At 72.5% G+C, this 57671-nt stretch carries 46 protein-coding genes and 2 pseudogenes (2 of these 48 only partly in view); 20 read left to right on the plus strand and 28 right to left on the minus strand.

The annotated features are described in order from the left end of the window. Positions 1-516, minus strand: the start of a protein-coding gene (locus CLV63_RS08410; protein ID WP_106582351.1) for a nitronate monooxygenase. 522 nt of this gene lie to the left of the window's left edge; 516 of the gene's 1038 nt are visible here — the first part of the coding sequence; the start codon lies at positions 514-516; the stop codon falls past the left edge of the window. A 709-nt stretch (positions 517-1225) separates the two neighbouring features. On the opposite strand from CLV63_RS08410, the gene CLV63_RS08415 reads away from it, so the two are divergent. After that, positions 1226-1426, plus strand: a complete 201-nt coding sequence (locus CLV63_RS08415; protein WP_106582352.1) for a hypothetical protein — start codon at positions 1226-1228, stop codon at positions 1424-1426. A 54-nt stretch (positions 1427-1480) separates the two neighbouring features. Here CLV63_RS08415 and CLV63_RS08420 read toward each other — a convergent pair whose 3' ends face one another. Together CLV63_RS08420 and CLV63_RS08425 are read right to left on the minus strand one after the other, a co-directional pair. After that, positions 1481-1966 carry a hypothetical protein gene (locus CLV63_RS08420; RefSeq protein WP_106582353.1) on the minus strand — a complete coding sequence of 162 codons (486 nt, stop codon included), beginning with the start codon at positions 1964-1966 and terminating at the stop codon, positions 1481-1483. 152 nt (positions 1967-2118) lie between these two features. Further along, entirely contained in the window at positions 2119-3090 is a 972-nt protein-coding gene (locus CLV63_RS08425) for a threonine ammonia-lyase (protein ID WP_106582354.1), read from the minus strand. 265 nt (positions 3091-3355) lie between these two features. Between CLV63_RS08425 and CLV63_RS35230 the strand changes: the two are divergent. Continuing rightward, positions 3356-3520: pseudogene (locus CLV63_RS35230) on the plus strand (transposase); the annotation flags it as partial. 437 nt (positions 3521-3957) lie between these two features. Here CLV63_RS35230 and CLV63_RS33150 read toward each other — a convergent pair. Next, entirely contained in the window at positions 3958-4572 is a 615-nt protein-coding gene (locus tag CLV63_RS33150) for a hypothetical protein (RefSeq protein WP_146165528.1), read from the minus strand. 847 nt (positions 4573-5419) lie between these two features. Between CLV63_RS33150 and CLV63_RS08440 the strand changes: the two genes are divergently transcribed. Then, the gene (locus CLV63_RS08440; protein WP_106582356.1) at positions 5420-6196 is read left to right on the plus strand and encodes a sulfite exporter TauE/SafE family protein; all 777 of its coding nucleotides are present in this window, start codon (positions 5420-5422) and stop codon (positions 6194-6196) included. 22 nt (positions 6197-6218) lie between these two features. Here CLV63_RS08440 and CLV63_RS08445 read toward each other — a convergent pair whose 3' ends face one another. The 4 genes and pseudogenes from CLV63_RS08445 to CLV63_RS08460 all read right to left on the minus strand — a co-directional run. Next, the gene (locus CLV63_RS08445; RefSeq protein WP_146165529.1) at positions 6219-6893 is read right to left on the minus strand and encodes a maleylpyruvate isomerase N-terminal domain-containing protein; all 675 of its coding nucleotides are present in this window, start codon (positions 6891-6893) and stop codon (positions 6219-6221) included. A gap of 155 nt (positions 6894-7048) precedes the next feature. Continuing rightward, entirely contained in the window at positions 7049-9172 is a 2124-nt protein-coding gene (locus CLV63_RS08450; RefSeq protein ID WP_106582358.1) for a xanthine dehydrogenase family protein molybdopterin-binding subunit, read from the minus strand. After that, a complete protein-coding gene (locus CLV63_RS08455) occupies positions 9169-10230 on the minus strand; it encodes an FAD binding domain-containing protein (protein WP_106582359.1) in 1062 nt (353 codons plus the stop codon). Before CLV63_RS08455 ends, CLV63_RS08450 begins: the two co-directional genes overlap by 4 nt. 86 nt (positions 10231-10316) lie before the next feature. Beyond that, positions 10317-10814: pseudogene (locus tag CLV63_RS08460) on the minus strand (2Fe-2S iron-sulfur cluster-binding protein); the annotation flags it as partial. A gap of 274 nt (positions 10815-11088) precedes the next feature. On the opposite strand from CLV63_RS08460, the gene CLV63_RS08465 reads away from it, so the two are divergent. The 4 genes from CLV63_RS08465 to CLV63_RS08480 are packed head-to-tail and all read left to right on the plus strand — an operon-like array spanning position 11089 to position 13855. Continuing rightward, complete coding sequence (locus CLV63_RS08465; RefSeq protein ID WP_106582361.1) at positions 11089-12135, plus strand: helix-turn-helix transcriptional regulator; 1047 nt, start codon at positions 11089-11091, stop codon at positions 12133-12135. A 25-nt stretch (positions 12136-12160) separates the two neighbouring features. Then, positions 12161-13126, plus strand: coding sequence for a MerR family transcriptional regulator (locus CLV63_RS08470; protein WP_106582362.1), 966 nt, complete (start codon positions 12161-12163; stop codon positions 13124-13126). 52 nt (positions 13127-13178) lie between these two features. Beyond that, positions 13179-13421 carry a ribbon-helix-helix domain-containing protein gene (locus tag CLV63_RS08475; protein WP_106582363.1) on the plus strand — a complete coding sequence of 81 codons (243 nt, stop codon included), beginning with the start codon at positions 13179-13181 and terminating at the stop codon, positions 13419-13421. Then, a complete protein-coding gene (locus CLV63_RS08480) occupies positions 13418-13855 on the plus strand; it encodes a PIN domain-containing protein (protein WP_106582364.1) in 438 nt (145 codons plus the stop codon). The genes CLV63_RS08475 and CLV63_RS08480 overlap by 4 nt, the downstream gene beginning before the upstream one ends. Here CLV63_RS08480 and CLV63_RS08485 read toward each other — a convergent pair. Next, a complete protein-coding gene (locus CLV63_RS08485; protein WP_245928658.1) occupies positions 13810-14661 on the minus strand; it encodes a DUF817 domain-containing protein in 852 nt (283 codons plus the stop codon). The genes CLV63_RS08480 and CLV63_RS08485 overlap by 46 nt on opposite strands. Positions 14662-14846: 185 nt before the next feature. On the opposite strand from CLV63_RS08485, the gene CLV63_RS08490 reads away from it, so the two are divergent. Beyond that, positions 14847-15353 (plus strand): VanZ family protein, encoded by a 507-nt coding sequence (locus tag CLV63_RS08490; protein WP_211301208.1) that lies wholly within the window; start codon positions 14847-14849, stop codon positions 15351-15353. Positions 15354-15375: 22 nt separating this feature from the next. Here the strand turns inward: CLV63_RS08490 and CLV63_RS08495 are convergent, their stop codons facing one another. Then, complete coding sequence (locus CLV63_RS08495) at positions 15376-17133, minus strand: serine/threonine protein kinase (RefSeq protein WP_106582366.1); 1758 nt, start codon at positions 17131-17133, stop codon at positions 15376-15378. A 363-nt stretch (positions 17134-17496) separates the two neighbouring features. Between CLV63_RS08495 and CLV63_RS08500 the strand changes: the two genes are divergently transcribed. The 3 genes from CLV63_RS08500 to idi all read left to right on the plus strand — a co-directional run bounded on the left by CLV63_RS08500 (position 17497) and on the right by idi (position 19593). Then, positions 17497-17964: an NUDIX domain-containing protein gene (locus CLV63_RS08500; protein WP_106582367.1), complete on the plus strand. Its 468-nt coding sequence runs from the start codon at positions 17497-17499 to the stop codon at positions 17962-17964. Positions 17965-18103: 139 nt separating this feature from the next. Beyond that, on the plus strand, positions 18104-18823 hold the full coding sequence (locus CLV63_RS08505; protein ID WP_106582368.1) for an FMN-binding negative transcriptional regulator: 720 nt from the start codon (positions 18104-18106) through the stop codon (positions 18821-18823). Positions 18824-18996: 173 nt separating this feature from the next. Further along, on the plus strand, positions 18997-19593 hold the full coding sequence (idi, locus tag CLV63_RS08510; protein WP_106582369.1) for an isopentenyl-diphosphate Delta-isomerase: 597 nt from the start codon (positions 18997-18999) through the stop codon (positions 19591-19593). A gap of 105 nt (positions 19594-19698) precedes the next feature. Here the strand turns inward: idi and CLV63_RS08515 are convergent, their stop codons facing one another. The 6 genes from CLV63_RS08515 to CLV63_RS08540 all read right to left on the minus strand — a co-directional run bounded on the left by CLV63_RS08515 (position 19699) and on the right by CLV63_RS08540 (position 28878). Further along, positions 19699-20862, minus strand: coding sequence for a hypothetical protein (locus tag CLV63_RS08515; protein ID WP_106582370.1), 1164 nt, complete (start codon positions 20860-20862; stop codon positions 19699-19701). 290 nt (positions 20863-21152) lie between these two features. After that, positions 21153-23144: an ABC transporter permease/substrate-binding protein gene (locus CLV63_RS08520; RefSeq protein WP_106582371.1), complete on the minus strand. Its 1992-nt coding sequence runs from the start codon at positions 23142-23144 to the stop codon at positions 21153-21155. After that, a complete protein-coding gene (locus CLV63_RS08525; protein WP_106582372.1) occupies positions 23137-24630 on the minus strand; it encodes a sugar ABC transporter ATP-binding protein in 1494 nt (497 codons plus the stop codon). The genes CLV63_RS08520 and CLV63_RS08525 overlap by 8 nt, the downstream gene beginning before the upstream one ends. Continuing rightward, entirely contained in the window at positions 24627-25637 is a 1011-nt protein-coding gene (locus CLV63_RS08530; RefSeq protein ID WP_106582373.1) for a LacI family DNA-binding transcriptional regulator, read from the minus strand. The genes CLV63_RS08525 and CLV63_RS08530 overlap by 4 nt, the downstream gene beginning before the upstream one ends. A gap of 224 nt (positions 25638-25861) precedes the next feature. After that, positions 25862-26581, minus strand: coding sequence for a pentapeptide repeat-containing protein (locus CLV63_RS08535; RefSeq protein ID WP_106582374.1), 720 nt, complete (start codon positions 26579-26581; stop codon positions 25862-25864). Positions 26582-27198: 617 nt separating this feature from the next. After that, positions 27199-28878, minus strand: a complete 1680-nt coding sequence (locus CLV63_RS08540) for a PucR family transcriptional regulator (RefSeq protein ID WP_106582375.1) — start codon at positions 28876-28878, stop codon at positions 27199-27201. Positions 28879-29153: 275 nt separating this feature from the next. On the opposite strand from CLV63_RS08540, the gene CLV63_RS08545 reads away from it, so the two are divergent. The 5 genes from CLV63_RS08545 to CLV63_RS08565 all read left to right on the plus strand — a co-directional run bounded on the left by CLV63_RS08545 (position 29154) and on the right by CLV63_RS08565 (position 36196). Further along, positions 29154-30023 carry an FAD binding domain-containing protein gene (locus tag CLV63_RS08545; RefSeq protein WP_106582376.1) on the plus strand — a complete coding sequence of 290 codons (870 nt, stop codon included), beginning with the start codon at positions 29154-29156 and terminating at the stop codon, positions 30021-30023. Then, positions 30014-30535 (plus strand): (2Fe-2S)-binding protein, encoded by a 522-nt coding sequence (locus tag CLV63_RS08550; protein WP_106582377.1) that lies wholly within the window; start codon positions 30014-30016, stop codon positions 30533-30535. Before CLV63_RS08545 ends, CLV63_RS08550 begins: the two co-directional genes overlap by 10 nt. Further along, positions 30532-31890, plus strand: coding sequence for an 8-oxoguanine deaminase (locus CLV63_RS08555; RefSeq protein WP_106582378.1), 1359 nt, complete (start codon positions 30532-30534; stop codon positions 31888-31890). Before CLV63_RS08550 ends, CLV63_RS08555 begins: the two co-directional genes overlap by 4 nt. Then, a complete protein-coding gene (locus CLV63_RS08560; protein ID WP_106582379.1) occupies positions 31890-34382 on the plus strand; it encodes a xanthine dehydrogenase family protein molybdopterin-binding subunit in 2493 nt (830 codons plus the stop codon). The genes CLV63_RS08555 and CLV63_RS08560 overlap by 1 nt, the downstream gene beginning before the upstream one ends. A gap of 353 nt (positions 34383-34735) precedes the next feature. Continuing rightward, complete coding sequence (locus CLV63_RS08565; protein WP_106582380.1) at positions 34736-36196, plus strand: NCS2 family permease; 1461 nt, start codon at positions 34736-34738, stop codon at positions 36194-36196. A 64-nt stretch (positions 36197-36260) separates the two neighbouring features. Here the strand turns inward: CLV63_RS08565 and CLV63_RS08570 are convergent, their stop codons facing one another. Then, entirely contained in the window at positions 36261-37370 is a 1110-nt protein-coding gene (locus CLV63_RS08570) for a DUF2330 domain-containing protein (RefSeq protein ID WP_170134176.1), read from the minus strand. Positions 37371-37498: 128 nt separating this feature from the next. Then, a complete protein-coding gene (locus CLV63_RS08575) occupies positions 37499-38206 on the minus strand; it encodes a DUF305 domain-containing protein (protein ID WP_106582382.1) in 708 nt (235 codons plus the stop codon). Positions 38207-38275: 69 nt separating this feature from the next. Here CLV63_RS08575 and CLV63_RS08580 point away from each other — a divergent pair, with 69 nt between their 5' ends. Then, positions 38276-38911 carry a DUF3105 domain-containing protein gene (locus CLV63_RS08580; RefSeq protein ID WP_106582383.1) on the plus strand — a complete coding sequence of 212 codons (636 nt, stop codon included), beginning with the start codon at positions 38276-38278 and terminating at the stop codon, positions 38909-38911. Positions 38912-39066: 155 nt separating this feature from the next. Here the strand turns inward: CLV63_RS08580 and CLV63_RS08585 are convergent, their stop codons facing one another. The 8 genes from CLV63_RS08585 to CLV63_RS08620 all read right to left on the minus strand — a co-directional run bounded on the left by CLV63_RS08585 (position 39067) and on the right by CLV63_RS08620 (position 50388). Further along, a complete protein-coding gene (locus CLV63_RS08585) occupies positions 39067-40017 on the minus strand; it encodes a D-alanine--D-alanine ligase family protein (RefSeq protein WP_106582435.1) in 951 nt (316 codons plus the stop codon). Positions 40018-40117: 100 nt separating this feature from the next. Further along, entirely contained in the window at positions 40118-41350 is a 1233-nt protein-coding gene (locus tag CLV63_RS08590) for an aminotransferase-like domain-containing protein (RefSeq protein ID WP_211301217.1), read from the minus strand. Between the two features lie 251 nt (positions 41351-41601). Then, positions 41602-42078 (minus strand): nitroreductase family deazaflavin-dependent oxidoreductase, encoded by a 477-nt coding sequence (locus CLV63_RS08595; protein WP_106582385.1) that lies wholly within the window; start codon positions 42076-42078, stop codon positions 41602-41604. Further along, positions 42075-42827 (minus strand): hypothetical protein, encoded by a 753-nt coding sequence (locus CLV63_RS08600; RefSeq protein WP_106582386.1) that lies wholly within the window; start codon positions 42825-42827, stop codon positions 42075-42077. Before CLV63_RS08600 ends, CLV63_RS08595 begins: the two co-directional genes overlap by 4 nt. After that, positions 42824-43555 carry a TetR/AcrR family transcriptional regulator gene (locus tag CLV63_RS08605; protein WP_106582387.1) on the minus strand — a complete coding sequence of 244 codons (732 nt, stop codon included), beginning with the start codon at positions 43553-43555 and terminating at the stop codon, positions 42824-42826. Before CLV63_RS08605 ends, CLV63_RS08600 begins: the two co-directional genes overlap by 4 nt. 1248 nt (positions 43556-44803) lie before the next feature. Further along, on the minus strand, positions 44804-45565 hold the full coding sequence (locus CLV63_RS08610; RefSeq protein ID WP_106582388.1) for a GntR family transcriptional regulator: 762 nt from the start codon (positions 45563-45565) through the stop codon (positions 44804-44806). A gap of 522 nt (positions 45566-46087) precedes the next feature. After that, on the minus strand, positions 46088-49057 hold the full coding sequence (locus CLV63_RS08615) for an FAD-binding and (Fe-S)-binding domain-containing protein (protein WP_106582389.1): 2970 nt from the start codon (positions 49055-49057) through the stop codon (positions 46088-46090). Positions 49058-49221: 164 nt separating this feature from the next. Further along, positions 49222-50388, minus strand: coding sequence for a pyridoxal-phosphate-dependent aminotransferase family protein (locus tag CLV63_RS08620; RefSeq protein ID WP_106582390.1), 1167 nt, complete (start codon positions 50386-50388; stop codon positions 49222-49224). Positions 50389-51038: 650 nt separating this feature from the next. On the opposite strand from CLV63_RS08620, the gene CLV63_RS08625 reads away from it, so the two are divergent. From CLV63_RS08625 to CLV63_RS08635, 3 genes are all read left to right on the plus strand, one after another. Further along, entirely contained in the window at positions 51039-52451 is a 1413-nt protein-coding gene (locus CLV63_RS08625) for an SLC13 family permease (protein ID WP_106582391.1), read from the plus strand. Positions 52452-52875: 424 nt separating this feature from the next. Then, positions 52876-54288: an alpha/beta fold hydrolase gene (locus CLV63_RS08630; protein WP_106582392.1), complete on the plus strand. Its 1413-nt coding sequence runs from the start codon at positions 52876-52878 to the stop codon at positions 54286-54288. A 187-nt stretch (positions 54289-54475) separates the two neighbouring features. Further along, positions 54476-55501, plus strand: coding sequence for an NAD(P)/FAD-dependent oxidoreductase (locus CLV63_RS08635; RefSeq protein ID WP_106582393.1), 1026 nt, complete (start codon positions 54476-54478; stop codon positions 55499-55501). A 136-nt stretch (positions 55502-55637) separates the two neighbouring features. Here the strand turns inward: CLV63_RS08635 and ilvD are convergent, their stop codons facing one another. After that, on the minus strand, positions 55638-57326 hold the full coding sequence (gene ilvD / locus CLV63_RS08640) for a dihydroxy-acid dehydratase (RefSeq protein WP_106582394.1): 1689 nt from the start codon (positions 57324-57326) through the stop codon (positions 55638-55640). 162 nt (positions 57327-57488) lie between these two features. Next, positions 57489-57671 carry the 3' end of an NAD(P)H-binding protein gene (locus CLV63_RS08645; RefSeq protein ID WP_106582395.1) on the minus strand. 660 nt of this gene lie beyond the right edge of the window, so 183 of the gene's 843 nt are visible here — the last part of the coding sequence; its start codon lies beyond the right edge, outside the window — the gene reads right to left on this strand; the stop codon is at positions 57489-57491.

Consider the following 57671-nt stretch of genomic DNA (forward strand, 5'->3'; position numbering starts at 1 on the left):
GCACAGTGCGTCGGCACCGGATCGGGCCGCCGCCGACGCCTCGGCGGCGCTGGTGACCGTGACGGTCACGACGGTCCCGGCCTTGCGCAGCGCCGCCACGGCGCGCTCGGGCGGGAGGCCGAAGGTGAAACCGACGTGCGGCACCGGGTCGGCGATCAGGGCGTCGACCTTGGCGGCGAAGTCGTCGTCGTGCCAGCGGGGCTCGCCCAATTCGACGCCGAGCGTGCGGGCCTCGGGTTCGAGGCGGGCCCGGTAGGCGCGCAGCGCCGCCGGGTCGGCGCGGTCGGGTCCGGGCACGAACAGGTTGACGCCGAACGGGCGGTCGGTGCGCAGGCGGGTCAGCCGGATCTGCTCGGCCATGGCCTCGGTGCTGCGGTACCCGGCGGCGAGGAAGCCGAGCGCCCCCGCTCCCGCGACGGCGGCGACGAGGTCCGGTGTGCTCGCCCCGCCCGCCATCGGCGCCGCGATCAGCGGCACGTCGACGCCGTCGAGGACACCACCCGAACCGCGCACCATGACCCCCAGTCTCGACCGCCGCCCGGCCGACCTGCGTCCCGATCAAGGTCACCGCCGGGGGTGATCGGGACGCACCGCGACTCGTGGATCAATGGTAGAAGACGCAGGTGTCCGGGCGCGAGGACACCCTTACCCCAAGAGGACAGTGCCCAGGCTGCCACTGCGCGGAACAGCCGCAGGCGTCCGGGGGCGAGAACGTCCTAGCCCCAAGGGACAGGAGCCAGGCTGCCGGAAAGCCTGCGCAGCAGCGACGGTCGACGCACACCCGCGCTATGACCGTCGGGCCCGGCGCCGCACGGAACCCACCGCAACCACGCCCATTACCAAATCCGCGCCAGCACCGCAGCACCCCGCCACGCGATCAGTGCGTGGCAGGGCCTGAGCACCGAACCTCAACGTCTGCTTCGGCCGTCGCTGCTGCGCAGCCGCCTGGCAGCCCAGCCCAGGTCCGCTGGGGGCAAGGACGCTCTCGGCACCCACCCCCGGCATGCAGCCGAGGCCACGACCCACCCACCCCCGTACCAGGCCAAGACCCGCCCTCGAAGTCAACGGCATGGGAGACGTGCGGAACCGGATCACATGACGCAGTTCACTTTCAAGAACAGTGCATGCTTTGGTGAACGGTGATTACTCTTGATCTCAGGCCGGTTCGCGGATCCGCGAACCGGCCGGTCCCAGCAACGATCCCCCGCAAGAGAGGCGGCAGCGCATGGTCGACGGAGAACTCATCAGCACCGGGCTCGTCCTCCTCTGCGTCGGCATCGCCGTCGTCTTCGCGGGCGGGGTCGCGCTGATCGTCAGGCAGGCGCTCGCGCCCGACGACGGCGGGGCGCCCGAGAGGCCCGAGGCCGCGGACGCCCCCGGCGCCCGTCCGGCCCCCGCCCCCGAGCGCGTCCACGCGGCGGTCTGACCGCGCCGCCACCGTCGTCCCCGCCGTCGCCGATCCCGCGCCGCCCCCGCGGCGCTACGCCGATCCGGCGAGCAGGTCCGAGCGCCACGCGTCGACGTCGCGGCCGATGACGATGTGGCGGTGGAAGCTCTCCCGCTCGTGCCCGATCACGGCCAGCTCCCACAGGCACGGCCCCACGCCCAGGGACGTCTGGCGCAGCGCGCCCGGGTCGGCGCGCGGCCCGGTGAACGTGGTCAACCGGGTCATGAACCCGGTGGTCCAGTTCATGACGACGACGTAGTCGCCGTCGGCGCCGCGGTGCACCAGTGCGGCCCCGAGCCCCGTCCCGCCCAGTTCCGCGTCGAGGGCGGACTGCGCCACCGCGAGGACGCGCGCCCGTTCCAGCAGCGCGTGATCCGGCCAGTCGGCGGGCGCCGCGATCGCGTAGGCCTTCAGCAGCCGGTCCCCGTCGTCCCATACGCCGACGCCGCGGATGTCGCGCGGCGCGTACGCCCGGCTCATCTCCGCCAGCGCCTGCTGGTCGATGCCGTGTGCACCCATTGTTGTACTTCCCCCGTTGTGTTCGTCGGTTTCCGACCGCCGCGGCCCGGACCGGGCCGTCCCGGTCCGGGGCGTCCGGGCGGCCGCGCACCTGCTTGTTCGTAGCCGGCCTTCTTGTGGCCGGTTGTACGTGGCCGGTTGTACGTGGCCGGCTATGCGTGGCCGGTCGGCGGCACCAGGGTCTCGGCGAGCAGTGCCGGTTCGACGTTGCCGCCCGAGACCACGGCGACGGTGCGCCCGGCCGGTGCCTCCTCGGCCGTGACACGTCCCGCGAGGAACGCGGCCGAGGCGAGTGCCCCACTCGGTTCGGCCACGATCCGGGCGTCGCGTGCCAGCGCGGCCATCGCGGTGCGGATCTCATCTTCGGTGACCGTCACGATTTTCTCAATTCGGGCCCGTACATGCGCGAACGTCCGTTCCGAGAGGCCGACGCGCACCCCGTCGGCGATGGTGCGGTGCGTGCGTTCGGGCGGCCAGGGCACGAGCCGCCCCGCGGCGAGGCTCTCCGCGGCGTCGGCGGCGAGTTCGGGCTCGACGCCGATGACCGCGACGTCGGGGCGCAGCGCCCGCACCGCTGTGGCGACCCCCGACGCCAGTCCCCCGCCGCCCACGGGCACCAGCACGGTGGCGACGTCGGGGACGTCGGCCAGGACCTCCAGGCCGATCGTCCCCTGCCCGGCGATGACATCCGGATGGTCGAAGGGCGGGATCGGGGTCAGGCCCCGCTCGGCCGCCAGCCGTGCGACGGTCGGCTCGCGTTCCGCCGGCGGCACCAGCACGACCTCGGCGCCGAAGCGGCGCATGGCGGCCACCTTCACCGGCGGCGCGTTCTCCGGGGTCACCACCGTGCAGCTCACCCCGGCGGCGCGGGCGGCGTAGGCGAGCGCCTGCCCGTGGTTACCCGAGGAGTGGGTGACCACTCCGGCGGCGCGGATGCCCGGTTCCAGGCACGCCAGGGCGTTCGTCGCGCCGCGCAGCTTGAACGCGCCGACCTGTTGCAGGTTCTCCGGTTTCACCCACAGCCCGCCGCGCGCGGTGTCGCAGTGCAGGACCGGTGTGCGCAGGACCTTGCCCTGCACGCGTTCCGCGGCGGCCCGGACGTCGTCGATCGAGATGAGTTCCATCCCCGCAGTATGCAAGGCGGCACGACACGGCTCCTGCGAAGGCGGGACGCGGCACCCCAAGGCCGTAGACTAAGGGCTTGCTTTTTGGATCCGCTGCGGCATGAGAATTTTGCCTGCAAGGATAGCTATCGTGTTCCGACGCCATGAACTCAGCGACGCCGAGTGGCGAGGTGCCCCGAGGTTTCCGGACAGGCACCCAATACGATGGACTTACAAGGAGACGAGGGGGAAATTGGCCAAGGCCACCAACTAATCGCCGGAATTCCGCGAGGAAACAGTCAAGCAGGTCATCGAGACGCTGCACCCGATCAAGCAGGTCGCACGCGACCTGGATATCAGTTCTGAGACCCTGCGAAACTGGGTCCGCACGCACAGCGGGAGATCCCCAAGGAAATTCCCGTCCTCGACACGACGGACCGCGCCCGGCTGAGGAAACTCGCGACCTCAGGACCAACCTCGCCGCGAGAATTTATCGGAAGGCCGCCCAGACGATACCCCTTCTGCCTTGTAAGTTCGATTGATTCCCGCAGTTCGGCTGAACTTCATCAGCGATCACGAAGTCCAGAGCCACGCCAATCGTCTGCCCTCCTAACTTACCAATCTAACGTTCTAGATGATTTCGCAGCACTACCTGAATATCAGCTCGACCTACACGTGGAATTACTAGCCAATAGTCAACGCCTTCATATTCAATCAAGATTGAAATAGTTCTCCGTATTACTACGGGAGTCTGGCATACCACTCTCAATGTTGACCCACCCACAATGTGAGCAATTGGACCGTTGTTGCTTACACAAATGCTCCACACGGAAGGGGAAATAACGTGGAATACGGCTCCGATCACCCACCATTCCTGCTTTGTTGATATCATTTCAAGTCCTCATTGAATAGAATATCGAAGACTTGACCATCTTTGAACTGGTCCAACTTAGGAACCGGACTCATTGGCGCCTTGAGAGCAAGCCTTGGAGTGGATGACGTTTCCTTTTCGAGTCCAAGATAGATTCGCATTCTCAATTGGAAATAGGCTATTGCCTCTATAGTTTCTTCCCTAATGCGCATGACTCCTTTTTTGGCACTAATATCGCCTAGCAAATGGAGCGCACATTCCACCAGGATGAGTGAAGCCTGGTTTGTATCATCGTCTGCGTACAGCCGCAGCTTGCCATTGAGAATACTAATACGCCGAAAATGGACCATCGCCTCAGCATGGATCGCCAAAATCTCGTCTGGTCTGGCCCTACGAAGTCGCTCCGAGGCATCTGTTGCCCAGTAATGGAAATCTGCATTCGCGCCAATGAATTCTTCGGCAATTGGCACTGCTCCAGCCCTCCGATTCTCAAGGTTCTGGATTTGCAGCTTATCGATCTCAAGTTTTCGAGTTCCCGATTGAGCTAGATATGTCGCCACTAGTGTCGCAGTTACGCTAATAAGAACGACCAGAATTTGGGTTGCTGCGACTACCAAATTAGGTGCTTTCATTGAAGGGGACGGCCATCAGCAAGCGTTCTCTCGAGCTGCGGCATTATCATGGACGATGCAACGTGTTATAAACACATAGATCATACATGTTCCCCGCGAGTTGATCACGCGATTTCCTTCTTTGCGGAGCTAACTGTACACACCCAAGGCGCGATGGATCGCCACCCGTTCCGGCTCGCCGAGTGGCAGGAACATGAGATCCTGAGGCCGTTGTTCAGCGAGGTAACGTGGGATATCCAGGCTCAATATTACGTCCGTCGCTTCCGAAACGATTACCTTTCGATATCCCGGAAATGCGGCAAGTCGGAGCTGGCCGCCGGGGTCGCCCTGTACCTCCTCGTCGCCGTTGGCTAGAAGGGCACGGAGATCTACGATGACGCCAGCGACCACTACCAGGCAGGAAGGTCTTCGACGTCGCGGCCCGCATGGTTCGGCTCTATCCTGTGCTGTCGCAACGAGTGGTCGTGAAGGCGCACGCCAAGCGCATCGTTCAGGCGACAACCTCGGCCACAACCCGCATGGCTACATCCATGATGAGCTGCTGACCGCGCCGGATAGTTCGCTGTGGGACGCGATGCGTACTGGCGTCGGTGCTCGTACACAGCATGGTGCTTCGCACCGGCGGGTGCTCCCCAACCCCGGCGACAGCTCACCCCTTCACCAGGTCACCGGAGCGAGACAACACCCGCCCCCGTCAAGTCAACGGCTTTGGGCGGCCGCCGTGATCCCCGCCACCGGTCGCGCGCCCGGTTCCGCGGCGGAACACGCCCTGACCTGGCCTTACCTCGCCCGAGCCGCGAAGCGGGCCGGACAGCGCGCGGCGGCCCCGTCACTAGGCTTACTCCCCATGATGGTGGCGTTATTCCTGGTCGGCGCGGGTGTCCTCGCCGGGCTCACCGGGTCGATCGCGGGACTCGCGTCCCTGGTGTCCTACCCCGCTCTGCTGGCGGTCGGCCTGTCCCCCGTCGCCGCGAACGTGACCAACACGGTGTCCGTGGTGTTCAGCGGGGTGGGGTCCGTCGCCGGGTCCCGGACCGAACTGCGCGGGCAGGGCCCCCGGCTGCGCCGCCATGCGCTGACCGCCGCGCTGGGCGGCGCACTCGGCGGCAGCCTGGTGCTGGTCACCTCGGCGGACGCCTTCGAGTCCGCGGTGCCGGTGCTGGTCGGCGGCGCCTCGCTCGCCGTGCTCCTGCGGCCGCGCGCTCGGGCCGGCGGCGCGGAGCCGCCGCAGGGCCGCGGCGCCCGGCGGATCGCGCGGGTGCCGAGGGAGCTCAGGAGCACCGTCGCGGTGTTCGCGATCGGCGTGTACGGCGGCTACTTCGGCGCCGCTGCCGGTGTCATGATGCTCGCGCTGCTGCTCACCCTGCTGTCCGACACCCTGAGCCGGGTCAACGCGCTGAAGAACGCGGTGCTGCTGGCGCCCAACGCCGTCGCCGCGGTCGCGTTCGCGCTGTTCGGGCCGGTCCACTGGGCGTACGTGGGCCCGCTGGCGGCGGGGTTCCTGCTGGGCGGGATCGCGGGCCCGGCCGTGGTCCGGCGCCTGCCCGCGGCCCCGCTGCGCATCGCCATCGGGCTGGCGGGGCTCGGGCTCGCGGTGCACCTGGGCTGGGACGCCTGGGCCTGACCGCTCATCGGGGGCGGGGCGGTCACTCCACGAGGCCCACCGTCGGCATCGGGAAGACGTGCAGGTACTCCAGGACGGTGCCGACCGGCCCCTCCCACGGCAGCGCCAGCGCCTGGGCGCGGCTGCGGCGGCCGATGAGCAGCCGGGCGACGTCGAACACCCGGGCGCGCAGCCGCACGCCCGGCCGCCCCGGGCCCACCGTCCACCGGGCCTCGGCGTCGATGCACTCGATGCGCACCGCGGGGAGGTCCTCGGGCCACCCACCGCTCAACCCGGCGACGACGACGTCGGTCACCTCCGCGGCATCGCGGCGGCCGCCGGGGAAGCGCAGCGCGCCGCGGATGTCCTGCTCGTGGTGCCAGGCGTCGACGGCGGTCAGCGCCGAGCCGAGCCCCGACCGCGCGCCCAGGTGGTCCTTCATCGCCGCGGCGTTGCCGGCCCACTCGGCACGGATCTGCGCGAGGCGGCGGTCGGCGCGCTCGGAGACGTGGCGCGCGGTCCACTGGTCGTCGCCGATGTCGGCGGGCGTGGCGCCGGAGAGCACATCGGCGCTCACCCCAGCCAGGTGCGCATAGGTGTCCTTGATGGTCCACCCGGGCAGTGCCGGGACGGGCACGGCGCCGCCGTCCTCGCCGATGTCCCCCGCGATCTCCAGGAGGCGGTCCTGCGCTTCGACGTACACACGTGCGGTATCCATAGGCCCAAAATTAGCCGCCCGCTCGACAGGGCGCGCCGCGAACCCGGCGGAAACTGCCCGGGGACCAGCAGCGGGGCCCGCCTCCGAGGCGGGCCCCGCCTGGTGTCTGCGCCGGAAAAAGCGCCGGCACAGCAAGGTGGCGGCGCAGAAAGGCGCTAGCGCAGGAAGTGGTCGAGCGTCATCGGCAGCGCCCGCACCCGCACCCCCGTCGCGTGGTGGGCCGCGTTGACGATGGCGGCGGCGGTCCCCGTGATGCCGATCTCCCCGATGCCCTTGGCGCCCATGGGGTTGACGTGCGGGTCGTGCTCCTCCACCCAGTACGCCTGCACGTCGCCGATGTCGGCGTTCGCGGCGACGTGGTACGAGGCGAAGTCGTGGTTCACCACGTGCCCGAACCGCGGGTCGATGACGCTCTCCTCGTGCAGCGCCATGGACACCCCCATCGTCATCCCGCCGATGAGCTGGGAGCGCGCCGTGCGCGGGTTGATGATGCGCCCCGCGGCGAACACCCCCAGGACCCGCGGCACCCGCACCTCCCCGGTGTCGGCGCGCACCCGCACCTCGGCGAACTGGGCGCCGAAGGCGTGGGTGGAGTACCCGCGGGTGTCGGGCGGCCGCTTGAGGACGGTCGTGAGTTCCGCGCCGGCAGCGGGCTCGGTGCCGTGGCTGTCGACGAACGCCCGCGCGGCCTGGACGATGGCGGTGCCCCACGAACTGGTCCCGGCCGAACCGCCCGCGACGGTCGCGGCGGGCAGCGCCGAGTCGCCCAGCGCCAGGGCGACGTCCTCCACCGGCACCGACAGCGCGTCGGCGGCGATCTGGGTGAGCGCCGTCCAGGAACCCGTGCCGATGTCGGCCGCCCCGATCGACACCTCGTAGCGGCCCTCCCCCGCGAAGCGGATGCGCGCCGCCGAGCCGGGCATCGTGAACGCGGGGAACGTGGACGCCGCCACCCCGGTGCCGACCAGCCAGCCGTCCTCCTCGCGGACGCCGGGCCGCGGGTCGCGCCCCTCCCAGCCGAACCGGCTCGCGCCCTCGCTCAGGCAGTCGAGCAGGCCGCGGCTGGAGTAGGGCAGCCCGCTGACCGGGTCGGTGCCGGGTTCGTTGCGGACCCGCAGCTCGATCGGGTCGAGCCCGCACGCCTCCGCCAACTCGTCCATCGCCACCTCCAGCGCGAACATGCCCGGCGCGTGGCCGGGTGCGCGCATGAACGTGGCGGGGCTGATGTCGAGTTCGGCGACGCGGTGCCCGATACTGCGGTTCTCGCCCGCGTACATCATCGCGGCGCTGCCGCCCGCGTTCTCCACGAACCGCTTCAGGCGCGAGGTGTGGGTGGTCACGTCGTTGCCGACCGCGCTGATGCGGCCCTCGGCGTCGGCGCCCAACCGGACCCGCTGGACCGTCGGCGGCCGGTAACCGACGAGCTCGAACATCTGCCGCCGGGTGAGGGCGATCTTCACCGGGCGGCCCTCCAGGACCGTCGCCGCCAGGCAGGCCAGCACCAGGGGCGCGTGCACCGACCCCTTGGCGCCGAACCCGCCGCCCACGTAGGGACCGATGACCTGCACGCGCTCGGCGTCCAGCGAGAACAGGGCCGCGAGGATCCGCCGCACGATGTGCACGGCCTGGGTCCCCTCGAAGACGGTCAGCGCGCCGCCCGACCGCACCACCGTGGTGGCGTGCGGCTCCATGGGGTTGTTGTGCTGGATGGGGGTGCTGTACGCGGCGTCGACGGTGACCGCGGCCGCTGCCATGGCGGCGGCGACGTCGCCCAACTCCGTGTCGACGGTCGGCTCGGGCAGGTCGGCGCTGTCGGGCGAGAACGCGGCGTCGTGCGGCTCGGCCGCATAGTCGACGCCCACCAGCCGCGCCGCCTCGCGCGCCGTCTCCGGGGTGTCGGCGACCACCGCCGCGACGATCTGGCCCCGGTAGGACACCTCGTCGGACTGGAGCACGAGGAGCTCGCGGTCGTCGGAGGTCTGGATCATCGCCACATCGGAGTCGTCCTCCGGTGTGAGCCGCGGCGCGTTCTCGTGGCTGAGCACCGCGGCGACCCCCGGCAGCGCGGCGGCGCGCTCCCCGTGCACGGCCGTCACCCGGCCCTTGGCGATCGTGGACTGCACCGGGTGGATGTACAGAGGCGCGTGCGCGCGCTCGTCGAACGCGTGCTGCTCGAAGGCGTAGGGCGCCTGCCCGGTGACCTTGGCGAGGCCGTCGACCCGCTCCAGGTCGGCGCCCATGGCCTTCGCGTTCAGCAGGTCTGCGGTGGTCTCGGTCATCGGCCCTCCCCTTCCACTGCGTTCTCCGTGGAGTCCGCGGGATCTGCGGGTTCTGCGGGTTCCTGTGCGGGTCCCGCGGCGAGTTCCCGCAGGACGGACCCGAGCGTCGCGCGGACCAGGTCGACCTTGAACGCGTTGCCGGGCAGCGGCCGCGCCGCCGCCACCGCGGCGGTGGCCGCCGCGGCGATGCGCTCCTCGCCGGGCGCGCCGCCGCGCAGCGCGTCCTCCGCCGCGCGGGCGCGCCACGGCTTGTGCGCCACCCCGCCCAGGGCGATGCGCACGTCGCGCACCGCGCCGCCGCCGTCCAGGTCGAGCACCGCGGCGACGGAGACCAGGGCGAACGCGTAGGACGCGCGGTCGCGCACCTTGCGGTAGGTCGAGCGCGCCGCACCGGCGGGGGCGGGCAGCTCCACAGCGGTGATGAGCTCACCGTGCTCCAGCACGGTGTCGCGGTCGGGCGCGTCGCCCGGCAGCCGGTGGAACTCGTCCAGCGGGATCGTGCGCTCGCCGCCGGGCCCCAGCACGCGCACCTCGGCGTCGAGCGCGTTCAGCGCCACCGCCATGTCGGAGGGGTGCGTGGCCGCGCAGTGCTCGGAGGCGCCCAGGATCGCGTGGTAGCGCGTGAACGGCCCCTCCAGCGCCGAGCAGCCCGTGCCGGGCGCGCGCTTGTTGCACGGCGTGGTGACGTCCTCGAAGTACACGCAGCGCGTGCGCTGCATCAGGTTGCCGCCCGTGGTGGCGGCGTTGCGCAGCTGCCCCGACGCCCCGCTCAGCAGCGCCCGCGACAGCGCCGGGTAGCGGCCGCGGACCAGCGGGTGCGCGGCGAGGTCGCTGTTGCGCACCCCCGCCCCGATGCGCACGCCGCCGCCGGGCAGCTCGGCGACGTCGTCAAGGCCGATGCGGGTGACGTCGACCAGCCGGTGCGGGGCCGCCACGCCCAGCTTCATGTGGTCGACCAGGTTGGTACCGCCGCCGAGGAAGCGCGCGTCGGGGTCGGCGGCGACAGCGGCGACGGCGCCCGCGGCGTCCTCGGCCCGCTGGTAGTCGAACGGGATCATCGGACCTCCGCCCCTCCGGCCGGTGCGGCCTCACTGGTGACACTGTCGGCGCTGTCGGTGTTGCCGGTGTTGCCAGCGCTGTCGGCCGCGGCCTCGCGCACGGCCGCGACGATGTTGACGTAGGCGCCGCAGCGGCACAGGTTGCCGCTCATGCGCTCGCGGATCTCGGCGTCGTCGAGAACCGGTTCGGCCGCGACGTCGCCGGTCGCCGCGCTCGGCCACCCCGCTGCGGCCTCCTCCAGCATGCCCACCGCCGAGCAGACCTGCCCCGGCGTGCAGTACCCGCACTGGAACCCGTCGTTGTCGAGGAACGCGCGCTGCACCCGGTGCGGCGCGCCGTCGGCGCCGAGCCCCGCCGCGGTGACGACCTCGGCGCCGTCCTGGGCGACCGCGAACGTCAGGCACGCGTTCACCCGCCGGCCGTTCAGCAGCACCGTGCAGGCGCCGCACTGGCCGTGGTCGCACCCCTTCTTCGGTGCGGTCGCGTCGAGCTTCTCGCGCAGCGCGTCCAGCAGTGTGGTGCGGGTGTCGACCCGCACCACCCTTGTCGTGCCGTCCACTCGGAGAGTGACATCGGCTTCCATGTATCCGCCCTTTAGCCTCGGGAACTGCTTTGCCAGCGCTCAGCCCACCACCAACACCCGGGGCGAGTAAAGCCCGCGCGGCCGCTGTTCGCGCGAAGCGGCACGGTTCGCCGGGGCGTCCACGGCCCGGACCGGGGCCCGGACGTGTCCCCGTCCGCGGGACGGCGGCGCCGGACACGGACGGCCCCGGGGCCGTCCCCTGCTCCCCCGACTCCCCGCCCCCGGGGCCCGGTTCCTGACGTCTGCTGTCAGGAACATGGGCAACACTGGAGGCATGCGCGCCGGCCGACTCCTGTCCCTCCTGCTCCTGCTCCAGAACCGCGGGCGCCTCACAGCGGCCCAGCTCGCCGCGGAGCTGGAGGTGTCCGAACGCACCGTGTACCGCGACGTCGAGTCGCTCGGCGCGGCCGGGATCCCCATCTACGCCGACCGCGGCACCGGCGGCGGGTACCGGCTCCTCGACGGGTACCGCACCCGGCTGACCGGCCTCACCGGCGCCGAAGCCGACTCCCTCTTCCTCGCCGGACTGCCCGAGGCGGCCGCCGAACTCGGCCTCGGCGCCGAGATGGCCGCCGCGCACCTGAAACTGCTCGCCGCCCTCCCCGAGGGCCTGCGCGAACGCGCCGAACGCGTCCGCTCCCGGTTCCACCTCGACACCACCCGCTGGTTCGGCACCACCGAGCCCGCCCCCCACCTCGCCCCGCTGGCGACCGCGGTGTGGGAGCAGCACACCCTCGACCTCACCTACCGCCGCAACGACGGCCAGGTCGTCGACCGCACCATCGACCCCCTCGGCCTCGTCCTCAAGAGCGGCGCCTGGTACTTCATCGCGCGCGTGCACAGCAGCCGCCCCGGCACCCCCTACTCCAGCACGGGGCCCCGCACCTTCCGCGCGGCCCGGATCGCGCACCTCGCCGACACCGGCCGGGTCTTCGAGCGGCCGGCCGGCTTCGACCTCGACACCACATGGGCCGCGTCGGCGTCGCAGTTCCAGGCGGGGATGCGGAACCTGCGGACACGGGTGCGGCTCACCCCCCGCGGGCTGGCGCTCGTCCGCGAACTGTCGGCGCCGCTCACAGCGGCCGACCTGCCGCCACCCGGCACCCCCGCCGACCCCGACGGCAGGACCACCGCGGTCCTGCACATGGAGTCCGTCTACCACGCCATGGTGGAGTTCGCCTCCTACGGCCCCGACATCGAGGTCGTGGAGCCAACCGAACTGCGCGACCGGCTCGGCGCCTACCTCCGCGCCGCCGCGGAGCGCTACGGCGCCCCGCCCGGAGAGCCCGGAGAGAACGCCCCTCCCGGAAATCCCGCTTGACCCTCCACCTACGGGAGACTCCACGATGGAGCCAATGGAACCGCAGTACGGCCTGGCCACGATCGGCGACATGGCCAAACGCACGGGTCTGCCGGTGAAGACCATCCGGTATTACGCCGATGAGGGCGTCGTCGCTCCCACCGCGCGCAGTAGCGGCGGCTACCGCCTCTACGACACCGCGGCGGCGGCCCGCCTCGACCTCGTGCGCACACTGCGCGACCTCGGCATCGACCTCGCCACCATCCGCCGGATCATCGCCAGCGAATGCGAGCTCGCCGAGGTCGCCGCGGCGAACGCCGAGGCGCTCGACGCGCAGATCCGGGTGCTGCGCACCCGCCGGGCGGTACTGCGGACCATCGCGAGGACGGCACACACCGGGGCGACGGAAAGGGACATCACCCTCATGACCAAGCTGGCACGGCTCTCCGCCGAGGAGCGCCGGCACATCATCGACGAATACCACGACGCCGTGTTCGGCGGCCTGGAGCTCGACCCCGACTTCGAGGCCCGGATGCGGGCGACGCGGGTGGACCTGCCCGACGACCCCACCCCCGAGCAGGTCGACGCGTGGGTGGAACTCGCCGAACTCGTCCGGGACCCCGACTACCGCGACCGTGTCCGCACCATGGCGGAGTGGCAGCAGGCCGCCGTCGCCGAAGGCACCATGCAGGCGCAGTACGAGGCCGGGCAGCGGGCCATGCCGCTGATCCTCGAACACGCCGGTAAGGCGCACGCCGCGGGGACCGCCCCCGACTCCGCCGAGGCCGCCGCGGTCATGGCCGGACTCGCCCCCGCTGTCGCCGCGGCGGTCGGCACCGCCGACACACCGCAGTGGCGCGCATCCTACGCCGACGACCTGGACGTCATGACCGACGCCCGGAGCGAGCGCTACTGGCAGCTGGTCGGCGTCATCAACGAATGCGCGCCATTCGAGCCCATGGTGCCGACGATGCAATGGTTCATCGCCGCCCTCCGCGCCACCTCCACCTGACCCACCCCCGCACCCAGCAACACCCTCACCTACGGGTGGTACCCTATATGGCATGATCAAGACGACGGTCTACCTTCCCGCGGAACTCGAAGTACGCCTGGACGCCGAGGCGAGTGCCACCGGAACCAGCAAGGCCGAGCTGATCCGGCAAGCCATCGCCCAGCTCCTGGACAACTCGACACGCCCGCGAAACGCCCGTTCGCTGCCTGTCTTCAACAGCGGACGGCAGCGGAGCGCGGAGACCATGGACGAGGAGATCTACGACCACATCAAGCAGCAGTCGGCACGACGTTGATCATCGTTGCGGACACATCCGCCCTCTTCGCCGCATTCGACGCTGCTCAACCCGAGCACCCGGCCGCCGCCGACATCGTCGGTCGCCAGACCCTCGCAATCTCTCCCATGGTGATCACCGAACTCGATCATCTGATCCATCGCGATCTCGGATTCCCTGCCGCCATGGCGGTCATGGAGGCGCTCAACGACCGAATGGCCGATGGGCAGTACAAACTCGCCGACCTCAGGCCGGACGACCTCGCGTCCGCCCATGAGATCCGCGCGAAATACGAAGGGCTGCGCTTGGACGTCGCCGACGCCGTCGGCGTCGTCCTCGCCGACCGGTACCGGACCGACCGGATATTCACGTTGGACCAGCGCGACTTCCGTGCGATAACGCCGCTCACTCACGGGTTTTCGGCGTTCCGGATCCTGCCCGCGGACTCCGTGTAGGCGCGCTTCCAGCCGGCGACCAGGACGAACGACACCGTCACGAGCAGCGCCCACGCGCCGAACTTCGACACGTGCACCATCGCCCACGCGTCGACCTGGTGCGGGTAGCGCCACGCGCTCGCCAGCGTCGACAGGTTCTCCGCCACCCACAGGAAGAAGCCGATCAGCACGAACGACAGCGCCAGCGGCATCCGGTACCGCTCCGTGCCCACCGTGAAGTACACCCACGCGCCCCACGTCACCGCCACCATCGCCACCGCGAGGAACAGCCGGGCGTCGGGCAGCCAGTGGTGGGTGAGGAAGTTGGCGTAGATCGCCGCGGCCACGCACGCGGTCGCCAGCGGCCGGTAGCCGCGCAGCCCCAGGTTCAGCAGCGACCACGCCCGCACCACGTAGCTGCCCACGGCCGCGTACATGAACCCCGAGTACAGCGGCACCCCGGCGACCTTCGTCCACGCCTGCTCCGGGTACTCCCACGAGCCCATGTGCACCTTGAACAGCTCGAACACCAGGCCCACGATGTGGAAGCCGAGGATCGCCAGGATCTCGCGACCGCTCTCCAGCCGCAGCCCCCAGAACACGGCGGTCACCGCGATGCCGTACGCGAGCAGGGCGTCGTAGCGGGCGACCGGCAGCGGCAGCAGGGTCGACAGCGCCAGGCCGGTCAGGATGCACACGGCGAACGCGCACGCCCACGCCTGCACGAGGCCGAACCGGACCAGTTGGGCGGCCCAGTGGCGCCACTGGCTGGCCGCGGGCCACCGCCACCGGCGTGCGGACCACCGCCACGCGTCGACTCTGATCACTCCCACTGAGAGCGTGCCCCGCGGGCCCTGGTTCGCCGCCGCCGGGAACCGGCCGGATCCGGACACCGAACCGGGCGATGCCCGTCCCCGGCACCGGAACCGCAACGCCTGCCCGGAACGGCTACCGGCCACCCGCCTCCTGGGGTACAACTGCCCCATCGGACGACGACGGTGAGGATGGGCCCGTGCCGAGCGACACCGAGGATCCCGCACCGCCCGCCCGACCGTGGTGGCGGCGGTTCGCCGCCGCCCTGCTGCGCGCGGTCGTCCTGCTCGCGGCCTTCGCCGCCATGGTGGCGTTCGCGGTGCTCCTCGCCCGGGTCACCCTGACCCCGGTGCCCGGCGCGGTCGGCACCGTCCACCACAACCTGCACCCGGGCGAATCGCTGCGGTTCTACCTCGACGCCCCCGCGCGCGACGCCATCAGGCAGGTCGGCGGCAACGTCCTCCTCGGCACACCGTTCGGGGTGCTGCTCCCGCTGCTGCTGCCGGGCGTCCGCGGCACCGTCAAGACCCTGCTCGCCACGGCCACCGCCATGCTGCTCGTCGAGATCGTGCAGGGCACGATCGTGACCGGCCGCGCCTTCGACATCGACGACGTCATCCTCAACACCACGGGGGCGCTGCTCGGCTACCTGCTCCTCGGCCGGCGGATCTCCCGCGCGGTCCACCGAAGAACGGGGCGGCCCTGACCGGCCGCCCCGCGGCAGGGGGTCAGCCGAAGAACCCGAAGTTCCACAATGCGGCGTTGGTGCCGACGATGACGATCGCCGCCAGCACGATGCCGGTGACGAAGCCGGTGCGCATCGACCGCACCAGGTACTCAAGGGTCACCAGGTTGTTGAACAGGAAGTAGCCGAGCATCAGGGCGTGGTAGAAGCCCTCGGCGCTGAGGAACTCGGGGGCGTACCAGGGCGCGTCCCAGTAGAGCTCGGTCGAGGTGAACCACTGCCAGCCGTAGGCCGCGGCGTAGCCCAGCGGGATCTGCGCGATCGGGATGATGAGCAGCGGCAGGAGCTTCACGAAGCCCCACACGCCGGGCTGGTCGGCCGAGCGCGCGTGGGACTGCGCCCGGCGCGCGGCCGACCGCTCGGCCCTGATGCGCTCCTGGTGGGCGCGTTCGGCCTCCTGGCGGCGGCGCTGCTCCTCGCGCTCCTCGCGTTCGCGGGACTCGCGGCGGCGCTCCTCCTCGCGCTGCCGTGCCTCCTCCTGCTCTCTTTGCTCCCTGGCGCGCCGGGGATCGTCGCGGCGCGCCCCGCCGTACAGGTCGGAGTAGGCGTCGCCGCCCGCTGTGCGCTGCCCTGCGGCGTAGGGGTCGACCGACGTGGCTCCCGCGCCCGCCGTGTGCTGCCCCGCAGCGTAGGGGTCGACCGAGGTCGCGCCCGCGCCCGCCGTGTGCTGCCCCGCAGCGTAGGGGTCGACCGACGTGGCGCCCTGGTTCACGGCGGTGGGGTACTGCCCCCCGGCACGGGTGGCCTGGTCGTCGCCGAGCATGCCCGCTGCCGCCGCGCCCGCTGCCGCGCCGCCCACGGCCCCGGCAGCAGCCGCGCCGAACGCCGAGGTCCTGCCGCCGGTGTCGGCGCCGGTGGCGGGCGCCCCGCTCAGTGCGGCGTTGACCGTGCCGATCTGCTCCTGCACCCCGCGCGCCATCGCCGGCGGCAGCCAGGACTCGCTGATGGGGACGTCGCCGAGGTAGTCGAGGACGTCGCCGGGCCCCGGCCGCCGGCGCTCGTCCTTGGCGAGGCAGGCCGCGACCATGCGCTGCAAGGACGGCGGGACGGCGGAGATGTCGGGCTCGTGCTGCATGATGCGCATCACCATCGTGTGCATCGCGCCCTCGCCGAACGGGCCGACTCCCCCTGCGGCGTGGACCATCACCGCGCCGAACGCGAAGATGTCGCTGCGCGGGGTCATGGCCGCGCCCTGGATCTGCTCGGGCGACATGAACCCGGGCGTGCCGATGATCGACTGGGTGGCGGCGGTGCCCTCGGTGGCGCGGGCGATGCCGAAGTCGATGACCCGGGGGCCGTCCTCGGCGAGGAGCACATTGCCCGGCTTCAGGTCGCGGTGGATCAGGCCGACCCGGTGGATCTCGGTGAGCGCCTCGGCGAGGCCGGCTGCGAGCACCCGCAGAGTGGGCTCGGGCAGCGGCCCATGGGCGTGCACCGCCTCGTCGAGCGGCAGCGAGGGGACGTAGGAGGTGACCAGCCACGGCACCTCGCTCTCGGGGTCGGCGTCGATGACCGGCGCGGTGAAGGCGCCGCTCACCTGGCGCGCGGCGGCGACCTCGCGGGCGAAGCGCTGCCGGAACGAGGGGTCGGCCGCCATGTGCGGATGGATCCGCTTGATCGCGACCGCCCGCCCACCGGCGGACCTGCCGAAGTAGACCTGGCCCATGCCTCCGGCGCCCAGTCTCCCGATCAGCCGGTAGCGGCCGATCCGCTCCGGGTCGCCGTGTTCAAGCGGTCCCACACCAAACCTCCACGTCGGCGTCGTCGGTTGAGAGAACCCTTGTGATCGTAACGAAGCCGCCGGGTGCCCACGCCGGGCCGTCGCCGAAGAGCGGGGTCTGAGCCACGGGGGCGGGCGCGGAGGGTTCGCTCTCCCACCGACCAGCTTAGGCCGCTTTCCCAACCCACGCCTTTACAATGTAGATTTTGGATTCCGGGATGGATCGGGATGGATTCCGCCCGGCGCAGCCCGGCGCAGCGCCGGTGTGCCCCGAAGCCCCAGCGCCGCGGGGGCCCGCGGGGCGTCGACGGCCGCCGCTGCGCGTGCAGCGTGAGCGGTGCGCGGCGTCGCGCGGTCCGCCGCGCACCGGTTAGCCTGCGGCCCATGGCTCCCCTCCTCCCCGCCGCCGAATGGTTCGCGTCACTGCCGACCGCCTACCTCTCGGCGTTCGGGCTCATCACCGACCCCGCCGGCGCCGTCCTGATGGTCGACCCCAACTACAGGGAGCACTGGACGCTGCCGGGCGGCGTGGTCGAGGACGGCGAGGCCCCGCACCTGGGCTGCGAGCGCGAGGTCGCCGAGGAGGTGGGGCTGTCCCTCCTGGCCGGGCCGCTGCTCTGCGTGCACTGGAGCGCGCCGCACGGCGACCGGCCCAAGCCCTTCCTCGCGCTCGTGTTCGACTGCGGGACGGTCCCCGAGGACACCCCCGTGTCCGTGCAGGAGTCCGAGCTCGACGGCTACACGTTCGCGCCGCCCGACCAGGCGGTGGGGCTCATGCACCCCGGCCTCGCGCCGCGCCTGGAGACCGCCCTCAGGGCGCGCGCCGCCGGCCGCACCGCCTACATCGGCTGAACCGCCCGCATCCGAACCGCCCGCAAATGAACGGCCTGCGTCTGAACCGCCCGCCTCCACCGAACGGCCCGCATCGGCTGAAACGCCCGATCCGGGACCTCCCGGCCACGCCTCCCACACCCCGGCGTCCGCTCGGTTCATGCTGATCAGAGGTCACACGCAGCGCACCCGAACGATGATGCGAGAGGTCCCGATGCACACCGCTGCCGAGTTCCAGCCCGAGCACAGCGGATGGGAGGCGCGGCTGATCCGCGCGAACCCGTTCGCGACGTTCGTGAGCACCGGGTCACCGGAGCCCGGATCGTCGGGGATCCAGGTCTCGCACCTGCCGATGGTCCTCGACGGCGACCCCGGCGACGGCACCGAGCCGGACCTCCAGGGCCGCACCCTGCTCGGCCACATGGCGCGCACCGGCCCGCAGTGGCCGGCGCTGCTGCGCGACCCGATCGCCACCGCGATCTTCCGCGGCCCCCACGGCTACGTCTCCCCCGCCGTCCGCGGCGACGCGCCGCCCGCACCGGCGTGGAACTACACCGCCGCGCACGTCCGGGGCCGGGTCCGGCTGCTGCACGAGGCCGACGACGTGCTCCGGGTCCTCACCGAGACGACCGCGGTCGGAGAGGCCGGGCGCGCCCGGCCCGACGGGAGCGGGCCGCCCCTGGACGCCTTCCGCGCCCTGCTGCCGCACGTCATCGCGTTCTCCATGCGCATCACCTCGGTGGAGTCCCTGGTGGAACTCGGCCAGGGCGATCCCGCCGACCTGCGCGACAAGGTGCGCGCCGACCTCGCGGCGAGCCCGCGCGGCTGCGACCGCGACCTCGCCGCGGTGCTCGCGGGCACAGCGGCGGCCACCGGCTGAATGCCGGTGCGCGCCCGGCCGCGGACCCCGGAATCGCCCTCGGGCCATGCTCTACGCGCGGACCTGCGCGTTTCCCCGGCACGGGCGGGCGGCTGCTCCTAGACTGGACGGCATCCGCACACCACCCCGGGGCCGCGGCAGCGCCCCGGGGCCGCTCGTGAAAGGGCATCGCAGTGAACAGCGCCGACCCCGGCCCCTCCGGCGCACCCGACGGTGCCGCCGACTGCGCAGCTGACAGTGCCGCCGACAGCGAAGCTGAATCTGTCGTGCTCCTCGACTCCGCCCACCGCCCGTCCGGGACCGCGCCGAAGGCCACCGTGCACCACGCGGAAACCCCGCTGCACCTCGCGTTCTCCTGCTACGTGTTCGACCCCGCCGGGCGGCTGCTGGCGACCCGCAGGTCGCTCGGCAAGACCGCGTGGCCGGGGGTGTGGACCAACTCCGTGTGCGGCCACCCCGCGCCCGGTGAGGCCGCCGAGGACGCGATCCGCCGGCGGGCCCGCCAGGAACTGGGCCTGGAGGTCCACCGGATCCGGCTGCGGCTCCCCGACTTCCGGTACCGGGCCGTCGACGCGAGCGGCGTCGTGGAGAACGAGTTCTGCCCGGTGTACGAGGCCCACGCCACCGACGACCCCCGGCCCGAACCCGCCGAGGTCGCCCAGTGGGAGTGGACGGACTGGGCGGCCTTCGTCGCGCTCGCCGACCGCACCCCGTGGGCCATCAGCCCCTGGGCCGCCGAACAGGCCCCGCTGCTGGCCCGCGCCGACTGACTGCCGCACGGGCGTCACCCGTCACCGCCCCGGCCGCGAGCGCGCACAGGCGGTCCGTTCCGGCCCGCACCGGGTACCCGGTGCGGGCCGGAACGGACCCTGGCGCTACGGGCGGTCGCAGGTGGCGCACGCCGGGAGCCGGCGGTGGTGGTAGGCGAGCGTCGCCGCCGCCAGCGCCACACCCCACAGCGGCCACAGCAGGCCCGGGGCCGAAGCCATGAAGTCGGTCTCCAGCGGCGTCACGGCCCGGGCGTACCCGGTCCACATCGCGAAACCGCCGACAGTGACCAGGACTGAGACGAAGGAGGCCGGGATCACCGCCAGCGACACCGGCACCCGGCGCCCGGCGAGTCCGACCATCCACCGGGGGAACACCTCGCCCCATTTCTGGAACAGGCCGAGTGTCAGGACCGCACCCACGACCCCGAAGCTCGCCAGGAACGAGCCGGCGAGCCACATCCCGGCCTCCTGGCCCTGGCGCAGGAACTCCTCACTGATACCGAGGGGGATGCCGAGCGCCCACGCGTAGCGGGTGACGGCGTAGAGCACCGGGATCACCGCGGCGATGAGCGCCGCGACCCGGCCCCATCGCGCCGCTGCGGGCGGGCTCAGCCAGCCGTCGGCGGCCGCGCCGCGTCCGCAGTCCGCGCACACGTCCCCGGTGCGCCGCGCGTAGCCGAGGACCGCGCGCGCCCACAGCAGCCCGCCGAGGACGCACAGCATCCCGTGCAGCAGCGGCCACTCCGTGATGACGGCCAGGAACACGCCACCGACCTCGTGCCCCGTGATCAGCCCGTACACCCCGAACGGCAGGTAGCCGACCGACGCCAGCAGGTTGACGTCCGTCATCGCCAGCAGCAGGATCCCCGCGAGCGCCGCACCGGCCCCGATGAGCAGCGGCCGCCCCGCCCGGGAGCCGCGCAGCAGCACCAGGGCGAGCAGCACCGCGGGCAGCCCAGCCAGCACGACGGCGGCCTCCGCCGTCCCCGTCAGCGCGACGAGCGACGCGCCCGGCTCGTCGCCCCCTCCCGCGGCGTAGGGGAACGCGTTCCCGGAGAACCACCAGTACGCGCCGAACACGGCGTACAACGCCGACCACGCCAGCGCCGCGACCTGGGCGGCGCGGTCCTTGCGGTGGACGGGCGGATCGACGCCCGCGCCGTGCTCCGGACCGTGCTCCGGCCCGTGGGGCCGCGCTCCGCCTTCGGTGGCGGCGGTCGTACTCGGCTCTGTGTTCGCCTCTGTGTTCGCCTCTGTGTTCGCTCGCAACGGGCGCTCCCTCGTCCCCGTGCCCGCGCCTGTGGCGGACGACGACCGGAGACCTGATGAGAGCCTCGCAACTGGGCGGAACGCGCACCTCCCGCCCCAGAGGGGACCATGGCGCCCCCGCTCCCCCGCGAGAGGGACACCCGCACGGGGACGCCCCGCGGGGGCGGCCCCGCAGCCGTCACGGCGGGCGCCGCGACGGCTCCCGCCGGGACGCCCGGCGGCCGAGCGCGCGCCGGGGGCGGGCCACGATGGCGCCGCCCCCGGCGCCGGGACCGTGTCAGTCCCGGCTGTCAGTCCCGATCCGCGAACTCCTCGACCTCGTCCTTGCCGACGACGGTCACCGGGATCTCCGTGGCCGTGCCGGGGCCGCCGCCCTCGCCGTCAGCGCCGTCAGCGCCGTCCTTACCGCCCTCGCCGTCCTTGACCGACTTGACGGCCGCCCGCACCGCCGCCTCGCCGAGCAGCTCCGGCTGCTGGGCGACCGTGGCGCTGAGCGTGCCCTCGCGGACGGCGTCGAGCCCCTCGGGGGTGCCGTCGAAGCCGATGACCTTCACCTCGTCGCCGGCCTTCGCGCCGAGCGCCTTGGCCGCGCCCAGCGCCATCTCGTCGTTGGCGGCGAACACCCCCTTGATGTCGGGGTTCGCCTGGACGATGTTCTGGGTGACGTTGAGGCCCTTGGTCCGGTCGAAGTCCGCCGGCTGGGAGGCCGCCACCTCGATGCCGGGGTGCTCGGCGATCCCCTCGGTGAACCCGGTGCCGCGGTCGCGGGCCGCCGACGTGCCCGGCTGGCCCTCCAGCACCGCGATCGGGCCGGAACCGACCAGCTCGGCCAGCTTCTCCGCCGCGAGTCGGCCGCCCTCCAAGTTGTCGGAGGCGACCGTGGTGACGACCTGGCCGTCACTGGGCGCGCGGTCCACGGCGACCACGGGGATGTCCGCCCGGTTCGCGGCCCGCACCGACGGCACGACCGCGTCGGAGTCGACCGGGTTGACGATGAACGCGTCCACGTTCTGCGCGATGTAGTTCTGCGCGGCGTCGGCCTGCTGGGAGGAGTCGTCGGAGGCGTTGTGGATCCGCAGGTCGACGCCCTGCGCACGCGCTTCCGCAATGGCGCCGTCGCGCACGCCGACGAAGAACGGGTTGTTCAGCGTGGACAGCGACAGCGCGACCGTCGGCCGCTCCGGGCCGCCGCCCTGGCGCTGGAAGACGGCCCAGCCCGCGCCGATCAGCAGCAGCACGAGCACCGCCGCGACGCCGCGACGCAACGCGGGGTCGAGCCGCGGGGCGCCGCCGGAACGGCGGCGGCGCAGCGTGTCCGACAGCACCGCCGCCGCGATCACCAGGCCGATGATGACCTGCTGCCAGAACGCAGATACGTCCAGCAGGTTGAGTCCGTTGCGCAGCACACCGAGGATGAGGGCGCCGACGAAGGTCCCCAGCGCGGTGCCCGCACCGCCCGCCAGGCTCGCCCCGCCGATCACCACCGCCGCGATGGCGTCCAGCTCGTACCCGGTTCCCGCCTCGGGCTGGGAGGACGCCAGCCGCGCCGCCAGCAGCACCCCGGCGACGGCGGCGAACAGCCCCGACAGGGCGTAGACGACGAGCTGCTGGCGGCCGACCTTGATCCCGGAGAGGCGGGCCGCCTCGCGGTTGCCGCCGATGGCGTACATCGCGCGCCCGGAGTAGGTGCGGCGCAGGATGAACGCCGTCAGCAGGCCCAGCACGAGCATGATCAGCACCGGGTACGGGAGCACGCCCAGCAGCGCGCCGCCGCCGAGGTCGGCCAGCCAGCCGTCGAACGTGATCGGCTTGCCGTCCGAAACGACCAGCGCCAGGCCGCGCGCGACGCTCAGCATCGCCAGGGTGGCGATGAACGGCGGCACCCGGCCCAAGGTGATGAGCAGCCCGCTGGCGACGCCCGCGATCGCACCGGCGGCGAGCCCCAGCAGGACGGCCAGCCACATGGGCAGGCCGCCGCTGGCGATCGTCCACCCGGTGACGATGCCCGACAGGCCCGCGACGCTGCCGACCGAAAGGTCGATCCCGCCGCTGACGATCACGAACGTCATGCCGAACGCGAGGATCGCCACCACCGACGCCTGCACGCCGACGTTGAGCAGGTTGTCACCTGTCAGGAAGTCGGGTGAGGCGATGGAGAGCAGCGCGACCAGGACGAGCAGCCCGCCCAGTGCTCCACTGTTGCGCACGAACGCGGGGAAGCGTTCGGCCAGGCCCCGCCCCGCGGCCCCGCTCGCCCCGCCTGCCTTGCCCGCCTCAGCCATCGTCCTGTCCTTCCGTCACGGCCAGAGCCATGACCTTCTCCTGGGTTGCCTCCGCGCGGCCGAGTTCGCCGCGCAGCCGTCCGTCCGCCATGACCAGCACCCGGTCGCTCATCCCGAGCAGCTCGGTCAGGTCGCTGGAGACGATGAGGACGGCGGCGCCGCCCTCGGTGAGCCGGTTGATCAGCTCGTAGATCTCGACCTTGGCGCCCACGTCGATACCGCGCGTGGGCTCGTCCATGATCAGCACCTTGGGCTCGCTGAGCAGCCACTTGCCGATGACGATCTTCTGCTGGTTGCCGCCCGACAGGGTGCCGACCGCCTGGCCGGGCCCTGCCGTGCGGATGCGCAGGCGCTCGATGGACGCCACAGCGGCGCCGCGCTGCCCGGCGAGGTCCACCAGGCCGTGCCGGGTGCGCCGGGACAGCGTCGCCAGGCCGATGTTCTCCTCGACCGACGCGCCCAGGACAAGGCCCTGGCCGGCGCGGTCCTCGGGGACCAGGGCGAGCCCGGCGTCGCGGGCGGCCCGGATGTCGCCGGGCGGGACGCTCCGCCCCGCCACCCGGACCTCCCCGGCGTCGGCGCGGTCCGCACCGAACACGGTCCGCACGAGTTCGGTGCGGCCGGCGCCCACGAGCCCGCCGATGCCGACGACCTCCCCGGCGCGGACGCTGAACCCGACCCCGGCGAACTCCCCGGTGCGGCCGAGCCCGCTGACCTCCAGCAGGACATCGCCCGGGCGCTGCTCCCTGTGCGGGTACTGCTGCTCGATGGAGCGGCCGACCATGAGCCGCACCAGCTCCTCCGCGGAGGTGGCGGCGTCGACCTCGGCCACCTTCGCGCCGTCGCGCAGCACGGTGACCCGGTCGCCGATCTCGGCGACCTCGTCGAGCAGGTGCGAGATGAAGACGACGCCGACCCCGCGCTCGGTGAGGTCGCGGACGATCCCGAAGAGCCGCTCCGCCTCGGACCGGCTGAGCACCGCCGTGGGCTCGTCCATGATCAGGAAGCGGGTGTCGAGGCTGAGCGCCTTGGCGATCTCCACCGTCTGGCGCTGGGCGACGCCGAGCCCGCCCACGACCGCGTCGACGTCGAGCGACAGGCCCATGCGGGCGACGACGGCCGCGGCGTCGCGCCGCATCCGCGCCCGGTCGACCACGCCGAACCGGCGCGGCGGGCGGCCCAGGTAGATGTTCTCGGCGACGGTGAGCTGCGGGACCAGCGCCATCTCCTGGTGGATGGTGGAGATGCCGCGCTTCTCCGCGGCGTCGGGCCCGTTGAACCGCACCGCGGCGCCGTCGACCCGCAGTTCCCCGGTGTCGGGGCGGTGCACCCCGGCGAGCATCTTGATCAGGGTGGACTTCCCTGCCCCGTTCTCGCCGAGGAGGACGTGCACCTCCCCGGCGCGCAGGTCGAAGTCGACCTCCCGGAGCGCCTTGACGCCGGGGAACTCCTTCGAGGCCCCGATCAGTTCCAAGCGGCCCTTCATCCCTCTCCTCCCGGTACCGGCTCCCCGCACGACGCGCGGGTGACGAGCGTGCACGGCAGCGCGTGCGAACGGGCCGGACGCCCGTCCAAGAGCGCGACGAGCTCGCGGACCGCCGTGCGGCCGATCCGCTCGGTCTGCTGCCTGATCGCGGTGATGGGCGGTTCGACGTACTCGAACCACGGCAGGTCGTCGAAGCTCGCCAGCGCGATGTCGGTGCCGAGCCGCAGTCCGCGCTCGTGGACGCAGCGCAGCGCGCCCAGCGCCATGAGGTTGTCGGCGGCGAAGACCGCGGTGGGCGGCTCGGGCTGGTCGAGGAGGGAGCGCATCGCCGCGACACCGCTGTCCATCTGGAAGTCGCCCACCCGCACGCGCGACTCGGGCAGGCCGATGCCGTGCGTCGCGAGCGCGTCGCGGAAGGCGGCGAGGCGCTCGCGGCCGGTGCTCAACCCGGTGGGACCGGAGATGATGGCGGGGTCGCGGTGGCCCAGGCGCACCAGGTGGTCGACCAGCGCGGTCACCGGAAGGCGGCTGTCGCTGCGCACCACCGGGACGTCGAGGCCGTCGATCTCGCGGTCGACGAACACGACCGGGCGGCCGCCGCGCACGACGTCCGCCACGAGAGGGGACACCTCGGCGGTGGGGCACAGCAGCAGCCCGGCGACGCGGCGGTCGAGCAGGATCGAGAGGTACTCGTCCTGGCGGTCGGGGTCCTCGTCGGCGTTGCCGATGACGACGTAGTAGCCGTGCGCGCGCGCCTCGTTCTCGACCGCCCGGGCGAGCTCGCTGAAGAACGGGTTGACCACGTCGCCGACGACCAGGCCGAGCGTCGACACGTCAGCGGAGCGCAGGGTGCGCGCGGCGGAGTTGGGGTGGTAGTCGAGGCGCTGAATGGCGTCCTGGACCGCGGCACGGGTCGCGGCGGTGACCGAGGGGTGGTCGTTGAGCACCCGGGAGACCGTTGCCGTGGACAGCCCCGCGGCGCGGGCGACGTCCTTGATGGTGGCCATGGCCAGTAATGTAATCGATTACAAGATCGATGTAAACGATTCCACGCAATCCCTTCACACCGCAGCCCACGACCCGAAAACGCCGCCGCACCAAGGGATCCGCCGCGTGCGGCACACGTATCGACGGGAGCAGAGGCGGCGGATCGTGATGCGGACGTGATCCCCGCCCTCGGGATCACCCCGGTTCACAGCGACAGTGGCGGCCCGCGGGGCACGACCTCCCGCTATTCGACCACCTGGATCCCCACGCCCGACAGCAGCATCGTGGCCTGGTCGGGCGCGATGGTCGCGCCGCTCAGCGGGGCGACCTGGGCGAGGTCGATCTCACCGAGGTCGGCGCCGCGCAGGTCGGCGCCCTGCATCCGGGCGCCCGCCAGCACCGCGCCGCGCAGCCGGGACTCGTACCAGACGGTCTCGCGCAGGTCGGCCTTTGTGAGGTCGGCTTCGTCCATGCGCAGGCCGCGCAGGGTCTGACCGCGCATGCTGATGCCCTTGAGGCGGGCCAGCATCAGGTTGCACTCGGCGAAGGTGTAGTCGATCCCCCGGCAGCCGCCGAAGTTCGCCCCGGTCAAGCGGCACCCCGTGAACGCGGCGCCGGTCAGCAGCGTGCCCGACCACTGGGTGTTGGCGAGGTCGACGCGCGTGAAGCGGCCGTCGGCGGCCTCGGCCGCGGTGAACACCGCCCCCGCGGCGCTGCCGCCGGTGAAACGGGCGCCGTCGAGCGCGGCGCTCTCCAGGCGCGCGCCGTCGAGTCGGCAGTCGGTGAACTCCGCCTCGATGAGGAAGGTATCGCGCAGATCGGCGCCGCTCAGGTCGCAGCGGGAGAACACGCGCGGCACCCCGGGGTCGGCGCCGAGCAGCCGCCGGAGGTCGGAATCCCCCAGGTCGACGCCCTCCAGCGGTGCGCCACTGCGCAGCGCCTCCTCGATCTCGCCGACTGCCATGCGTTCCCCTTCTCCGCGACGTCCTCGGTCCGGGCCGACGCTATCGGCCCCCACCGACACGCCACCGCCGCTCCACCCCGGCCCGATCACCTGGCGCCTATGGCGACAGCGGGTGGGCTGCCGTCGCGGGCCCCCGCTGCGCGATACTCCGCGAAGCGGGCGCAGTAGGGGAGTGCGAAGCACCCGGCGGCACGAAACACCACGCTGTACCGTCCGCACCAGACCCGGGCCACCGCGGGCGGCGGTCCTGCGCCCGGGACATGGCAGCAATGGCAGGCCGTGGTTTTGCGTTCCGAGTCGGTGTCCGGTCACCTGAGAAACCCGGGACATCCCTCGACCACGGTCCGCCCCCGCGACGTTGAAGACTTCCGCTCCGCGGGGAACGCGAGCGGGCCCGCCGCACCCGACCCCAGGCACGGTTCCGCCCGTCACTGCGGACAGGACTGGCGGGAAAACTCCAGCGTGGTGCTTCGCGCCGCCGGGTGCTTCGCATCCGCGACGGCAACTCACCCCCTGCTCCCGCGACACGAGGCTGTGCGAGCACCCGCCCTTACTCCCGGGGCGGAGGTTGGGGGCAACCTCCGCCCGTTGGGTCAACGGCATCGCGGGGGCGGGGGTCAGTTGCGGAGTTTGAGGGCGAGGAACAGGTCGACCCGGTGTTCCAGGTTGGACAGGTCGCGCCGGGTCAGCTCCTCGACGCGGCCGATCCGGTAGCGGAGGGTGTTGACGTGGACGTGCATGGCCGCGGCGCACCGCTGCCAGGAGCCGGAGTGCTCCAGGAAGGTCGTCAGGGTCGCCACCAGGTCGGAGCGGTGGTCACGGTCGTATTCGATCAGCGGGCCGAGCATCCGGTCGCGGTAGGAGGACTGCACGTCCTCGGGTACCGACGCCAGCAGCAGCTCGTGGGAATCGATCTCGGCGCCCTCGACGACCTGGGAGCGCCCGCCGCGCAGGTCGGCGAGGCGGCGCGCGTGCCGCGCCTCGACCACCGCGCCGCGCAGCCCGCGGACGTCGCGCGCCGTGGAGCTGATGCCGATGGTGAGCCGGTGGTCGGCGAGCCCCGGCTCCAGAAGGCGGGCCCCGTGCTCGATCTCGGCGCGCAAGGCCTCTTCCACGGGAAGGGAGCCGCCGTCGGTGCTCGACCCGCCACTGCCCGCTCCGCCGCTGCCAGGCCCGCCGCTGTCCGACCGGTCTGTGCCCGTTCCGCCACTGTCCGGCCCGCCGGTGCCCGGGCCGGCGCGGACGATCGCCATGGCGTCGTTGTCGCCGACCACGACCGCGCCGGGCCGCCCGCCCACCAGTTCGGCGGTGATGCGCCGCGCGAGGTCGGAGCGGCGCGGTTCGGGGACGAGCGCGGCGCTGACGACGACATAGCCCTGCCCCGCCCGGGTGGCGGCCGGTCCGCCGACGACGCGCAGCAGCTCCGCTGCCTCGCCGAAGCGCTGCGCGGCGAGCAGTTTCGGCAGATGCTCCAGATGCCGTGCGTCGGTGTCGGAGTGCTCTTCGTCGCGGCTGCGCGCGAGCACCGCGATCGACAGCAGTTCGGCGACTGCCTCGTGCGTCTCCTCGGTCCACGCGCGGTGGTCGCCGGTGCACACGAGGACCCAGCTGGGGAGGGGGTGCGCGCCGGGGGTGCGCACCGGCAGCAGGGTGACCGCGCGCTCCGCTGCGCCCTCCGAGGCCGGCAGGACGCCGCCGTGCGGGAAGTCGGTCCAGTTCAGCAGGTGTTCCGAGAGCCATTCGCGGTCGGCCGCGGAGAGTTCCGGGCCGGCGGCGGCGACGGCACGCCCGGTGCTGGAGAGCACCCACGCGGACACCCCGGCCTCGGCGGCTGCCGCGGCGAACACTTCGGGGAAGTCGGCGCCCGCGGCGACCTCCGCCATGAGCCTGCGGTGCCGGTCGCGGTTCTCGGCGATGGCGCTGAAGCGGTGCCGGGTGAGCAGCCCGAGGACCTCCTCGGTGACGGCGCCGAACGAGGTCTCGGTCGGCACCTCGATGAGCGGCAGCCCGTGCGCCTCGCACGCCGCGATGAGGTCGGGCGGGATCTCGCCCAGAGCGGTTCCGGCCGCCGCGCACACCACCCCGGCGTCGACCAGCGAGCGGACGAAGACCTCGGAGTCGCCGGGCCCGGTGCGCCACATCATGCCGGTCAGGACCAGCTCGCCGCCGGACAGGTAGCGGCGGGGTTCGAGCAGGTCGGTGGTGTAGGCCCAGCGGACCTCGCGGTGCGCGTGCTCGGCCCCGCTGAGGAACCGCAGTCGCAGGCGCTTGATGGCCATCAGCTCACTGATGTGCATGGAGACCCTCGCATTGAACTCAGGAGCGCGCCGTTCGGCGCGTTCTGCGCGGGCAGCACCGGTTCGGGCCACCGTAGCCGACACATGCCTTGGAGGAAAATACGAACGGCGGCCGCTGAACGGGTAGGTACTTCATGTCATCGCGTGCTAGTTCGCGCTCTTTTCGCAGTGGTGTACTTCACAAAGACGCCGAGAAGCCGGGGCACCCGGCACGAGCAGGTCCCGTTGCCTTCCGCTTCTACGTTTCCGCGACACGTCGACGAACGAGGATGAGTATGGACTTCCTGAGCCCTTCCACCTGGGAGGAGGCGCTCGCCGTCAAGAGTGCGCACCCCGATGCGGTGCCCATCATGGGCGGCACCGACGTGATGGTGGAGTTGAACTTCGACAAGCACCGCCCGCCGGCGCTGATCGACCTCACCCGCGTGCCGGAGCTCACCCGGTGGGCGCCCGAGGGCGACGGCGTCCTGATGGGCGCCGGGCTCTCCTACACGCGGATCATCGGCGAACTCGCGGGGCACGCGCCCGCGCTGGCCCAGGCGTCCCGGTCGGTCGCCTCGCCGCAGATCCGCAACCGCGGCTCGGTCGGCGGGAACCTGGGCGGCGCGTCGCCGTCCGGTGAGGCGCACCCGCCCCTGCTGGCCACCGACGCGGTCATCGAGCTCGCCTCGGTGCGCGGCACCCGCCGCGTCCCCGCCAGGGAGTTCTACCTCGGCCTCCGCCACACCGCGCGGGCCGAGGACGAGCTCATCGCCGCCGTGCTGCTGCCGCGGCCGGCCGGCCCGCAGTACTTCGCCAAGATCGGCACGCGCAACGCGATGGTCATCGCGGTCGCGTCGTTCGCCATCGCCCTCGACGCCGCGACCCGGACGGTGGGCACCGGGGTGGGCTCGTGCGCCCCGACACCGATCCGCGCGGTCGAGGCCGAGGAGTTCATCGCCGGAGAGCTGGACTGGGACGGCGGCAGTCCCCTGGCGCCCGGCGCCGTCACGCGCTTCGGCGAGTTGGTGGCCTCGGTCGCCCGCCCCATCGACGACGTCCGCGGCAGCGCCGACTACCGCAAGCACGCCTTGTCGGTCATGGCCCGGCGCACCCTCGCCTGGGCCGTCACCGACCACCGGAAGGGAATCGAGCAGTGCGCGTGAGTTTTGAAGTGAACGGCGAGCAGGTCACCGCCGACGACGTGTGGGCGGGCGAGAGCCTGCTGTACGTGCTCCGCGAGCGCCTCGGGCTGCCCGGCAGCAAGAACGCCTGCGAGCAGGGCGAATGCGGGTCCTGCACGGTCTACCTTGACTGCGTGACGGCCTGCTCGTGCATGGTCGCGGCGGGCCAGGCCGAGGGCCGCTCCGTCCGCACGGTCGAAGGGCTCGCCGAGGGCGGTGCCGCCGGTGCCGACCCGGCGCTCGCCCACGTGCAGGAGGCGTTCGTGGCGGCCGGGGCGGTGCAGTGCGGCTTCTGCACGCCGGGCCTGCTCGTGCAGACCGACGATCTCATCGAGCAGACGGTGGGCCGCGGCGGCGGCGTCCCCGAGGACGCCGAGATCCGCGAGCACCTGGCCGGGAACCTGTGCCGCTGCACCGGCTACGAGAAGATCATCGACGCCGTGCGGACCGCCGCAGAGCGGACCCTCGCAGAGCGGTCGGAGGTCGCCCGATGAGCAGCGGCACCACTGTCATCGACGGCGCGCACGTCGTCACCGTCAGCGGCGCGGAGTACCCGGTCGGCTTCATCGTCGTGACCGACGGCCGCATCGCGCAGGTGGGCGCCGGGCCGGCGCCCGACATCGCGGGGGCCGAGCGCATCGACGCCCGCGGCTGCGTCGCCACCCCCGGGCTCGTCAACACCCACAACCACCTGTACCAGTGGGCCACCCAGGGGCTGTTCGCCGACAACACCCTGTTCGAGTGGCTGGTGGGCTCCTACGAGATGTGGCACCGGCTCGACGCCGACGTCGTGGCCGACACCACCACCGCGGGGATGAGCTGGCTGGCGCTGTCGGGGTGCACCACCGCCTCCGACCACCACTACATCTTCCCCTCGGGCCGCGGCGACATCGTCGCCGCCGAGGTGGCGGCGGCCCGCGCGGTCGGCATCCGGCTGGACCTGGCGCGCGGCTCGATGGACCGCGGGCAGTCCGACGGCGGGCTGCCGCCGGACACCGTGGTCGAGACGACGGCGGGCGCCATCGACGCGACGGCCGCCGCGATCGACGCCCACCACGACCCCTCCCCCGCGTCCATGACCCGCATCGCCGTCGCCCCGTGCTCGCCGTTCTCGGTCAGCCGCGACCTGATGACGGAGGCCGCGAAGCTGGCCCGCACCGCGGGCGTCCGGCTGCACACCCACGTGGCCGAGACGCTCGACGAGCACGAGCAGTGCCTCGCGGAGTTCGGCTGCACGCCCGTGGAGTACGCCGAGAAGCTGGGCTGGCTCGGCGCCGACGTGTGGTTCGCGCACGCCGTGCACCTCTCCGACGACGCGATCGCGCGCATCGCCCAGACCGGCACCGGGATCGCGCACTGCCCGTCGTCCAACGCGCGCCTGGGCGCCGGCATCTGCCGGGTGACCGAGCTGGTCGGCGCGGGTGCCGTGGTCGGCCTCGGGGTGGACGGCCCGGCGTCGTCGGAGCTGACCGGGATCGCCGGGGAGATGCGCCAGGCGCTGTTCATGGCGCGTGCGCGCAAGGGGCCGCAGGCCCTGAGCTCCCGCACCGCGCTGCACATGGCGACGCTCGGCGGCGCGCGGGTCCTGGGCCGCGACGCCGAACTCGGCTCGATCGAGGCGGGCAAGCTCGCCGACATCGCGCTGTGGCGGGTCGACGGCTTCGGCCACGACGTCATCGACGACCCCGTGGTGGCGCTCACCTTCGGGCCGACGCCGCCGCTGGAGCGCCTGCTCGTCGGCGGCTCGACCGTCGTTGAGCGCGGCGAACTGCGCACCGTCCCCGCCGAATCCGCCGCGGCGGCCGGCCGGTCCGCCCACCGGGCCCTCGTCAAGGAGGTGAGTCGCTGATGGCGACCGACATCCGAACCACCGCCAGCACCACCGGCGGCACCACGACCCGGACCCCGGCCAGTGCTCCGACCAGTACTCCGGCCGGCACCCCGACCCGCTCCCCCGCCGATTCCGCGCCGCTGTCCAGCACCACGCGGGACGGCCTCGGGGCGAGCCCGCGGCGCCCCGACGGGACGCTCAAGGTCACCGGCGCGTTCGCGTACTCCTCCGACATGTGGCTGGAGGACATGCTTTGGGGGACGACCCTGCGCAGCCCGCACCCGCACGCAAGGATCCGCGGGATCGACACCACCGCGGCACTGCGGCTGCCGGGCGTCTACGCGGTCCTCACCCACGAGGACGTCCCCGGTGAAAAGCGCTACGGGCTGGAGTTCACCGACCAGCCGGTGCTCGCCTACGACAAGGTGCGCTACAAGGGCGAGGCGGTGGCGATCATCGCCGCGGACCACCCCGAGACCGGGCGCCGGGCCGCCGAGCGCATCGTGGTCGACTACGAGGTGCTGCCCCCGGTGAGCGACGTGACGGCGGCGGCGTTCGACGCGGACTCCCCCCTCGTCCACGAAGCGGGCTCCCTGCCCGTCCACGAGGAGTACAACCAGAGCGGCAACGTGGTCCGCCACCAGCCGATCCGCACCGGGGCGTTCGCCGAGGGCGCCGACATCGAGGAGCTGCGCGCGCGGGCCGACGTCGTCGTCTCCGGCGAGTACGAGGTCGGCATGCAGGACCAGGCGTTCCTCGGCCCGGAGTCCGGCATGGCCGTCCCGGCTGAGGACGGCGGGGTGGACCTCTACATCGCCACCCAGTGGCTGCACGTCGACCAGCGCCAGATCGCACCGTGCCTGGGCCTGCCGGCGGACAAGGTGCGGCTGACCCTGGCGGGGGTCGGCGGCGCGTTCGGCGCCCGCGAGGACCTGTCCATGCAGATCCACGCCTGCATGCTGGCGCTGCGCACCGGCAAGCCGGTGAAGTTCGTGTACAACCGCGAGGAGTCCTTCTACGGGCACGTGCACCGGCACCCGGCCAAGATGGCCTACGAGCACGGCGCCATGAGCGACGGCACCCTCGTCTACGCGACCGCGCAGGTCGTCCTCGACGGCGGCGCGTACGCCTCGGCCACCCCGGCGGTGGTCGGTGTGGCGTCCTCGCTCGGCCTCGGCCCCTACGAGATCCCGAACGCGCGGATGGACGCCTACGGCGTGTACACCACCAACCCGCCGTGCGGGGCCATGCGCGGCTTCGGCGCGGTGCAGGCGTGCTTCGGCTACGAGTCGCAGATGGACCGGCTCGCCGAGGAGCTCGGCATGCACCCGGTGGACCTGCGGGTCAAGAACGCCATGAGCCAGGGTTCGCACATCATCACCGGCCAGGAGATCGACAGCCCCCTGCCGATGGCGGAGATGCTGCTGCGCGCCAAGGACACGGCGCAGCCCGTCGCGCGCCGGGACCTCGCCGACCCCGCCGACGTCCGCACCCTGCCCGGCGGCACCGCGAACACCAGCCACGGCGAGGGGGTCGTGCGCGGCGTCGGCTACGGCGTCGGCCTGAAGAACCTGTGCTACTCCGAGGGCTTCGACGACTACTCCACGGCGCGGGTGCGCCTGGAGGTGATCGGCGGCGAGCCGTCGGTGCTGGTGCACACCGCGGCGGCGGAGGTCGGCCAGGGCCTCGTCACCGTCAAGGGGCAGATCGCCCGCGAGGAGCTGGGGGTGGAGCGGGTGACGATCCACCCGTCCGACACCCGGGTCGGTTCGTCGGGGTCCTCCTCCGCCTCCCGCCAGTCCTACATGACCGGCGGCGCGGTGCAGCGCGCCTGCCAGGCGGTCCGGTCGCAGGTCTTCGCCCTGGCGCGGGCGCGGAGCCTGGTCGCGGCCGGGCGGCCCGACGGCGACCTCGCCCTGGTCGGCGGCAAGGTCGTCTCCGAGCTCGACGGTGCCCTCGCGGAGCTGGGCGACCTGCTCGGCGACGAGGCCGTCGAGGCGACCGAGGAGTTCCACCACCGGCCGACCGAGCCGCTCGACCCCACCCGCGGCCAGGGCGACTCGCACACCCAGTTCGGGATGTGCGTCCACCGCGCGGTCGTGGACGTCGACGTGGAACTCGGGCTGGTGAAGGTCGTCGAGATGACGGCCGTCCAGGACGTCGGTCGGATCCTGCACCCGCAGCAGCTCATCGGCCAGATCGAGGGGGCCACCACCCAGGGCATCGGTCTGGCGCTGATGGAGGAGATCCAGGTCAAGGACAGCGTGATCCGCAACCCGTCCTTCACCGACTACCTGATCCCGACCATCCTCGACACCCCGCCCATGCGCATCGACGTCCTGGAGCGGCCCGACCCCGCCGCCCCCTACGGACTGCGCGGTGCCGGCGAACCCGCCACCCTGTCGTCCACGCCCGCCGTCGTCGCCGCGATCCGCGACGCCACCGGCAGGGCCCTCACCCACGCCCCGGTGCGCCCGGAGGACATCGTGGGAATCGTCGTCCCCGACTAGCGGGGGCGTGCCGACGGAGCGGCGCGCCCCACCAAGCCACCACCCCAGTGGCCCCGGTCCCTGGCCCTCGGCCCCGGACCAGGGGCCCACCAGGCTCATCGCCCGCCGTGTGCGGCGCGATGCGACGGCCCGCCCGCCCCGTGCCGCCGGCGCCCACGGCGCCGGGGCGGGCGGCCCTTCAGCCGCCACCGCAACGACCACCTGGGCCATCACCGCAGCCACACCGCACTCGACAGGCCGGCACGGTCCGCCACGGCTTCGCGCCGCGCAGTGTCGGCCACCTTCGGCAACGCTTCACACACGTACGGTGACACGCGACCGTTGTCACCGCTCATCTCCCTCCAGGAGGGGACATGACCCGACTCGACGAAACGGGCCCCGGACCGGCGGCCCGCTCCGATCGATCCTGGCTCGACCGGTTCTTCTCCATAACCGAGCGCGGCTCGACCGTCTCCCGCGAGCTCCGCGGCGGCGTCACCACGTTCATGGCGATGGCCTACATCATCGTGCTCAACCCGATCATCCTGGGCGGCGCCGAGGACATCAACGGAGACACCCTCAACCCCGCCCAGCTCACCACCATGACGTGCCTGTCGGCCGGCCTGGCGACCATCGTCATGGGCCTGGTCGGGCGCGCCCCCATCGCGCTCGCCGCGGCCCTGGGCACCACCCCGATCGTCGCCTACCAGGCCGCACCGCACATGGCCTGGCCCGAGGCCATGGGGCTGGTCGTGTGGCAGGGCATCGTGGTGATCCTGCTCGTGGTGACCGGGCTGCGCACGATGATCATGAACGCCATCCCGCGCACCCTCAACCTCGCCATCGGCGTCGGCATCGGCGCGTTCGTCGCGCTGATCGCCTTCAAGGACTCCGGGTTCCTCGGCAGCGGGATCGACCCCGAGACCGGCAGCGGCACCGTCCTGCAACTCGGCGGCCTCGAAGGCCACCTCCAGGGCTGGCCGATCGTCATCTTCGTGCTGTCGTTCCTGGTCGCCGCGATCCTCGTGGCGCGCAACGTGCCCGGCGGGATCCTGATCGGCATCCTCACCGGCACCATTGTGGCCGTGATCGTGCAGTACGCCGCGGGACTCGACCCGAAGTCCTGGGGCTTGCAGGCGCCCGTGTTCACCGGGGTGTTCGGCGCGCCCGACTTCTCCCTGCTGTTCCAGGTCGACCTGCTCGGCGCCTGGACCTCGGCCGGGATCGTCAGCGCGGGGATCATCCTGTTCACGCTGGTCCTCGCCGGGTTCTTCGACGCCCTCGGCACCTGCCTGGCGATCGGCGAGAAAGCGGGGCTGACCGACGACAACGGCCAGATGCCGCACATCAACAAGATCCTCGCCGTCGACGGCGCCGGAGCGGTCGCGGGCGGGCTCACCAGCTCCTCCGCGACGCTGATCTTCGTCGAGTCCACCGCGGGCGTCGCCGAGGGCGCCCGGACCGGGATCGCGAGCGTGGTGACGGGCGCGCTGTTCCTTGCCGCCCTGTTCTTCACCCCGCTCACCGGGGTCGTGCCGCAGCAGGCGGCAGCGGTCGCCCTGGTCATCGTCGGCGCGATGATGATGATGCAGATCGGCCGGATCGAGTGGACCGACTTCACCAACGCGGTCCCCGCGTTCCTGACCATCGTGCTGATGCCCTTCACCTACAACATCGCCAACGGGATCGGGGCGGGCATCATCGTGTTCACCCTGCTGAAGAGCGCGACGGGGCGGGGGCGCGAGGTCCACTGGCTGATGTGGGTGCTCACCGCGGTGTTCGCCCTGCACTTCGGCATCGCGGCGGTGGGCCCGCTGCTGGGCGCGGAGGTGTGACCCGCGCGCCGCGGCCCCGTCCCGTCCCGTCCACTGGGGCGGGACGGGACGGGGCCGCGGTGGTTCACCCGCGCCGCGCGTACCGCGCCACGGCCCGCCGCTCCCGGACCCGGTAGAGGACCAGGGTCCCGGCGAGCAGCACGACCAGCGCCGCCCCGAGGAGGACCACCCCCGCGGGCAGGAACAGGATCTGGACGTAGCGGGGCTCGTGCCGGACCTCTTGGTAGGGGGTGTCCTCGGCGCTGGGGGTGAACGCGAAGTCGGCGCTCACCCGCTCCGGGTCGTCGATGGCGTGGTCGAGCGTCGTCAGGAACGCGCCGTCGCGGCCGACCAGCTCCGCTGCCGGGTCGTCGGCGGCGAAGTCCCCCGGCGCGACCCGCCCGGCGAACGCAACCTCGGACGGTACGGCGCGCGCGGCGCCGTCGGACCGCTCCATGCGGTGCTCCGCCAGCAGGTACAGCCGGACGTCCTGCGGGGTGTCGGCGAGCGCGGTGAGCCGCATCGGATAGACCAGCTCGTCGCTGTCGAAGGAGACCTGGACGGGGTCGAGTTCGCCCGACAGCGCCGCCCGCCCGTCCTCGCTGGCGAGCTTCACCGCGACGTAGTACCAGCCCTCCTCGACGTAGGGCCGCAGCGCCTTGCCGAGGTCGCCGGGCAGTTCGTAGCCGTGCTCGGCCAGCCAGTCGGCGAGGGCGCCGGAGTCGTCGGCGGCGAGCGTGGCGACCTCGAACGGGCCGAGCTTCTCGGTACCGAGGACGTCCACCCCTGCACCGGCCCCGTCGGGCGCGGAACCCGCGCCGAGCGGGAACCCCCACGGGCCGCCCCACCAGTCGTCGTAGTACTCGGTGACGGGGGCCGAGACCTCCGCGAGCGAGGTGAAGGCCGCCGCGTCGCCGAGTTCGGCCTCCGCCGGGGCCGGGGTGGGCAGCACCAGCGCGGCGCCGGGCTCCTCGGAGACGACGTCCAGCCGCATGAGAATGGTCTCCCGATCGCCGTCGAAACGCACCACCGCGCTCTCGCCCGCGACCTCGGTCTCGCCGATCATCGCCCCGCACCCGCAGGCGTGCGCCGGGGCGGCCAACCCGGAGGCCAGCACGGCCACCGTCGCCGCCGCCGCTCCCGCCCACCGGCGGACGCGGCCCGCCGCCCTGCCGTCCGTCCCCGGATCGCCCACCGGTCCGCTCCCCTCGCCCGCCGTGCACGGCCGTGCACCGCTGTCGGCCATGGGACGGCCGGGGCGGACGCGCGGCTCCGCCCGCGGGGCCCGGCGCGGGCTTCGTTGCGCAACGGTGACCCGGCGGGTCAGCCGGTGCGCTCGGCCAGCAGTGAGGAGAGGAGCTTGGTCTCCGAGCGCTGCGCCTCGGCCATGCCGTCGGCGAACCCGGCGAGATCGGGGTCGTCGATCAGCCGGGCGCCCGCCTCGGCCATCTCCACCCCGCCCTGGTGGTGGTCGATCATCAGCCGCAGGAACCGCTTCTCGGCGTCGCGGCCGTCGGCGGCGCGCAGCGCGTCCATGTCGGCCGCCGACGCGACCCCCGGCATGGTCTCGGGCGCGTCCCCGCCGCCGTGGCCCTCGTGCCCGCTCATCCACTCCATGGCCGGGCCCGGGCGGCGCGCGGGGAGGTCCCATTGCTCCAGCCAGCCGCGCATGCGCCCCACCTGGCTCTGCTGGGTGGTGGCGATGTCGTAGGCGACCGTGGAGAGAGCGGGGTCGTCGGTGCGCTGGAGCACGAGCAGCGACATCTCGACGGCCTGGGCGTGGTGCACGCTCATGTCGCGCAGGAAACCGGCGTCGGCGGAGGTGTCGAGCGGCGGGCGGGGATGCGCGACCAGATACCCGGCGCCGAACGCGATGACCAGCAGCCACACGGCCGCGGTGGCGCGCAGCACGCGGCGCCGGCGGTCGGCGCGGCCCGCCGGTGGCGGCGATGTGTCGGCCGGGTCCGGCGGTGCATCGGCCGGTTCCGGCGGCGCGTCGGCCGATCCGTCACTGTGATCATCGCCCGGCACGGAACCTCGATTCGACAACTCGCGTTAGCTGTGCGTAAGTAGTTGATTTTAGCCGGAATGGGAGTTTCCGTGGCGAAGCGTACCGGGCAGCAGCGACGCGAGCGGGCTGCGCAGATGCGAGCGCAGCGCGAGCGCGAGGAGCGTCGGCGTCGGATCATCGGGTGGACCGCGGGGGGCGCCGCCGCGGTCGTCCTCGCCGGTGGGCTGGGGTACGTCGGCTGGATGGCGTACGACAGTACGCAGATCAACGGCCTGCGCGAATACGGCGACCTCACGAACGAGCACGTCGCCGAAGAGGTCGACTACAAGCAGAGCCCGCCCGTGGGCGGCGACCACCACGAGGCGTGGCAGAACTGCGGGGTCTACGACGAACCCCTGAAGGACATCCACGCCGTGCACTCGCTGGAGCACGGGGCCGTGTGGATCACCTACGACCCCGACCTGCCGGCCGACCAGGTCAAGACCCTGGCCGGGAAGTACACCCAGGGCGGCTACGTGCTCGTCAGCCCCTACGAGGGCGACATGCCCAAGCCGATCGTCGCCTCGGCCTGGGGCAAGCAGGTCGCGCTGGACGACGCCGGCGACGACAACCTGGAGAAGTTCCTGAAGAGCTACGAGCAGAGCACCGACGTCCCCGAGCCCGGCGCGGCGTGCAGCGGGGCGGTCGACCAGACCGCCGCCGAACTGGAGAAGGCCGGCTCGTAGCCGCACCTCCCCAGGGCCACCAGGGTCGCCGCGGCAAGGCCGCATCGCGGCCGACCCCCGCATCGCGGCCGCGCACACGCAGCGGCGTACAGACGTACAGCCAGGCCGGTGCCCGGTGGGCACCGCGGGTGTCCGCTCGGCGCCGCGCCCCGCGGTCAGGCGCGCAGCAGCGCCTGGTGGGCGAGGTCGCGGCAGACCACGGCGAAGTCGAGCCCGGCGGCCTCGACCGCCAGCGGCAGGGTCGAGGTCTCGGTCATGCCCGGTGCCACGTTCGCCTCAAGGAAGCACACCCTGCCGTCGCGGTCGACGATGAGGTCGGTGCGCGACACGTCGCGCAGGCCGAGTGCCTGGTGGGCGGTGATGGCCGCGTGCGCGGCCGCGGCGGCGACGTCCTCGGGCAACCGGGCCGGGCAGAAGAACTCGGTCTTGCCCGCGGTGTAGCGCGCGGCGTAGTCGTAGACACCGCCGTCGGGGACGATCTCGACGGCGGGGAGCGCGAACGGGCCGTCGCCGAGGTCGAGCACCCCCACGGAGATCTCGGTGCCGCTGACACGCTGCTCGATGAGCGCGGTGGAGGAGTAGGCGAAGCACGACACCAGCGCCGAGGACAGCGCGGCGGCGTCGTCCACTGCGGTGGCGCCGAACGCCGACCCGCCCTGGTCGGGCTTGACGAACAGCGGCAGGCCGAGGGTCGCGATGACCCGCTCCAGCAGCGCCTTGGCGCCGAGGTCGGAGAACACGGTGCGCGGGAGCGCCACACCGCGCGGCACCGCGATGCCGCGCGCCGCCACCAGTGACTTGGCGGTGGGCTTCGCGAACGCCATGCGGCACGACTGCGGGGGCGCCCCGACGTAGGGGACGCCCACCAGGTCGAGGGTCTCGCGGATGGCGCCGTCCTCACCGGAGGCGCCGTGCAGCACCGGGAACACCACCTGCGGCGGGTCGGCGGCGAGGGTGTCGAGGAGGACGGAGTCGGCGTCGGCGGTCTGCGCCTCGACACCGAGGCGGCGCAGCGATTCGACGACCCGCCTGCCGGAACGCAGGCTGACCTCGTGTTCGGGGGACATGCCCCCGGCGAGCACCAGCACACGGTTCAGGTCGGACACGGTCGCGCCCTCCAAATCCCTCTCGGTCCCACCGGCGGCGTGGTCGCGCGCCGACTGGTTCTCATCTGCCAACTCTGCCAACGTGGTGTCTCCGGCCTGATCAGGGCAGATCCGGGGTGGGCGCGTCGGCGCTGGACCCCGGCGGCGCGATCGCGCTGCCGAACGTATCACGCAGCGACAGCTCGCCCTCGATGACGCCGACCAGGCGGCGCACCCCCTCGCGGATCTGCTCCGGAGTGGGGTAGCAGAACGACAGCCGCATGTTGCGGTGGCCGTGGTCGCCCGAATAGAACCCGGTGCCGGGGACGTAGGCGACGCGCTCGTTGACGGCGCGCGGCAGCATGGCCTTGGCGTCGAGCCCTTCGGGCAGCGTGAGCCACACGAAGAACCCGCCCTGGGGGCGGGTCCACGAGCTGCCCGCCGGCATCTGCGCCTCCAGCGACGACAGCATGGCGTCGCGCCGGGCGCGGTACATCTCGGTGAAGTCCTTGATCTGCTCCTGCCACGGGTACGTGGCGAGGTAGCGGCCGACCACCTGCTGGTTGAAGCTGGAGTGGCTGAGCATCGCCGACTCGGCCGCCAGCACCAGCTTGGCGCGCACCGCGGGCGGCGCCAGGGCCCACCCGATGCGGAACCCCGGCGAGAACGTCTTGGAGAACGACCCCAGGTAGATGACGTTGCCGGGTGAGTCGGCGCGCAGCGCGCGCACCCGCTCGCCCTCGTAGCGCAGCAGGCCGTAGGGGTTGTCCTCCAGCACCAGCAGGCCGTAGCGGTCGCAGATCTCCAGGACGCGGCGCCGCCGCTCGGTGGTGAGCGTGACCCCGGCGGGGTTCTGGAAGGTCGGCACGGTGTAGAAGAACTTCACCCGCCGGCCGGCCGCCGCCAGGTTCGCGAGGGACTCCTCCAGCGCCTCGGGGACGACGCCGTCGTCGTCCATCGTGACGTGCACGATGTCGGCCTGGAACGCCGCGAAGGTGTTGATGGCCGTGACATACGTGGGCGCCTCGGCCAGCACGACGTCACCGGGGTCGATGAAGACGCGCGTGACGAGGTCGAGCGCCTGCTGCGAGCCGACCGTGACGATGAGGTCGTCGGCGCTGGCGTCGATGCCCTCCATCGCCATGACATCGCAGATCTGCTCGCGCAGCGCGGGGTCGCCCTGGGCCGAACCGTATTGCAGGGCTGTGCCGCCCTGCTCGACGGCGACCTGACGGACGATCTCGCCGATCTGCTCCAAAGGCAGCGCCCCGACGTTGGGCATGCCCCCGGCGAGCGACACCACCTCGGGCCTCGACGCCACTGCGAACAGTGCCCGGACCTCCGAGGCCACCATGCCCTTTGCCCGTTCGGCGTAGGCGCCGACGTAGGGGTCGATGCGCGAGCCCTGCGCAGAGGGCCGCTGGTGGTGCTCTCGGGGATCGTCAGGCACGCAATCCACCTCCGTGGTCTTCAGTCATGCCGGGGGCGGCGGGCCACGGCGGTGCGCGGCGGGCTCGCCCCCGGTCGGAGTATCCGGCCAGTCTACCCACCGGCCTCCCCCGGACCCCATCCGCGCCCGTCCCTCGGGGACCGGAGCTTGCCCGGTCAGAGCGGACGCAGGACGACGAGGGGGATCCCGTTGTCCCGGTCGGCGCCGATCGCGCGGTAGTCGGCCGCGCCGTCCGGTGTGTGGCCGAGCCCGCGCACGAGCGCGGCCGCCGTGCGCGGGTACCGGTCGGCGTACGCGGCGAGGCGCCGCCCCGATTCCTCCGGCGGCAGCAGCTCGGCGACCGCCTCGACCCGCGTCCGGCCGATCTGGAAGCGGACCCTCGGCTGGGCGGTGATGTTGCGCAGCCACTGCGCGCCGCCGCCGAACCCGGAGGCGATCGTGACCTCACCGGTGCCGGGATCGCGGTCGGCGACCTCCAGCACGGTCTGGCGCGGTTGCCCACTCACCCGGCCGATGTGGGTGAGCAGCAGGAAGCGGTGGCCGAGCAGGCCGCCGAGTCCGGCGCGGTAGATCCAGACGGGTGCCCGGAACAGCAGGCGCAGCACACCCGTGGGGCCGTTCCTGGCGGTCATCGTGCCTCCTCTGGGTCGGGATCGGGCACTGAGGGCTCCGCTGCCGGGGAGTCGGTTGTTCGGGATTGGGCTGTTCGGGAGTCGGCTACCGGGGCTCCCACTGTTGGAGACTCGGGCGCCGTGGATTCAGATTCCCGGGACTCGGACGCTGGGGACTCCGCTGCTGGAGACTCCGTCGCTGGAGATTCGGCTACTGGGGATTCGGGCGCCATATGGGCGATGAGCAGCTTGACGACGAACACGGGGGCGAACCAGGCGAGTTCCGGCGCGATACCGGGCAGGCCCGTAATGAGCCCGATCGCCAAGACCGCCGCGCCGAAGGCCACCGGGATGCGCACCGAGGCGGGGGCCGCGAGAACGGCGACGGCCCCGACCACCACCGCCAGGTAGAGCCCAATCGCCGCCGGCCACCCGAACCCCGGCACGAGCAGCGCAAGCGCCAAGGGGTGCACGTGCCCCGCGACGAACCCGAACCGGTACAGCGCGTTGCGGTCCGGGCGGTGCCACCATCGCTTCGCGTTGGTGAAGACGTTGGCGACGGTGCCGCCGATCAGGTCGATGCCGAGGACAACTATGAGGGCGTACTGCCAGAGCGCCCACGGCGCGTCGTTCAGGAGTCCGGCAATGACCGCGACCACCGCTCCCGCCGCGATGGCGATGGAGCCCACGACGCGCTCGGCCGCCGTCGCACCGGGCGTGAGCATCCGATCGGCGACACCGGCGATCCCCTGCCGGGGCTGCACGATCATGACCCCTCCCCCGTGCCCGTGTCGCCCGTACCTGTGTTGGCCGTGCCCGAGCCGGCCGTGCCCGTGTCGCCGGTGCCCATGTCGGCCGCACCCGCGTGACCCGTACCCGAGTCGGCCGCGGCGGCGGTCGCGCCGGGGACGAGCATCCGCACCAGCGGGTCGGCCAAGGCGGCAGGGTCGACCTTCGGGTCCATGAGCCATTGCAGAAGGCAGCCTTCGATGGCGCCGACGATGATCGCGGCGTGCTCCTGCGGCGGGGCGTCGGCGGTCCAACCCTCGTCGCGGGCCTGCTCCAGCAGGGTCGTGATCGCGGCGCGGTACTCCCGGTAGGTGCGCGCGAGGTCGAGCGGCATGTCGGCGCGGCCGCGCCCCGCCGCCCACAGGTCGAGCACGACGTGCGCGATGTCGGGTTGGGCGGTCAGCATGCCCAGGACCGAGCGGACGAGCGCCGCCAAGCGGTCGGGCGCGGTGCCGTGCCCGTCAGCGCCGGGCCCGTGAACGGCGTCGCGCAGGATCTCGGCGGAGTGGGCTGAGAGCGCATCGAACGCGCCGTGCAGCAGCGCCTCCCTGCTCTCGAAGTAGAGGTAGACGCTGCCTTTGGCGACACCGGCCTCGGACGCGACGTCCTCGATGCGGCTGTCGGCGAACCCGCGCCGCGCGAACACCCGGACGGCGGCGGCGAGGATCTCCGCGCGGCGCGCCTGCCGGTCGACTTTTCGAGGGACCATGGGCCAACTCCTTTTATGACTGACTGGTCAGTCATAGTAATCGGAATGCGCCTCCCGGGCAAGCGGACCGCCCGCGGTCGCATCGGTCATGTCGGCCCGTCGGGGACGCGGCCCTGCCCCAAGCCCCCGGGATTGGTGACGGGAAGACCTCCGCACGAGCGGCGGGACCTCGAACACCCCGAGGCCGCAGAAGGGCGTGGCGGACGTCCAGCCTTCTGGAGACGTTCGGTTTTCTGGAGAGGTGCGCGTTTCTGGAGAGACGTGCGGACGCGCACGGTCTGCTGTGCGGCCTTGTCCGCGGGCGGCCCACCGTCAACTTGGGACAAAGACAGCACCGAAGGCGGGCGGTGAGTCGGGGCCGAGCAGTCAGGGCCAGGGCCGGGCGGTCAGGGCCGAGCGGTCACGCACCGGGTTCCCCGGTCCGACCTCGCCAACCTCACCGACCTTGCCGACCTTGCCGAAACGGCTTTTCGACCGGAACTGGAGCTTCTTGGACCGCAGGTCCTCTGGGCGGCCTTGTCCGCGGGCGGCGCCCGGTTCCCAGTGGGAAAACAGCAGCGACAACGGCGGGCGGGAGCCTGGCCAACAGGCGCCAGGGTTGTTCGCGGCCCGGTGCCCCGGGCGGAGGGGGTGGGTTTCGGCCTGGGCCTGGCGCCGAGGGTGGGTGCCGAGAGCGTCCTTGCCCCCAGCGGACGTGGGCAAGGCTGCCGGAAAGCCTGCGCACGCCCCTACTGCGCCGCTTCGCGATTGTCGCGCAGCGGGGCCCGCGACGGCCGAAGCAGACCCCAGGGTTCGACGCCGGGCCCCGCCACGCACTGACCGCGCGGCGGCGGGGCTGCGGGGCTGCGGTGTCGGCGCGGGTTGGGCACCTGGGCGTGGTTGCGGTGGTTTCCGTGCGGTGCTGAGCCCGGCGGCCATAGTGCGGGATGTGTGTCGGCCGTCGCTGCTGCGCAGGCTTTCCGGCAGCCTGGCTCCTGTCCCCTGGGGTCGAGGACGCCCTCGCCCCGGACTCTCACCCCGGGACACCCTCGCCCCCGGGCGCCTGCGCCCGGCCCGGGGACAAGGCGGACCGACCGACCACAGAAGCCGGTTCGATGCCGCCGGGGTTCGGACCTCCGTCCGCCGTCGGCGCCGCTTTTCCCCGCAGACCACCGGCACCCGGCCCCGCGGCAAGGCCGCACAGCAGGCGCCGCGCCCCGGGAATGCTCGGGGCGCGGGATGCGGGGCGATTGCGGCTGGGTCAGGGGGTCAGGCCGGGTGGGCGCGCTCCTTTTCGAGCCAGGCCACCGCCTGGTCGCTGCCGTTGTCGAGGGAGGCCGGCAGGTCGGCGAGGAAGGTGCGGTCGCCGTGGTGCTCCAGCTCCGCCAGCACAGCGTCGGGGTCGCCGTCCTCGATGATGCGCAGGAGCTTGCGGTGCCGCAGCATGTTGGCGCTCGCGCTCTCCTTGCGCCTGGAGCGCGCATTGCGGTTGAGCGCCATGCACAGCTGCATCTGCAACTGGAGTGAGCGGTAGGACGCCTCCAGGCGCCGGTGCCCGGCCAGTCCGACCACGGCAAGGTGGAAGTCGAAGTTGGCCTCGGACAGCTCTGCCTCGTCGCGGGCGTCGACGGCCGCCTCCATCCTGCGGATGGCGGTCCAGCAGCGCTGCAAGCGGTCGGTGTCGGCGACGGGTACGCCGAGCACGACGGCCATGCGCTCCAGCTCGCGCCGGAAGGTGACGATCTCGTAGACGTCGTGCAGGGTCAGCGGGGTCACCACGGCGCCGCGGTGCTGCGACTGGCGGATGAGCCCCTCGTGTTCGAGCATCCGCAGCGCCTCGCGCAGCGGGGGGCGGCTGATGCCGAGTTGCGCGGTGAGCCGGTTCTCGACCACGCGCTCGCCGGGGATCAGCGTGCCGCCGAGGATCATCTGGCGGACGGACCGCGCCGCAAGGTCGACCATGCTCGGCGGTTTGACGATGCGCTGCTCTGGGGCGCCGGGGTCGGGGACGGGGTCATTGACGGCTGTCATCGGCCCTCCTCACTTCCGCTCGCTCGGCCCGTTGGCAGCCCGCGGGGCGCAGGGAACCGGCGCGGGTCCGCGCGGGCGCGGCCGTGCCGAGGTTACGCGGCGGGGAGACCGCATCTGCCAGTGCTGCCAGTGTTGCCGGTGCTTCCCGTGTTTCCCATGCTGCCTGGGCTGCCAGTGCTGTCCGGTCCGCCCGCGGAAGGAGCGGTCTGCAATTGTCTACAATAGTTTGACTCGTCCGCTGACATTCGGTCTCCGGTCCTGCGCCCGGTCCTGGCCCCAGGTTCGGCCGAACGCAGGACCTGCCACCGAATTCCCCACCGGATCTCCCGCCGCACAGCCCATCGGACCAGGCACCGCTCCAGCCCCCGTCCGGTGCCGGTACCCGGAGTGCTCCGGAGCCGCGTACTCCGAGCGTACGGGACGGCCCTTGGCTTCTATGGCTACTGTCGTCAATCGACCGGCCCCGCGCACGCGAAACCCCGGCCGCTCCCCCGGTCCGCCCATGCACGCCGTTCACCGGGTTCACCCCTCCGCCTTCTCTGGCGCCTTCCCGGGCGCGGGGGCACCGGCGAGGGCTTCCTGGATGAGCCGGACCGGGTGCACGGCCTCGCGCGCCGTCCCGTGGGCGATCTGCTGGCGGCAGGACACACCCGTCGCGGCGATGACGGTGCCGTCGTCCTCCGCTTCGATCGCGGGGAACAACCGGTCGGCCCCGACCTGCATCGACACCTCGTAGTGCTCGGCCTCAAACCCGAACGACCCCGCCATGCCGCAGCACCCGGCGTCCAGCTCGACCACCTCGGCGCCGGGGATCCGCCGCAGCAGCGCGACCGTCGCGGCGGTGCCCACCTCGGCCTTCTGGTGGCAGTGGCCGTGGAACAGGATCCGCTTCCCCGCCGGCCAGGCGTCCTCGCTCAACGTGAGCCGACCGCTGTCGATCGCCTCGGTCAGCAGCTCCTCGACCTGCCGGACGCGCCCGGAGATGTCGGCGACCCTGGCGTCACCGGGCAGCATGGAGGCCGCCTCGTCCTTGAGGGTGAGGATGCACGACGGTTCGCAGCCGACGATCGGGCTGCCCGGCTCCGTGCCGTCGGACAGCAGCCCCACCAGCGCGCCCGCCTTGGCCTTTGCGTCGTCGACGAGCCCCTTCGACAGGCTGGAGCGCCCGCAGCACCCGCGGCTCTCCAGGCGCACCCCCCACCCGGCGCGCTCGAGCAGCTCGACGGCCGCGCGGCCGATGCCGGGCTCGGTGTAGGTGGTGAACGAGTCGGCGAGGAAGGTGAGCGTCCCCATGGGCGCCTCGGCCGGGGCGGCGCCGCGCTTCCGGTGCCAGCGCACGAGGTGCTTGCGCGCGAAGGTCGGCAGCGGCCGCTTCGCCGTGATGCCCAGCAGCTTCTCCACGAGCCACCGCAGCGGCGGGATCCGGTTGGGCAGGTTGCTGAGCGGCGCGAACGCCGACCCCAGCCGGTACATCGGCCGGATCGCCCCGAACACCCGGGAGCGCAGCGGGACGCCGTGGACGTCGTGGTGGTGCGACTGCGCCTCACTCTTCAGCTTGGCCATGTCGACGCCGAGCGGGCATTCGCTCTTGCACGCCTTGCACATCAGGCAGAGGTCGAGGACCTCGTGCAGCCGCTCGTCGCCGAGCGCGGCACGCGGGTCGGGTTCGGACAAGGCTTTGACGAGCGCGTTCGCGCGCCCGCGCGTGGCGTGCTCCTCGTCGCGGGTGGCGATGTAGGACGGGCACATCGCGCCGCTGGTGCTCTTGCGGCACAGGCCGATGTTCATGCAGCGGTCGGCCGCGCCGCGCATGCCGCCGACGACCTCGAAGGACAAGCGGGTCTGGAAGGGCTGCGGCTCCGGCAGGGACGCGTCGCGCAGGTTGTCGGTCATGGGTGGCGCGTCGACGATCTTTCCGGGGTTGAGCCGCAACTCGGGGTCGAACACCCGCTTGACCTCACGCATGGCCTCGTACAGCTCGTCGCCGAAGATCTCGCGGTTGAACTCGCTGCGGGCCAGGCCGTCGCCGTGCTCGCTGGAGTTCACCCCGCCGAACGCGGTGACCAGGTCCTTGACCTCTTCGGCGACGGCGCGCATCTTCTCGGCCTCGCCGGGCGCCGCGAGGTCCACGAACGGGCGGATGTGCAGGCAGCCGACCGAGCAGTGCCCGTAGAACCCGGCCTCCAACCCGTGGCGGTCGAGGACCTCCTTGAACCGGGTCGTGTACTCGACCAGGTGCTTGGGGTCGACCGCGGTGTCCTCGATGAACGCGAGTGGACGGCGGGTCCCGCTGCCCGCCGCCATGAGCAGCCCGAGGCTGGACTTGCGCACCTTGAGCAGCGAGCCCTGCTGCTCGGGGGTGACGGCCTCCAGTGTGTGGTAGCCGTGGCCGTTGGCGCGCCAGAGACCCACGAGGCGGTCGAGCCGCTCGCGGAGGTCGTCCTCGTCGTCGCCGGAGAACGAGACGAACAGCAGCGCGTCGGGGTCGCCCTGGAGGATCTCTCCCAGCGACGCGTACTCGATGCGCTGGCGCGACAGGTCGAGGATGGTGCGGTCCATCAGTTCGACCCCGGCGGGGTCGCACGACAGCGCGTCCTCTGTGGCGGCGATGGCCGCAGCGGTGGAGGTGAAGTGGCCGACCGCGATGACGGTGCGCTTGGGCTTGGGCACCAGGTCCACCACCGCCTCGGTGGCCAGCACGAGGGTGCCTTCGGCGCCGACCACGAACTTCGCGAGGTCGAAGGCGTCGTCGCCCGCCAGGCGGTCGAGCCGGTAGCCGCAGGCGCGCCGCCAGAAGTCGGGGAACCGGGTGGCGATGGCGTCGGCGCTGCCGTCGAGGATGGCGGGCAGGCCCCGGTGGATGTCGCCTTCGAGGCCGGGCAGCGCCGCGCGGCGGGCGCGCTCGTCGGGGTCGAGCGGGCGCAGGTCGGTACGGCTGCCGTCGGCGAGCACCACCTCCAGCGCGCGGACGTGGTCGATCGTCATCCCGTGGCGCAGCGAGCCGCTGCCGGCGGAGTTGTTGCCGATCATCCCGCCGATGGTGGCCCTGTTGCTGGTGGAGGTGTCGGGGCCGAACATCAGCCCGTGCGGGGCCGCGGCCCGGTTCAGCTCGTCCTGGACGACACCGGGCTGGACGCGGGCGGTGCGCGCCTCAGGGTCGAGCTCGATGATCTTGTGCATGTGCCGGGACATGTCGATGATGATCCCGGCGCCGACGGTCTGGCCGGCGAGGCTGGTGCCCGCGCCGCGTGCGGTGACCGTCAGGCCGAAATCGCGCGCCGCGGCGACGGTGGCGGCGACGTCGCCGGTGTGGCGGGGGAAGACCACCCCCGCGGGGGTGATGGCGTACATGCTGGCGTCGCGCGAGAAAAGGTGCCGGGTGTAGTCGTCGAAACGCACGTCGCCGTCGAGGTCGCGGCGGAGCCGCCGCTCGACCTCCGCCGCGGCGGAGGTCGAGGGCGGTGCGGCGGGGGCGTTGCCCGTGGTCGTCATGGCGCGTCCTTTTTCCGAGTGGGTCGCCGAGTCGGTCGCCGGGTTGATCACCGGGTCGGCCGCCGGGTCGGCCGCCGGGAAGCGTCGCGGACCGGTGGCGGTCCGGCGGCGGCCCGGCGGGGCGGGGTCGGTACCGGCCGGCGGGGGTCGGCGGTGCCGTGGGGTCAGGGGCGTTCGAGCCGCTGGAGGGCAGCCGCGACCCCGGCGGGGTCGACCTTCACACCGGCGAGGGAGAGACCCATCTGCACGCCCGCGAGGGTCCCGGCGAGGGTCAGGTCGTTGAAGTGGCCGAGGTGGCCGATGCGGAAGATCCTGCCGGTCAGCTTGCCGAGCCCGGCCCCTAGCGACATGTCGAAGCGGTCCAGGATGATGCGGCGCACCTGGTCGGCGTCGTGCTCTTCGGGCAGCAGGACGGCGGTGAGCGCGCCGGAGTGCTCGCGCTCGTCCAGGCACAGGACGTCCAGGCCCCAGGCGCGGACGGCGGCGCGGGTGGCCTCGGCGTGGCGGGTGTGGCGGGCGAAGACGTTCGGCAGGCCCTCGGCGTCGAGCATGCGCAGGGCCTCGCGGAGGCCATAGAGGAGGTTGGTCGCGGGGGTGTAGGGGAAGAAGCCGCGCTCGTTGGCGTCCAGGATCGGCGCCCAGTCGAAGTAGGACCGCGTGAGGCCGGCGTCGCGCGAGGCCCGCAGCGCCTTGTCGCTGACGGCGTTGAACCCCAGGCCGGGCGGCAGCATGAGGCCCTTCTGCGAGCCCGCGACAGTGACGTCGACGCCCCATTCGTCGTGGCGGTAGTCGATGGAGCCCAGGGAGGAGATGGTGTCGACGAGGTAGAGGGCGGGGTGCCCCGTGCTGTCGATGGCGCGCCGGACGTCGGCGATGCGGCTGGTCACGCCGGTCGAGGTCTCGTTGTGCACGACGCACACGGCCTTGATCTCGTGGGCGGTGTCGGCGGCGAGGCGCTCGGCGACGGCGTCCGGGTCGACGCCGTGGCGCCAGTCGCCGGGGACGAAGTCGACCGTGAGACCGAGGCCGCGCGCCATGTCCTGCCACAGGGTCGCGAAGTGGCCGGTCTCGAAGCACAGGACGCGGTCGCCCGGGCTGAGGGTGTTGACGAGGGCGGCCTCCCACGCGCCGGTGCCCGAGGAGGGCAGGATCACGACCGGTCGAGTGGTGCCGAACACGGGCTTGACCTCGTCGAGGAGCCCCACCACCAGTTCGCGGAACTCGGGTCCGCGATGGTCGATGGTCGGCGCCGAGATCGCCCGCAGGACGTTGTCGGGGACGTTGGTGGGACCGGGGATCTGGAGGAAGTGACGACCGCTCGCCGTTGCCATGTCGGGTCCTTTCAGGAAGACGACCCATAATCCGCATTGCGAAATCTGAATATCGTTTTATGGATTCTAGGAGCCGATCGACCCCGCCACAAGCCCTGTACCCATGGATCTACACGCAAAAGAGCACGGTCAAGCGCCGAACGGGGGTTGACGGACAATGAGACGAAGAACATACTCGTCAATATTAGAGGTCAACTTCCGCATAACGGAATCTGGTTTCTTCTAGAGAAAAACCCGTGGTCAGCACGTACGGGGGGTACCCGCTCCCGCGCCGTACCGGTCACGGTGCCGCACCACCTGCTGACAACCGGCTACTGACCACCGGCTGCCGACAGCCAGCTGCCGAAAACCGCCTGCTGACCGCTACCCGCTGGCCAGCACCTGCTGACCAGCACCGGCCGACCACGACCTGAAGACCTGCGTGCAGATCCGGCCGTGCGACGCCGCGGCCGCGGATGGTGACCGCACCCAGTTCGGACCAGCCAGACGGACCGATCAGCCGGACCGACCCGACGGGCCCGCCAGCCGGGCCACCAGTCGGACCGCCCGGTTGCGATGCGTCCGGATGGTCCCACCGGGCGCGTCGACCACCCCGGACCCACCGGACCCACCGTCCCGACACCCCACCGAGAGAGTGTGCAGGGAGCCTCGTGCCTGTAGAAGTCGTCTCGATCCTCGTCCTCGTCCTCGTATTCCTGATCGCCACCTTCACCTCCGCCCACATGGGCGCGCTCGCGCTGGTGGCGACCTTCGTCATCGCCACCATCTACGTCGGGGGGACGCCCGACGAAGTGGCCGAGAAAGTGTTCGGCGGCTTCCCCGGGGACCTGTTCGTCATCCTCGTCGGGGTCACCTACCTGTTCGCCCTGGCGAAGAACAACGGGACCGTCGACTGGCTGGTCCAGGCCGCGGTCCGCGCCGTGGGCGGCCGGGTCGCCTTCATCCCATGGGTGATGTTCCTCGTCACCGGCGTTCTCACCGCCGCGGGCGCGGTCGTCCCCGCCGCCGTCGCGATCATCGCGCCGATGGGCATGGGCTTCGCCGCCCGCTACCGCATCAACCCCGTACTCATGGGGCTGCTGATCATCAACGGCGCCAGCGCCGGGGGCTTCTCGCCCATCAGCATCTTCGGCGGCATCACCAACAACGTGGTGGCGCGCAGCGGCCTCGAAGGCTCACCCGCGATCCTCTTCGCCGCCTCCTTCTTCTTCAACCTGCTGCTGAGCGTCGTGGTGTTCTTCATGTTCGGCGGGCGCTCCCTGATCGGCCGCCGCGACAACGACACCGGCGACAGCGACGGCGACGCGTCGACCGCAGACGGCACCTCCGGCAACGGGCGCACCAAGCGCGCCGAACGGCTCGACACCCAGAGCGGCGGCGCCTTCGTCGCAGGCCCCCGGCAGGGGTCGCCGGTGTCGACCAAGCCCACCGACGACGCGACCGGCGGCTCAGTCCCGGTCGTCGGCACCGTGCTGGACCGGACGATGACCGTGGTCGGCATCGCCGTCCTCGCCATCGGCGCGCTGGTGTTCGACCTGGACGTCGGCCTGATGGCCGTCAGCGTCGCGGTGGTCCTCACCCTGGTCTCCCCGAAGAGCTCCAAGGGTGCGATCAACCAGATCGCCTGGCCGACCGTCCTGCTGATCTGCGGCATCGTCACCTACGTCAGCCTGATGGAGGACATGGGGACCATCGAGTTCCTCGGCGACGAGGTCGCCTCGATCGGCGTCCCCCTCCTGGCCGCGCTGCTCATCTGCCTGATCGGCGCCGCCGTGTCGGCGTTCGCGTCGACCACCGGCATCCTCGGCGCGCTGATCCCGCTCGCGGTGCCGTTCCTCCTCGCCGGGGAGGTCGGCGCAATCGGACTGATCACCGCACTCGCGCTCTCCTCCTCCGTCGTCGACTCCTCCCCGTTCTCCACCAGCGGGGCGCTCGTCGTGGCCAACGCCTCGGAGGCCGAACGCGACCGGGTGTTCAGCCTGCTCATGCGGTGGGGCATGAGCATGATCCTGGTCATCCCCTTGGTGACCTGGGCGGTGTTCGTCCTGCCGGGCTGGTTGTAGCCCGACTCCCCCGCCCCATTGACCCGGGGCGGGCGGGGACCGCGCCCCTCCCCGCGGCCCGCCCGCCCCGTTCCCCCCACCAACTCCACCGCCAGACTCCCCCACCAGCTCTCCACCGACCAGCCCCGGCCCGGCCCGGCCAAGCCAGGCCAGGCCGGACCAGTCCACACAGGCCAGTCCATACGGGCCGGCCCCACAGGCCGGTTCCCACCGTCTCCGTGCACCGTCCCGCGCGGAAATCGGGGGCAAGCCGCCGCCCCACCCTGGGGCGGCGGCTTCTCCGCGCCGGACGGCACACGATCCGGTCGGCTGCGGCCGGCCTGGGCCGACTGGGGCCGACTGGGACCGACTCCGGTCGTCCGCGACGCCGAACCGAGATCGCCGCCCCTCGCGACAAGGACGGCGCATCGGGCATTCTGGGCGCATGGCCGACCACCCCCAGATCGCCGAGCGGCTGCGCCGCGACCCCACCGTCCACACGATCCCCCGGCCTGTCCGGGTCGACGGTCCGGAGACCTTCGGTCTCGGCTACGCCCGCACGGGCGACCCCGGCGGCATCCCCCTCGTCATGGTGCCCGGCGGCCCCGGACTCGCCTCGGTGCTGCCCTACCGGAAGGCGCGGCTCATGGCGGCCGCCCGCGGATTCGACGTCGTCATGGTCGAACACCGCGGCGTGGGACTGTCCCGCACCGACTACGGCGGCGCCGACCTGCCGATGGACGCGCTCACCATCAGTGCGGCGGCGGACGACATCGCGGCCGTCCTCGACGACTGCGGCATCACCCGCGCCGTCGTGTGGGGGTCCTCCTACGGCGGCTACCTCGCGCAGGCGTTCGGGGCACGCCACGGTGACCGGGTCGCCGGGATGGTCCTCGACGCGACGTTCACCTCGGCGGCCGACCAGCACACGGCGCGCGACCTCGTCCGCGCGATGCTCTGGCACGGCGACCACCCGGAGACCGCCGACATCGCGGACCGCCTCCGCACACTCGTCGCCGACGGCAGCGTCAGCGCAGCGGAGACCGGCTCCGTCATCCCCGTGGCGTACGAATTCGGCGGGACGGAGCTGCTGCGCCGGCTTCTCGACGCGGTGGCCGACGGCCGCACCCGCACCTGGAACCGCATCAGGGACCTCGCCACGAGGGAGATCACGAAGCCCGTCCCGTACATGCTCGAATTCGACCTGGTCGGTGCGATCTGGTTCCGCGACCTGTACGGCATCGAGCCCGACGGCGAACCGCTCGACCCCGCCGCGAACTTCAGCACGGCGGCCGAGGGCTTCCCCGCCTTCCAGGGCGACCCGTTCGACCTGGCCGCGGAGCAGCGCCGCTTCTCCTGGCCCACCGCCGTGCTGTCGGGCGGCTACGACCTACGGGCGGTGCGCCCGGTCGCCGAGGCCATGGCCGACAGGGTGCCCGATGCCGCGCTGGTCCGCCTCGACGAACTCGGCCACAGCGTGCTCGACCGCCACCCGTTCGCCGGGCTGGTCGCCGCCGCGGCCGTCGCCAACGGACGCCACCACGACCTGCCCGACTACGCCGAGCGGATCCAGGCGTCGCGGCAGCCGCCGTCGGCGTACGCCGTCAAGGCGATCGCGTACGCGTCGCTGGCCGTCGAGAACACCCTGCCGCGCCCCGTTGACCCGGGCGTCCCGGTGCTCCCGACGCCGCGGCGAACGGCAGTCCGAGAAGCCCGCGCAATGCCGTTGATTCAGTGGGCAATGGGCAATGGGGTACTCGTGAGCACGGGGCGAGCCAGCGGCTGCCGTCGCGGGCCCCCGCTGCGCGATACCCCGCGAAGCGGGCGCCCGCGACGGCAACCCACCCCCTTCGCCTGAGGTCACCAGGGCCACCGCACACCCCCTTCACCCCACGACACCAAGGACGTGAGAACACCCTCGCACCCATTGATTCAACGGCATTGGACACCCGCGAAGCCCCACCGGCGGTCCTCGCCCGGGGTCGCGGCCGGTACCCGATCCATAACCGATGGCGCGGTAAATCCCCAGCTGTTAGAACACTGGGATGGCGGATCGCAGCATTGTCGTCGTCGGCGCCGGGATCATCGGGGCGTCACTGGCCTACCACCTGGCCGGGCGGGGCCGACCCGTCACGTTGATCGACGCGGGCCTGCCCGGCTCGGGCGCCACCCGCGCTTCCTTCGCCTGGATCGGACGACCGGCCTCCGGCGACCTGCCCTCGGCGCCGCTGCGCCACCTCGCGCTCGACGAGTACCGGCGGCTGGAGGCGGAGCTTCCCGAACTGTCGATCCGCTGGACGGGTTCGGTCAGCTGGGACGGCTTCGACGCGGGCCCGGGGCCGCGCACGGACGATGTCGGCGCGCTGGAACCGCACCTGCTCGACCCCCCGGCCGCGGCCGTCCGGCACCCGGAGGACGCGGCGTTCGACCCGGTCGCGGCGGCCGAACTGCTGGTCGCCGCGGCACGCGACCGCGGCGCGCGGCTGCTCACGGGGACACCGGCGATCGCCCTCGACCACCAGGCGGGCACCGTGAGCGGTGTGCGGACGACCGCCGGGACCGTGCCCGCCGAGACCGTCGTCCTGGCCGCCGGAACCGGCACGGTCGCCCTGTGCTCCGGGATCGGCGTCGCCCTGCCCGTCGAGCCGTCGCCCGCCGTCCTCGTCCGGCTGCGCGCGGCGCCGGGCCTGGTCCGGACGATCGTCGCGACGCCGTCGCTGGAGGTCCGGCAGCTCGACGACGGTACGGTCCTGTCCCCCGCGGCGTACAGCGGGGAGACGGACCAGGCCGCGCTGCTCCGGACCGCCCGGCGTGTCCGCGACCGGTTCGCCGCATCCTTCGCCGGGGCCGGCGGAACGGAGATCGTCTCCGCCGAGATCGGCTGGCGTCCGATGCCCGCCGACGGCGAACCGGTCATCGGCCGCCCCGACGGCACCGAGGGCCTGTACGTCGCCGTGATGCACTCGGCGGTCACCCTGGCCGCCGCGGTCGGCCGCCTCGCCGCCACCGAGATCCACACCGGGTCGGCAGCACCCGAACTCGCCGGCTGCCGACCGGACGGGTTCCGCTGATCCCCTGATCCGCTGACGCCCCGGTCCCCTGCCGCCCCCGGCGGCGACGCGGCCGTGCGGGCACCGCGCCCCAGGCGGCAGCGGCGGGGTCGCCACCCGCAGCTCAGCCGCAGACCAGCCCCAGATCAGTCGCAGATCAGTCGCAGACGGCGCCGCGGTCGGCCGCGCCGACCAGCCGGGCGTACTTCGCGAGCACGCCGCGCGTGTAGTGCGGGGCGGGCGGCGACCACTCCGCCGCGCGCCGCGCCAGCTCCGCCGGTTCAACGAGGACGTCGAGGGTGCCCGCCGCGACGTCGAGTCGGACCGGGTCGCCGTCGCGGACGAACGCGATGGGCCCGCCGTCCACCGCCTCGGGCGCGACATGCCCGACGCACAGCCCCGTGGTCCCGCCGGAGAACCGGCCGTCGGTGAGCAGCAGCACGTCCTTGCCGAGCCCGGCCCCCTTGATCGCGCCGGTGATCGCGAGCATCTCCCGCATCCCCGGGCCGCCCTTGGGCCCTTCGTAGCGGATGACGACGGCGTCGCCCGATGCGATGGTCCCGTCGGACAGCGCGTCCATCGCGGCGGTCTCACCGTCGAAGACCCGCGCGACGCCGTCGAAGACCGAGGTGTCGAACCCCGCCGACTTCACCACGGCGCCGTCGGGGGCGAGCGAGCCCCGCAGGATCGTGATCCCGCCGGTGGGGTGCAGCGGGTCCGACAGTGCGCGGATGACGTCGCCGTCGGGCGCCGGCGCGTCGAGCTCGGCGAGGTTCTCGGCCATGGTGCGGCCGGTGACGGTCAGCGCGTCGCCGTTCAGCAGCCCCGCATCGAGGAGCAGCTTCAGCACGACGGGGATGCCGCCGATCCGGTCGACGTCGTACATGACGTGCCTGCCGAAGGGCTTGACGTCGGCCAGGTGCGGCACCCTCGCGCCGATGCGGACGAAGTCGTCCAGGCCCAGGTCCACCTCTGCCTCGTGCGCGATCGCCAGCAGGTGCAGGACCGCGTTCGTCGAACCGCCGAGTGCCATGACCACGGCGATCGCGTTCTCGAACGCGGGCTTGGTCAGGATGTCCCGTGCGGTGATGCCGCGGCGCAGCAGCTCGACAACGGCCTCGCCGGAGCGGCGCGCGTAGCCGTCGCGGCGCCGGTCGACGGCTGCCGGAGCGGCCGACCCCGGCAGCGACATGCCCAGTGCCTCCGCCGCGCTCGCCATGGTGTTGGCGGTGTACATGCCGCCGCACGCGCCCTCAGTGGGGCAGACCGCACGCTCGATCGCGTCGACGTCGCCGCGGCTCATCAGCCCCCGCGCGCAGGCGCCGACCGCCTCGAACGCGTCGATCAGGGTGACGTCGCGCTCCGAACCGTCGGACATCGTGGCCTTGCCCGGCAGGATCGACCCCGCGTACATGAACACCGACGCCAGGTCGAGGCGGGCGGCCGCCATCAGCATCCCCGGCAGGGACTTGTCGCAGCCCGCCAGCAGGACGGAGCCGTCGAGCCGCTCGGCGCCCATGACCGTCTCGACCGAGTCGGCGATGACCTCGCGCGACACAAGGGAGTAGTGCATGCCCTCGTGGCCCATTGAAATGCCGTCCGACACCGAGATCGTGCCGAACTGCATGGGGAAGCCCCGCGCGGTGTGGACGCCCTCCTTCACCGCGACGGCGAGCCGGTCGAGGGAGAGGTTGCACGGGGTGATCTCGTTCCACGACGAGGCGACCCCGATCTGCGGCTTGGCGAAGTCGTCGTCGTCCATGCCCACGGCGCGGAGCATGCCGCGCGCCGCCGCCCGCTCCATGCCATCGGTGACGTCCCTGCTGCGGGGTTTGATGTCGGCCATGATCGGACCGTATCCGACAGCGGTGTTCCCCGGGGGGAGCAGGGGGCCACGGCGGTGTCACTGCCCCGCGCCGCCCGGCGCCAGTGGGTGGCGGCGGGCGGCGCGGGCGATGTGCGCGGGCGGGCCGCGGCACGCTGGCGGACGGTCTGCGCGGGCGGGCTCTTAGCGGAAGTCGTCGGCGTGGTCGGCGGCCCACTGCGCGAAATCACGCGGCGGGCTTCCGGTCACCCGTTCCACGGTGTCGGACGGCGGAACGGTCTCCGGTCCGTCGACCGACGCCCCGTACATGTCGAGCAACCAGTCGATGACGTCGTGGTCGACGCCCTGGTCCAGGTCGTACCACTC

Origin of the sequence: Murinocardiopsis flavida, from assembly GCF_003014485.1 — a bacterium.
GTDB lineage: Bacteria > Actinomycetota > Actinomycetes > Streptosporangiales > Streptosporangiaceae > Murinocardiopsis > Murinocardiopsis flavida.

What these genes read in the sequence shown, in the direction of transcription:
- CLV63_RS08415 (WP_106582352.1), top strand. Translation starts at nt 1,226, where the DNA reads ATGGTCGACGGAGAACTCATCAGCACCGGGCTCGTCCTCCTCTGCGTC.
- CLV63_RS08420 (WP_106582353.1), bottom strand. Translation starts at nt 1,966, where the DNA reads ATGGGTGCACACGGCATCGACCAGCAGGCGCTGGCGGAGATGAGCCGG.
- CLV63_RS08425 (WP_106582354.1), bottom strand. Translation starts at nt 3,090, where the DNA reads ATGGAACTCATCTCGATCGACGACGTCCGGGCCGCCGCGGAACGCGTG.
- CLV63_RS33150 (WP_146165528.1), bottom strand. Translation starts at nt 4,572, where the DNA reads ATGAAAGCACCTAATTTGGTAGTCGCAGCAACCCAAATTCTGGTCGTT.
- CLV63_RS08440 (WP_106582356.1), top strand. Translation starts at nt 5,420, where the DNA reads ATGATGGTGGCGTTATTCCTGGTCGGCGCGGGTGTCCTCGCCGGGCTC.
- CLV63_RS08445 (WP_146165529.1), bottom strand. Translation starts at nt 6,893, where the DNA reads ATGGATACCGCACGTGTGTACGTCGAAGCGCAGGACCGCCTCCTGGAG.
- CLV63_RS08450 (WP_106582358.1), bottom strand. Translation starts at nt 9,172, where the DNA reads ATGACCGAGACCACCGCAGACCTGCTGAACGCGAAGGCCATGGGCGCC.
- CLV63_RS08455 (WP_106582359.1), bottom strand. Translation starts at nt 10,230, where the DNA reads ATGATCCCGTTCGACTACCAGCGGGCCGAGGACGCCGCGGGCGCCGTC.
- CLV63_RS08465 (WP_106582361.1), top strand. Translation starts at nt 11,089, where the DNA reads ATGCGCGCCGGCCGACTCCTGTCCCTCCTGCTCCTGCTCCAGAACCGC.
- CLV63_RS08470 (WP_106582362.1), top strand. Translation starts at nt 12,161, where the DNA reads ATGGAGCCAATGGAACCGCAGTACGGCCTGGCCACGATCGGCGACATG.
- CLV63_RS08475 (WP_106582363.1), top strand. Translation starts at nt 13,179, where the DNA reads ATGATCAAGACGACGGTCTACCTTCCCGCGGAACTCGAAGTACGCCTG.
- CLV63_RS08500 (WP_106582367.1), top strand. Translation starts at nt 17,497, where the DNA reads ATGGCTCCCCTCCTCCCCGCCGCCGAATGGTTCGCGTCACTGCCGACC.
- CLV63_RS08505 (WP_106582368.1), top strand. Translation starts at nt 18,104, where the DNA reads ATGCTGATCAGAGGTCACACGCAGCGCACCCGAACGATGATGCGAGAG.
- CLV63_RS08520 (WP_106582371.1), bottom strand. Translation starts at nt 23,144, where the DNA reads ATGGCTGAGGCGGGCAAGGCAGGCGGGGCGAGCGGGGCCGCGGGGCGG.
- CLV63_RS08525 (WP_106582372.1), bottom strand. Translation starts at nt 24,630, where the DNA reads ATGAAGGGCCGCTTGGAACTGATCGGGGCCTCGAAGGAGTTCCCCGGC.
- CLV63_RS08530 (WP_106582373.1), bottom strand. Translation starts at nt 25,637, where the DNA reads ATGGCCACCATCAAGGACGTCGCCCGCGCCGCGGGGCTGTCCACGGCA.
- CLV63_RS08535 (WP_106582374.1), bottom strand. Translation starts at nt 26,581, where the DNA reads ATGGCAGTCGGCGAGATCGAGGAGGCGCTGCGCAGTGGCGCACCGCTG.
- CLV63_RS08540 (WP_106582375.1), bottom strand. Translation starts at nt 28,878, where the DNA reads ATGCACATCAGTGAGCTGATGGCCATCAAGCGCCTGCGACTGCGGTTC.
- CLV63_RS08545 (WP_106582376.1), top strand. Translation starts at nt 29,154, where the DNA reads ATGGACTTCCTGAGCCCTTCCACCTGGGAGGAGGCGCTCGCCGTCAAG.
- CLV63_RS08555 (WP_106582378.1), top strand. Translation starts at nt 30,532, where the DNA reads ATGAGCAGCGGCACCACTGTCATCGACGGCGCGCACGTCGTCACCGTC.
- CLV63_RS08560 (WP_106582379.1), top strand. Translation starts at nt 31,890, where the DNA reads ATGGCGACCGACATCCGAACCACCGCCAGCACCACCGGCGGCACCACG.
- CLV63_RS08565 (WP_106582380.1), top strand. Translation starts at nt 34,736, where the DNA reads ATGACCCGACTCGACGAAACGGGCCCCGGACCGGCGGCCCGCTCCGAT.
- CLV63_RS08590 (WP_211301217.1), bottom strand. Translation starts at nt 41,350, where the DNA reads ATGGTGGCCTCGGAGGTCCGGGCACTGTTCGCAGTGGCGTCGAGGCCC.
- CLV63_RS08595 (WP_106582385.1), bottom strand. Translation starts at nt 42,078, where the DNA reads ATGACCGCCAGGAACGGCCCCACGGGTGTGCTGCGCCTGCTGTTCCGG.
- CLV63_RS08600 (WP_106582386.1), bottom strand. Translation starts at nt 42,827, where the DNA reads ATGATCGTGCAGCCCCGGCAGGGGATCGCCGGTGTCGCCGATCGGATG.
- CLV63_RS08605 (WP_106582387.1), bottom strand. Translation starts at nt 43,555, where the DNA reads ATGGTCCCTCGAAAAGTCGACCGGCAGGCGCGCCGCGCGGAGATCCTC.
- CLV63_RS08610 (WP_106582388.1), bottom strand. Translation starts at nt 45,565, where the DNA reads ATGACAGCCGTCAATGACCCCGTCCCCGACCCCGGCGCCCCAGAGCAG.
- CLV63_RS08615 (WP_106582389.1), bottom strand. Translation starts at nt 49,057, where the DNA reads ATGACGACCACGGGCAACGCCCCCGCCGCACCGCCCTCGACCTCCGCC.
- CLV63_RS08620 (WP_106582390.1), bottom strand. Translation starts at nt 50,388, where the DNA reads ATGGCAACGGCGAGCGGTCGTCACTTCCTCCAGATCCCCGGTCCCACC.
- CLV63_RS08630 (WP_106582392.1), top strand. Translation starts at nt 52,876, where the DNA reads ATGGCCGACCACCCCCAGATCGCCGAGCGGCTGCGCCGCGACCCCACC.
- CLV63_RS08635 (WP_106582393.1), top strand. Translation starts at nt 54,476, where the DNA reads ATGGCGGATCGCAGCATTGTCGTCGTCGGCGCCGGGATCATCGGGGCG.
- ilvD (WP_106582394.1), bottom strand. Translation starts at nt 57,326, where the DNA reads ATGGCCGACATCAAACCCCGCAGCAGGGACGTCACCGATGGCATGGAG.